The organism is uncultured Polaribacter sp. (assembly GCF_947500975.1).
Taxonomy (GTDB): Bacteria; Bacteroidota; Bacteroidia; order Flavobacteriales; family Flavobacteriaceae; genus Polaribacter.
The window spans coordinates 57,672-115,342 of record NZ_CANMUE010000003.1 but is presented as its reverse complement, the minus strand read 5'-3'; the positions used below and the strand labels follow the sequence as shown (position 1 = coordinate 115,342).

Genomic DNA, 57,671 nt, shown 5'->3' with positions numbered 1-57,671 from the left:
TGTACTTTAATAGAAGGTTTAGCATCAAGAAAAGAGTAAGCAGTTAATCCTGCTATTAAATTTCCTAAGAAGTTATCAAAAGAGCAATGTCTAGAATGTTCAATCTGACAGGTGTTTTTCAAAACATCATTTACAGATTCTTTATTCGCTCTTTTTCTTAGGTAAACTTTGTCCATAAAATCGAGTGCTTTCTTTTTCATGTTTTTTCTTAATTTGGTCACTAAATGGATTCCATCTACAAATAATTTATCGAATAAATCGTTGCCTAGATATCCTTTATCACCATATATTTTTCCGAATATTTTATCGTGAAAGTTTTCGTTTTTGAGTGGGTATCTATCATCTACATTAGCTTTAGTAATCAGAAAATCAATAATTTTGCCCCTTATCATTACAAATTAAATGCAATTTAAAACCATAGAACTAGCCTAGTGTTCCATAGCTTTTTTCTGCAATTCCTTTAAATACTTTATGTTGTTTTTCTCTTTTGTAATGACAAACTTTAACAGCTGTACAATCTATAAAAGAAATACCAGAACATTTACCTAATCCATGAAGTTTTAAGTAGACAGATAAAGGCTGGGTAATTTTCTTTTAGAGTTCAACAAACCGATTATAAGAAACAAGGTCTGGGAAGAAATCGTTGATATGTTTGCAAACATGATAAAGATAAAAGTGTTTTAAATTTCGATAGGATTTTAAATAAAAAATAACCATAATGGTCATTACTTCACTTTTACTCATTTTTGATTTTCTATTTCTTTTTTTAGGTTGAGAAGTGTCTGAAATATTATGGTTTTACTGATAAAATTAATTTTTAGAATTAAAAGAAGTTGCTGTTAAAACAGATGTATCTTTTTTAAATGCTGTTAATGTTCAAGAAAAAAAGCAAATTAAAGGTTTAGAGAATTTAGAAAAACGTTTGCTAAAGGCAGAAAAAAAGAGGCAAAAAGATGTAGTAAACAGAATCACTTTATTACAGAATGAAATTTTACCAAATAATTCTTTAGAAGAACGCCAGCGTAATTTTTCTGAATACTATTTAGAAAACGGGGCTTCTTTTATTATTAAATTAAAGTCTTCTTTAACACCTTTAGAACTTAAATTTTTAATTTTAGAGTTATAGAAAAAACTTTTTAATTGTATTTATTTTGTGTAATTTAGCTTTAACTTACTGTTATATAGATTAATATGAAGCTTTAATAATTTATTTTTAAACTTACTATATTTTACCATGTATAGTAAAGGTGAGTTGTAATTATATCTACAATATAATATCTCAACATGATTAAAAAAAAAATATGCTATATAGTGTTTGTTTTTGTATGTATTATATTAAATAATTGTACAAAACCTATTTCTAAAGAGGATTCTATTACCCATAATAATTTACCAGATAAAATACACCAAGCTATACTAGAGATTGAAACAGATGATAGTATAGAGCTTGCAATTGAAGTTCTTTTTTTTATTGATAATGAAAAAATTGTTTTTAAAGATTCATGTATATTAGGAGAAATAGCTTTTTTAAGAGCGGTTAAAATATACTATTTAAATGGTGAAGAAAGTTACTTAGATTATGCGTTAAATGGTCTTAAATTAAGTGAAGACTGTAATGATTTTAAATTGAAAGCGCAATTAAATAACCTTATTGGGATCTTTTATTATAAGAAAAGAGATTATATAACGGCAGAAAAATATTTAAAAAAATCTGTTTTTTTTGGAGAACAAACTCTTGATAAATCTTTTGTAATTGATACTTATTATACACTGTGTCATTTATATATTGCGATGCTTAAATGGGAAGAACTTAAAGGTGTTGCAAAAAAAGCTATAACCGATATAAATACCAGTGGAATGAAACCTAAAAGGTTGAAGTTCTTTTATATTTATTGGGCAAAAGCACAATATTTTACAGGGGAATATATCTCTGCACATAAAAATTTAAAAAGAGCTTTGGTTGAAACTAAGAAAATAGATACTCTAGAATACAGAAATATAGAGTCATATAAAGAAGAAGATTATAAAGTTTATAGAAATATTTATATAAATTATTCCCAATTATATAAAATAGAAAAGAAGTTTGAATTAGCTTTAAGATACAGAGAGAGAGCTGATTCTTTATTATTTTTTTTTAATAAATTAGATACAAGAAAAAAAATGACTTTTTTAGAAATAGAAAAGTCTTTAAAAGATGAAGTTATACTCATTAAAAACCAACAAATATTTAATCAAAAAATTATTGTTGTTGGTAGTATTTTATTTGTTTTGATGAGTGTGTGTTCAATTTATAGAATTTATACTTCATCAAAAAAACTAAAAATTGCGTTACATCAAAAAGAAGTTTTAAATGGTCAAGTAGAAAACAATTTAAATCAATTAAAAATTACACATAAAGAGCTGGGTGTCAAAAAAAATAAAATAGAGTATTTATTAAAACTAAATGAACAATCTATTTTTACAAAAACATTAAAAATATCTACTTATAAAGATGCTGTAAATAATGTAATGAGTATTATTTCTGAACTAATAGATACAAATGATAAGGTTGGTGTAAATAAATTAATGCCAATTAATATTGCTTTAAGAAATATTATTTCTGAAGAAGAAATTTGGGAAGATTTTAAAATAGATTTTGAAAAAAATAGACCAAATTTCTTTAAAAAGTTGTTAAATATACATCCTGCTTTATCTATAACAGAACAAAAACACTGTGCTTACATTGTAATAAATTTAAGAAGTAAAGAAGTAGCAACTATTCTAAATTTATCTCCTAGAAGTGTAGAAACAATAAGATATAGGATTAAGAAAAAACTAAAATTAAAAACAATAACCTTATTTGATTATCTTAATAAACTATAAGTCTGACTATCACTTAAAGAATTAAATAATAGTCAGATTTGTAGAAAGAATTTTGGGGAATTTGGGGCGTTTTAGATTATGTGTTATACAAATATATTATAATATCTATCAATTATTTTTACATGCAGTATAATTGTAGTATAAAAAATTAGAAGGTTTGTCACCAACAAAACAAGTAAAATTACATCGAATTTATTTACACCAAAAAACGCAAGGAAACTGAATTGGTAAAAAGATACTTGCTTGGTTAGAAAAAGAAGCTATAAAAAAAGGGTATGAAATTATTTGGTTAGATGCTATGGATGAGCAACCCCAAGCTTTTTTATTTTATAAAAAGCTAGGTTACAAATATCATTCTCATACTTTTTTACCGTATGATTTTTTGTTTAAAAACGTAAGAAAAATGAGTCAGGTTTATAAAATTCTTATTTAGAAAGCAATTTTATAAACCATAAAATAAAATAAGCACCAACACCTAATCCACCAAATAAAATCAAAAGCACAAATGTTATTCTAATATTTTTTGCAGAAAACTGCATTTTTGTACTTAACCAGTCACATACTCCTAAAATCATAATTTTTTATTTTTTAATAAGGTTTTTGCAATGTTTTTAATTGCTTTTTTTGCACCTTTTTCAGTGTATAAAAGCAACATTTCTTTATCAATATTTTTAGAATTTAAAACCATTCTTTGTAATATAATACTTTTTGATTCAATGATTTCAAGAGCTATATTTTTAGAATATCCTTTTTCTAAAAACTTTAATCTTAATGCCTCTAGTTTTTCATCAACAATTCCTCTACTTTTTAAAATTCTTTCATCTTTAAATTCTTCTAAAAAAAACATTAATTCTTCTAATTTAGCTACAATTTCTAATCTTTTTTTAGAAGTAAATATTAAATGTGGATTTGCCCAATCACCAGAAATATTAATACAATTATTAGTTTCGTCAAATTCTTCTATGGTATTAATTACTGTTAGTACATATTCTCCGTTAGGATCATCTTCAGGTTTCCATTCCAAATTAATAGAACGATTTCTACGTTCAGATTCCATCCAAAGTAATTCTTGTGGAAAATAATACATAGTGTCTTCATTCGGATCAATTTCAAAAAAACAATTTCTTGTAATTCTCCAATCTGCAGATACTCTTAAAGGTTGATATTCTTGATAAATCAACATGTTAATTATACCCCTGTACTACCAAAACCACCAGCACCACGTTCAGTTTCGTTTAAAACTTCAACTTCTTGCCAATTAACTCTTTCGTGTTTTGCAATAACTAATTGAGCAATTCTTTCTCCATCATTTACAACAAATTCTTCATTAGATAAATTAACTAAAATTACACCAATTTCTCCTCTATAATCTGCATCTACCGTTCCAGGACTATTTAAAACTGTAATTCCTTTTTTAGCAGCCAAACCACTTCTTGGTCTTACTTGTGCTTCAAAACCAACAGGTAAAGCTATAAATAAACCTGTTTTTACAATCGCTCTTTCTAAAGGCTTTAAAGTAATTGATTCTGCCAATTCTGCTCTTAAATCCATTCCTGCAGAACCCTCAGTTTCATAGGCGGGAATTTGATGTTTAGATTTATTAATGATTTGTACGTTCATTGCTTTTAATAAATATGATGATTGACAAATATAATAAATCAACCTAGTATTCATTATAAGTTAATAGTTTTCTTACTTTTGAATTTCAAAAATTATAAAACATGGATACACAACTAAAGATTGCAGTTTTAGGAGGAGGAAGTTGGGCAACAGCTATTGTAAAAATGTTGTCAGAAAATCTTAATACTATTGGTTGGTATATGAGAAATGAGCAAGCAATAGCTCATATTAAAAAAGATCATCACAACCCAAATTATCTTCAATCAGCAGAATTTAATCCATCACAATTAGATTTATTAAATGATATAAATGCAACTGTTGCTAAATATGATATTTTAATTTTTGCAGTTCCCTCTGCATTTTTAACATCAGAATTAGTAAAGTTAACAGTTTCTTTAAAGGATAAAATTATTTTTTCAGCCATAAAAGGAATTGTACCCGAAACAGGTTTGATTATTGGCGAACATTTCAATCAAAAATTTAATGTTCCTCTTGAAAATATTGGTGTAATTACAGGGCCTTGTCATGCAGAAGAAGTTGCTATGGAGCGTTTATCCTACTTAACAATTGCTTGTCAAGATGAAGAAAAAGCCAATTTTATGAGTAATGCTTTAAATAGTTGGTATATAAAAACCAAAATTTCTGATGATATAATTGGTACAGAATACGCAGCTATGTTAAAAAATATTTATGCTGTTGCTGCTGGTATCGCTCATGGTTTGGGTTATGGAGATAATTTTCAAGCAGTTTTAATAAGTAATGCAATTCGTGAAATGAAACGCTTCATTAAAAAAGTACATAAAATGAAACGTAACATTAATAACTCTGCTTATTTGGGCGATTTATTAGTAACAGGATATTCAACTTTTAGTAGAAATAGATTGTTTGGAAACATGATTGGTAAAGGTTACACAGTTAGATCTGCGCAAATGGAAATGAGAATGATTGCAGAAGGTTATTATGCTACTAAAAGCGCCTTTAAAATGAAGGAAGATAACAAAGCGAAAACACCCATAATTGATGCTGTTTTTAATGTTTTATACAATCATAAAGATCCTAAAAAAGAATTTAAAAAGTTGACCGATAAATTAGATTAATTGTTTAATTTTGAACATTATTATAATTTATTAAACAATTACAATGAAAACAATACAAGAAGTTGTAGAAAGTACCATTAGAAAAACACCGTTTATAGAAGAAGCTTTAAATGAAAAGTTGATTAATGTTTCATCTTTAGCAAGAATAATTTTACCAGATGTTTCTGCAGCTTTAAAAAAAGAAGTAAAAGTGGGGGCAGTTATGATGGCAATAAACAGGCTTTCTCCAGCAAGCGAATTACGTATCAGAAAAAACATAAAAAAGCTTGCTTTAGATTTAGGTGATGTAATTGTACGTTCTGACTTATGCGATTTTACCTTTAAAAACACACCTTCTTTATTAAGAGAAATTGCAAAAATTTTGACAAAGTCTTCAGAAAATTCTGATTACTTTTTAACAGTTTCTCAAGGTATTTTTGAAACTAATATTGTTACCAGTAAAAATTTACAACCTTTTGTAAAAGAAATTTTTGAGCAAGAAATATTAATTAATAGTGTATTAGATTTGGCTTCTATTACTATTAAGTTGCCAAAAGAAAATTTAGAACAATCGGGTATTTATTATTTTATTTTAAAGCAATTGGCTTGGGCAGATATTCCTTTACAAGAAATTATTTCTACTACAAACGAAATGACAATTGTTGTAAAAGAGGAAGATATAAATCAAACATTTTCTATTTTAATGGATATGAAATTAAACTAAAAAATGGCAAAACAAGATCCTTATGCAGCTTTAAGAATTAAGGAATTCAATATTTTTTTATTTGTTAGATTTCTATTAGTTTTTGGCTGGTCTATGCAATTTATTGTTATAGAATGGCAAGTTTATAGCATTACAAAAGACCCTTTATCTTTAGGTATAATTGGCTTAATGGAAATTATTCCTGCCTTTTCTATGGCGTTATTTGCTGGTCATATTGTAGATCAGAAAGAAAAAAGAAATTTATTAGCCCTTTGTACAGCAGCTTTTTCTTTAATAAGTTTAGGTTTATTTTTTTTAACTACAGATACTATTATTGCAAATTGGTCTACAAATTCAATATTATATTCAATTTATGGATTGGTGTTTTTTGGAGGGTTTTTACGTTCATTTTTTGGACCAACAATTTTTTCTTTAGTGGCTTTATTGGTTCCTAAAAATATATATCATAATGCTGCAACTTGGAGTACAAGTACTTGGAAAACTGCATCCGTTACTGGAGCGCTTTGTGGAGGTTTTTTTATTAGTTGGATACATGTTGACAATACATTATTACTTGTTTTTATTTTAGTATTATTATCTTTTATTACCCTTTTTCAAATAAAAAAGAAACCAATTTTAAATAAAAAAATAGGTGAACCTATTAAAGAAAGTTTAAAAGTTGGTGTAAAATTTGTGTTTCAAAATAAAGCAATTTTAGGAGCTCTGTCTTTAGACATGATTGCGGTTTTATTTGGAGGAACTGTAGCTATTTTATCCGTTTTTGCACAAGATATTTTAAAAGTGGGGCCAGAAGGTTTTGGGCTTTTAAATGCATCAATTTCTATGGGAAGTATTGTAACTATGTTGTTAACAACCTACATTCCTATCAATAAAAATACTGGTAAAAAAATGTTGATTTCAGTTTTTATTTTTGGATTAAGTATGATTGCTTTTGGATTATCTTCAATTTTTTGGGTAAGTGTTTTAGCTTTGTTTATAAGTGGTGCTGCAGATGGAATTTCTATGGTTATTCGTCAAACCATTTTACAATTAAAAACACCTGATGAAATGAGAGGTAGAGTTTCTTCTGTAAATTCTATGTTTGTGGGTTCTTCAAACGAATTAGGTGCTTTTGAGAGTGGTTTAGCAGCCAAATTAATTGGACCAGTTGCTGCTGTGGTTTTTGGCGGAACGATGACTTTAATTACTGCCGTTACTACTGGGATTGTAAGCCCAACAATTAGAAATTTAGATCTTACAGATGATATAGAAAAAAATGAAAAGTAAGGTTAGTTTATTTTAAAATATCTGTTGGTAAACCATCAATACTGGTTTGATTTTTATCTTCCCAATATTGTTCAATCTTTTCTTTTCCTTGAGAAATTGCCCAATCATTTAATTGATTTCTCTCGCCTTTATATTCATAAAAAGGAATAGACATTCCACAAGAATCTTGAGCACTTTCAACTGTAATATCAAAAATTTGTCTTGCTCCAGGAATTTCTGGAAATAATTTAATAGCATCATTCCAAGCCTCATCTTTTGGATGAATTGCTTTTCCTTTACCGTAAATTCTAAGAATATTAGGATTGCCATCAAAAGCACAAAACATTAAAGTAATTTTATTGTTTTCTAAAATATGAGCAGCAGTTTCGTTTCCACTTCCAGTTAAATTTAACCAAAGAATTCTATTTTGATCTACTACCCTAATAGAATCCATTCCTTTAGGGGATAAATTAATTCTACCTTCAATTGGCGCAGTTGCTACAAAAAACATTTTTTGAGCTTCCATAAATTTTTGAACTCGAGAAGTAATTTTGGTGTAAAATTTAGACATGTTAATTTTCTAGTTAAGTTATGCAATTTACAAATTATGACTTAATAAATTTACTACCTTTAACAAAACAAAAACTATTTTTTATGGAATATGGATTTCTATCAATAATTCCACCAATTGTGGCAATTATTTTAGCATTAAAAACCAAGCAAGTTTATATAGCATTATTATTTGGTATTTGGTTTTCTTGGATAATTATCAAAGGCTGGAATCCTTTAGATGGAACTTTAGCGATGATAGAAGCAATGGTAAATGTTTTTCAGTCAAAAGGAAATACAAGAACCATTATGTTTAGTGCTTTGGTTGGTGCTTTGTTAATTTTTATTCAATATTCTAGAGGTGTTGAAGGTTTTATAAATATCATTAATAAAAGGTTAGAAAAACTTGAAACTAAAAAAACGGGCTATAGCAGAGTAATGGTACAAATTTTAGCCACTTTAACAGGCTTATTATTGTTTGTAGAAACAAGTATTAGTTCTTTAACCGTAGGCACTTTATATCGCCCAATTTTTGATAAATTAGGCATTCCAAGAGAAAAATTAGCTTACATAGCAGATTCAAGTTCTGCACCTTCATCCATTTTAATTCCGTTTAATGCTTGGGGTGCTTTTATTATGGGATTATTATTGACACAAGGTATTGACAAGCCATTTCCTGTAATGATGTCATCCATCAAATATAATTTTTATCCACTTTTAGCCATCGGAATCTTATTTTTTATCATCTTATCAAAAAAGGATTTTGGAGCTATGAAAAAAGCCGAAAAAAGAACGAAAGAAACAGGTTTATTAATGAATAAAGGTTCAAAACCAATGGTTTCTGATGAGGTTACTTCTTTTCCACCAAAAGAAGGGATAGAAGCAAAAGCATACAACATGATTGTACCACTTTTGGTAATGGTTTGTATGATGCCAATAAACTTAATTTACACTGGTTGGAGTGCTGTAAAAACATCAACATCTACCTTAGACCATATTCAACAAGCAATTGGTGAAGGATCTGGTTCTTCTTCTGTTTTGTATGCAGTAATAACTGCTATTTTAGTGGCAATGATTATGTATTTTATACAAGGAATTATGAAGCCTAAAGAAGCTGTAAATTTAACCTTAAAAGGAATTAGCGAGTTAATGCCTTTAGCTTTATTAATGTTATTAGCGTTTGCAATTGGTGATGCTTGTAAAGAATTAGAAACAGGTGTTTATGTTGCCAATGTTACAAAAGATTGGTTATCGCCAGAGTTATTACCAGCTGTTGTTTTTATAATTAGTTCTTTTATTGCGTTTTCTACAGGAACTTCTTGGGGAACTTTTGCAATTATGTTGGCTATTTCTGTACCAATGGCTAATATCCATGGAGCAGATATTACAATAGTTGTTGCTGCAACTTTAGGTGGAGGAATTTTTGGAGATCACTGTTCACCAATTTCGGATACTTCAATTATATCATCAATGGCTTCTGCTAGCGATCATATAGATCATGTAAAAACACAATTACCTTATGCTTTATTTGGTGGTGTAATTACAGTAATTATGTATTTAATTATTGGGTTTTTGGGGTAAGGTCATTACGAAGGAGGAACGACTGAAGTAATCTGTTAAAATTGTATTTCTAATTATAAAATTGCTTCACTATCTTGGGAATGATAAATTGAATGATTCAATACATTTTCGATAATACTAAAATTGAAATAACCAACCTTCACTTAAATCATTCCAATCAGAGTTTTCTAGGTTTATTAAATCTTCTTTTCTTTTTCTATTTCCAGCTTTTAGTTGTTTTTCTCTAGCTATTGCATCGTTTATATTATCAAACTCTTCAAAATAAACTAATTTATCACAATTGTATTTTGAAGTAAACCCTTTAAATACTTTTGTTTTATGCTGATAAATTCGTTTTATAAGATTACTTGTAACACCAATATATATAACTGTATTATTTTTATTAGTTAAAAAATAAATGTGTGCCTTTTTCATAACTAAATATAATAAATTATCGTCATTACGAAGGAGGAACGACTGAAGTAATCTGTTTATTTTTAGTTCAATTTATGAGATTTCTTTAATTACCATTCGTAATGACAAAGAGATTGCTTCGTACCTCGCAATGACAAACTGTGTGTCATTACGAAGGAAGAATGACTGAAGTAATCTGTTAAAATTGTAATTCTGTTTGTAAGATTGCTATAATTACCATTCGCAATGTCTAACTAGCCAAAACACCACGTTTTTTCAATTCAGGAATTGTACGCAAAGCACCTTCTTTAACAGTGTTTTCTTTGAATAAAAATGTTTTTTCAAATAAGGTGTTTCCTTCAAAAAAAGTAACTTGAAAACGATTATTTAATTTGAATAATTCTGGTTGCATAAACTCTATTTTAGCAAATGAATTAGCAGGTAATTTTTCTACTTTTTTACGTAATAAAGAGGTTGTTTTTGTATCAGAAAAACCTTGAGAAACAATAACAACCATCTCTAAATCAACGTTTTTATTGTTGATAAGATATACGTTCCAATCATCAGTTTTATAAATATCATTGTATTCATAAACCACAGCCATTTCTAGATTGGTAACTTCAGGTATTTGAATGTCTTTTTTCATTGCTTAAAATTCACCAAATTTTGTAAAAATCTTCTTTTGAGATAAGATCTCCATCACAATCATTAATAGTTAGTGTTTGATCACATAATCCACCAAATTCATCTTCAAGATTTTCTAAACTATATTTTACAATCTTTCCGTTTTTATAAACAGTAATTTGTTTTAATACTTCATCAGCATCATTAGTTTCAAAATACCAAGTTGAGGTTCCCCAATCTGCATATTCATCATCTCTATTTTCGTCCCAAAACTGTGAAAAATAGTTCATTATATAACAGATTTAAATTGCTCTAAGAAACGTTTATCATTTTCATAAAACATTCTAATATCTGGTATTTGGTATAATAACATTGCAATACGTTCTATTCCCATTCCAAATGCATAACCTGAGTATTTAGTTGGGTCTATGTTTGCATTTTTTAAAACATTAGGGTCAACCATTCCGCAACCCATAATTTCTAACCAGCCTGTACCTTTTGTAATTCTGTAATCAGTTTCAGTTTCTAAACCCCAATAAATATCTACTTCTGCACTTGGTTCTGTAAAAGGGAAATAAGAAGGACGTAAACGGATTTTAGATTTTCCAAACATTTCTTTTGTAAAGTATAAAAGAGTTTGTTTTAAATCAGCAAAAGAAACATCGGTATCAATATATAAACCTTCTACTTGATGAAAAATACAATGTGCTCTAGCAGAAATATCTTCATTTCTAAAAACTCTTCCTGGAGAAATTGTTCTTATTGGTGGTTTATTTTCTTCCATATAACGTACTTGCACAGAAGAAGTATGCGTACGTAATAAAATATCTGGATTTTGTTCAATAAAAAAAGTGTCTTGCATGTCTCTGGCAGGATGGTATTCTGGCAGGTTTAATGCTGTAAAATTATGCCAATCATCTTCAATTTCTGGCCCTTCAGAAACGGTAAAACCAATTCTATTAAAAACATCAATAATTTGATTTTTAACTAGAGATATAGGATGACGCGAACCTAACTCAATTGGTTCTGAAGGACGTGTTAAATCGCCATAAACGCCTTTTTCTTCAATATTATTTTCTAAAGACTCATTTAGTTCTACAACTTTTCCTTCAGCAGATTTCTTTAAATTATTTAAAGCTTGTCCAAAATCTTTACGCAATTCAGCATCTACATTTTTAAACTCTGCAAACAAATCTTTTAACAAACCTTTGCTTCCTAGATATTTAATTCTAAAAGCTTCTACTTCTTCTTTTGTATTTGCTTTAAAAGCTTCTACATCACCAATAAGTTCTTTAACCTTATCTAACATTTTCTACTAAATTAGAAGGCAAATTTAGTGTTTTTTAAAGAGTTTTAAGGTTGATTTTTAAACAAAACAGTAAGTGCTTTCGAAATCGATTGAAATAAGGGTTTTTGGTAAAAAAATAAAAAACAATTTTTATTTTGTGAATTCAGAAATTAACTATATTTGTAGCATTAAAATTTTATATAATTCGTAAAAAATCATACCGAAAATTATGGAGTTAAAAATTAAAGAGTTTATGGAAATGGTTAAAAGTAGAAATAACCACGAGCCAGAATTTTTACAAGCTGTACAAGAAGTTGCAGAAACTGTAATACCATATATTGTAAATCATGATATTTATCATGGTAAAAATATTTTGTTAAGAATGGTTGAGCCAGAAAGATTAATTTCTTTTCGTGTTTCTTGGGTAGATGATAGTGGAGAGATTCAAGTAAACAGAGGTTATAGAATTCAAATGAATTCTGCAATTGGCCCATATAAGGGTGGTTTGCGTTTTCATCCAACCGTAAATGCAAGTATTTTAAAGTTTTTAGCTTTTGAACAAGTGTTTAAAAATTCTTTAACAACTTTACCAATGGGTGGAGGAAAAGGAGGTTCTGATTTTGATCCAAAAGGAAAATCTGATAACGAAATTATGCGTTTCTGTCATGCTTTTATGAGTGAATTATTTAGACATATTGGTCCAAATACAGATGTACCAGCAGGAGATATTGGAGTGGGTGGACGTGAAATAGGTTTTATGTTTGGTATGTATAAAAAACTAAAAAATGAGTTTACAGGTGTACTTACAGGAAAGGGTGCTTCTTGGGGTGGTTCTTTAATTAGACCAGAAGCAACAGGTTATGGTAATGTATATTTTGCTCAAAATATGTTATTAAGAAATAATAATTCTTTTGAAGGAAAAAGAGTTGTAATTTCTGGATCTGGAAATGTAGCACAGTATGCGGCAGAAAAAGCTATTGAGTTAGGTGCTAAGGTTTTAACCTTGTCTGATTCTGGAGGATATATTGTTGATGAAGAGGGTATTGATACAGAAAAGTTGAAGCATGCTATGTACATCAAAAATGAAAAAAGAGGTAGAATTAGTGAATATGTAGAGAAATATCCAAATGCAAAATTTGTTGCAGGAGCAAGACCTTGGTCTGTAAAATGTGATATTGCATTACCTTGTGCAACTCAAAATGAGTTGAATGGAGATGAAGCAAAAGAGCTTGTAAAAAATGGATGTATGTGTGTTTCTGAAGGAGCAAACATGCCATCTACCCCAGAAGCAATTCACGAGTTTACAAAAGCAAAAATATTATTTGCGCCAGGAAAAGCATCAAATGCAGGTGGTGTTGCTACTTCTGGTTTAGAAATGAGTCAAAATTCTTTAAGAATTTCTTGGTCTAGAAAAGAAGTAGATTCTAGATTAAAAGATATTATGGAAGATATTCATGATTCTTGTGTACAATATGGAGAAAATGAAGATGGTTCTATAGATTATATTAAAGGTGCAAATATTGCAGGTTTTGTAAAAGTAGCAGACGCTATGTTAGCACAAGGAGTTATATAAATTTTAGTAGTAAATTCAAATTTGAAAAGCGCATCAATTTAATTGATGCGTTTTTTGTTTTCATAAATTATTACTGTAATTTTAAAAAAAATATACGACCTTTTATTTTTTTAATGAATGATTTTAATTTCACACTTTTTTTTCGGGTTTGTTTTTGCTTTTGTGGGTTCAATAACACCGAGTATGTTAAATATGACTGCTTTAAAAATTAGTTTAGAAAAAAACAAAAAAGAAGCAAATATTTATGCATTAGGTGTAGCAATTATTGTTTTTATTCAAGCTTATTTAGCAATTTTATTAACTAAATATATTACAGAGAATCCTGATTTTTTAAAGATTTTAGAAAAAACAGGAATTGTAATTTTTATATCTCTATCTTATTATTTTTATAAGCAATATAAAAGTGATAAAGCAATAACTGAAAGCCAAAAAGTAAGTAGCAATAAATCTTTTTTAAAGGGGATAACTCTATCCTCATTAAATATGTTTGCTATTCCTTTTTTCTTTGCAATAACAACTACATTAGAAATGTTTAATCTTTTTAGCTTTAAAAAATTACCAGTTTTTTTATTTGTGATAGGATCATTAATTGGTACTTACTGCATTCTTTTTTTATATGTAAAAAATGCTCAGAAAATTAAACAAAAAATAGGAAAATTAACAAAAGATATTGATTTGGTTTTAAGTATTATAACAGGAGTAATGGCTTGTTTTAGTCTTATAAAAATAGTTTTTTTTAAATAAAAATAGATGCAAATTATAAAGAATAAAATTGTTAATGGAAAACATGAAAAACCAATTGTTACAGATGTTTTTTTTGAAGAAACAAAACTACCAAAACCAGTTGTAATTTTTTGTCACGGTTATAAAGGGTTTAAAGATTGGGGTGCTTGGAATTTAATGGCAAAATCATTTGCTAAAGCAGGTTTTTTCTTCATTAAATTTAATTTTTCCCATAATGGAGGTACGGCAGAAAACCCAATCGATTTTCCAGATTTAGAAGCTTTTGGGAATAATAATTACACCAAAGAATTAGATGATTTAGAATCAATAATTGATTGGATTTCTAATAATTCTGATTTTAAAAATGAAGCTAAAATTAATAATATCTCTTTGCTTGGACATAGCAGGGCAGGAGGGATTGTACTTTTAAAATCGAATGAAGATAACAGAATTAAAAAAGTAATTACGTTAGCTGGAGTTTGCGATTTTGGTAAAAGAACAGCCACAATTGGTAACTTAGAAAATTGGAAAAAAACAGGTGTAAAATATGTTGTAAATGGAAGAACCAAACAACAAATGCCTCATTTTTATCAGTTTTATGAAGATTTTATAAATAACCAAAAACGATTAAATATTAAATCTGCTGTAGAAAATTTAGAAATTCCGCATTTAATAATTCATGGAGATAATGATACTTCTGTATTTATTGATGAAGCAAAAAATCTTCATCAATGGAACCCTAAAAGTGAGCTTCAAATTATAGAAAAAGCAAATCATGTTTTTAATGTTTCTCATCCTTGGAAAGAGGATATTTTATCTAAAGAATTAAAAGAAACGGTAGATGTTTGTGTTAATTTTTTAAAATAGAAGGTAATTACTACTGCAAGTAATTTTGTAAATTAGAAAAATGGAATTAGAACCTCCTTTTAGAAAAATTATTCATGTAGATATGGATGCATTTTATGCATCTGTAGCAGAATTAGATAATCCTGAATTAAGAGGAAAAGCAATAGCTGTGGGCGGAAATGAAATTAGAGGAGTAATTTCTGCAGCAAGTTATGAAGCACGTAAATTTGGAGTAAAATCGGCTATGAGTGGCGTTTTAGCAAAACAAAAATGTCCGCATTTAATTTTTGTGAAAAGCAACTTTGTACGTTACAAAGAAATATCAACAAAAGTTAGAGAAATCTTTTATGATTATACAGATCTAGTAGAACCTCTTTCTTTGGATGAAGCGTATTTAGACGTTACTAATAACAAAAAAGGAAATCCGTCTGCAAATGATATCGCTAGAGAAATTAGGCAGCGTATTTTTGAAGAAACAGGTTTAAGAGCTTCCGCAGGAATTTCTATTAATAAATTTATAGCAAAAGTAGCTTCAGATATTAATAAACCTAACGGACAAAAAACAGTTCATCCAGATGAAGTTATTCAGTTTTTAGAAGAACTGCCAGTCAATAAATTTTACGGAGTTGGTAAAGTTACTACTGCCAAAATGTATAATTTAGGCATTTTTGTAGGTAATGATTTAAAGAAAAAAACCTTAGAAGAATTAACAAATTTTTTTGGTAAATCTGGAACCCATTATTACAATATTGTTCGCGGAATTCATAATAGCAAGGTAAAACCGAATAGAATTAGAAAATCAATTGCCGCTGAACGTACCTTTTTCGAAAACATTTCTTCAGAAATTTTTATGTTAGAAAAGCTAGAAAAAATTGCAGATGAACTAGAAAAAAGGATGAAAAAAACCGATACAAAAGGAAAAACCATCACTTTAAAAATTAAATATTCCGATTTCACCCAGCAAACAAGAAGTAAAACCAACCCAAACTTTATGCAACAAAAAAGTGAATTTTTTCCTGTTGTAAAAGAGTTGTTATATCAAGATAAATTAAAAAATTCTGTACGATTATTAGGTCTTTCTTTTGGTAATTTAAACACCGAAAAGAAAGAACCAGTTTTTGTACAGTTAAAATTTGATTTTTAACAAAACATGATAGATTACGTTAATAAAAGGAGTAATTTAAAATAATAATTAAATGATTAAAATCATAAGAACAAATTCAGAAAATATAGATTTTATAAATCTTGTAAAGAAGTTAGATGCCTATTTAAAAATTACTGATGGAGATGAACATGATTTTTACAATCAGTTTAATAATATTGATGTTATAAAAAATGTTGTTGTAATTTATGTTGATGATATTGCTGTGGGTTGTGGTGCCATAAAAAAGTTTGATAAAAATGGGGTAGAGGTAAAAAGAATGTTTGTTATTGAAGAGAGTAGAGGTTTAGGAATTGCGCAAAAAATTCTTTCAGAATTAGAAGTTTGGGCAAAAGAATTAGGCTATAAAAAATGCGTTTTAGAAACAGGTAAAAGACAAGTTGAAGCTGTAAAGTTTTATTATAAATGTGGGTATAAAGTAATTGCAAATTACGGACAATATACAAATATGGAAAACAGTATTTGTTTTGAAAAATTGGTGTAAATGAACTATAGTTATTGGGAGTTAAAAGAATGGTTTACCAATATTGATTTTACAATTGTTGGTAGCGGAATTGTAGGTTTAAATTGTGCTTTAGAACTCAAAAAAAAATATCCAAAAGCAAAAATAGTAATCCTAGATAAAGGAATATTGCCTCAAGGTGCAAGTACTAAAAACGCAGGTTTTGCTTGTTTTGGAAGTTTGTCGGAAATTATAGACGATTTAAATTCACACTCAGAAGAAGAGGTTTTTAATTTGGTTGATAAACGTTGGAAAGGTTTACAATTATTAAGAAAAAATTTAGGTGATAATAAAATCGATTTTCAGCAAAATAAAGGTTTTGAATTGTTTGATAACAAAACTTTTTTTGAAAAATATATTTTTAAAAAATATGCAATTAATCAACTTTTAAAACCAATTTTTAAAGAAGATGTATTTACAATTTCTGATAATGCTTTTAGGTTTCAAAAAACACATCAACAATATATTGTAAATAATTTTGAAGGGCAACTTGATACTGGAAAAATGATGTCAGAATTACTTCAAAAAGCACAAGAATTAGGTGTTAAAATTCTAAATAATATTACTGTTGAAAGCTTTGTAGAAAAAGAATCTAAAATCAATATAAAAACAAACAAATTAGATTTTTATACAAATAAATTATTAATTGCTACTAATGGGTTTTCAAATAAATTATTTGATGAAAATGTAAAACCTGCAAGAGCACAAGTTTTAATTACAAAGCCAATTAAAAATTTACATATAAAAGGGACTTTTCATTTAGACAAAGGGTATTATTATTTTAGAAATATTGATAATAGAATTTTATTTGGTGGTGGTAGAAATCTCGATTTTAAAACGGAAGAAACAACAGAATTTGGGCAAACAGAAATCATACAAAAATCTTTAGAAAAAATTTTAAAAGAAACTATTTTACCCAATATAAATTATGAAATTGAACAAAAATGGAGTGGAATTATGGGTGTTGGAAACCAGAAAAAAGCAATTGTAAAACAAATTTCTAATAATGTTTTTTGTGGAGTTCGTTTAGGAGGAATGGGTATTGCAATTGGCAGTTTGGTAGGTAAAGAATTGGCAGATTTAGTGTAGTATCAATATTTTTTTAAAGAAAAAAACCTTATAAAAATAAAATTCCGAAAACGATTTTATTCATTTTCGGAATTAATTTTATAAAATAATTTATTAAAATCCAGTTCCTGGAGCTTCAGGAGAACTAGCTTGCGCTTTTTGTGGATTTAATATCATATAAGTTCCAAGAGCTGTTAAAGCTGCATATTTACCATAATTTCCTATTTTTTTAATTGCATCTTTACGAGTAATTTCTTCAGATGTACCTTGAGTGTTTTCTATATTTTTTTTCATGATGTGTCTTTTTAAATTCTCGTTATTATTCTAAGATTATTTTTTTGTTCAACTTTCCATTATTAGTTTCTAACTGAACAATATATACTCCTGTTGCTACTTTTGGTAAAGGAATATCTTGTACTCCATTTGTATTAAAAGTAGTATTCATAACTTGTTTACCAAGCACATTAAATATCTTTAAGTTAGTATTGCCTTGTTGTAAACTAACAATTCTTAAAGTAGATGCATCTGACTTATAAATACTAATATTATCTAAAGCTACGTTATCATCAATACTTAAAGCAGCATTAGATGAAGTATGTAAATAGAAACGTCCTACACCATCAACGGCATCTGTTAAAGTAACTTTATAAGCAGCATTTGCTTCGTCTAAACGAGTATAAGTATTTTTTAACCTGTCTTCTAAATACACTTCAATTCCTTCTGGTAAGTTTAATACTTCTGCTGAAAAAGTAATTTCATTACCAGTTTCTGCTCTTACACCAATAGGAACAATCATGTTTTCATAATCATTATCTGGTAAAACTTGTTTTTCAAAAGCAATATTCTCATTATTTTCTAATAAGTTTGTATATATACTTAATGGAATATTTACACCATTAAATTTACCAATATCACTACCAATATCTAAACCTAAAGAAGCATCATTTTCATAACTAATTAATGTTTTTTGAGAAGCACTACCGTCAGAAATACTTAACTCAATAGATTTTTTATTTTCTTTATAAAAGGTAACACCTGTTTGATGAGAAAGCATTGCTGCAGTTGTTGACAATGTACCAGAGGTAACGTTAGAACTTACAAAAAATGCTTGAGCTGGGTGTATATAACCAGACGTTAAACCTGTATATCCACCACCCGATGAATAATACACATATAAGGCTTGAAAAGCGCCTCCTAAATTACCTGAATTTGCGGTAATAAAAGCGGCAACATCTATATATGCTGGTGCAGGATTACCCACTAAATTCCAATTATTAACGTCTTGAGAGATTGCTGGTTGGTTTGGAAATGTAGGGTATGTACCTGTAAAACCATAAGTTGTAGCTCCAGTAGCTATCATAGAATAACCCGTTCCTGAATCAAATGTAGCTGCAGTGGCTCCTCCTTGCATATATATCCAAGGACCAGTTGTGCCATCTGGAGTTCCATTTTGATACGTTGCAATACCTCTGTTACTTGAACTAACTGAGCCAGATGCAATTGAATTTGCAGTAACCCAAGCATCATCATAAGTTTCACCATTAACAGGAGAAGATACTAAATGCCAATTTGCATCTGGAATTGATAAATTATATGTAATATTACCAGTAACGCTAGAATTAGCAATAAAAGATGTCCCAGAAGCCATTGTTATACTATTGGTAGTAACAGCTCCAGTAGCAGTAGGATAATTTGTTAAACCTGATGGAATTATAACATCTGTTGTAGCAGTAGGTACAATAGTGCTCCAGTTGCCAACGGTGCTCCAATTATTGTCTGTGTTACCTGTCCAAGTACTATTTACACCTGTAACTATAATTTTTACTTCATCTGTATTATTTGTATAATCTACTGTATATATGATATCTGCATTTGAACTAGTCACTGAAGCAAAAGGACCTGATACTGTTCCTGATTCATCCATAATTTTAAATTCATCACCAACGTTAGGAACATAAGTTCCCCAATCTAAATGCGCAGTTGCACTTGTTATGGTAATTGTATTGGCATCATCCTTATTTTCTATTTGATCATATTCTGTACCTGCAGTTGTACCACCAATTTGAAATGTAATAGTAGCACTACCTAAATCAAAATCCTTTTTGATGTTGGTAACTCCGTAAGTACTTGCTGTTTTACTTCCTGGGCTAAAAGTTGCAGTTCCACTATTGGTAAAACTTCCTCCTGTAGTTAATTCAATATCATTATCAATTGAACCATACATATTAATATCGCCATCATTAGCAAAAACACCCGATGCTTGTATTCTCATTCCATCGCTTCCACAAGAAGTAACTGTTAACACACTACCAGATAAATTATTAAAAGTACCTAGTAACTCTATTCCATGATTACTAGAATTTGCATTATCTCCAGTAATATTAACAGTACCAGAATTATTGAAGACAGTATTAGCTTCTGCATCTATTTGTATTCCCTCATCTCCAGGGTTGGTAATATTCAATACTCCACCTGCGCTATTTGTCATTGTACCACCTTTTCGAATTCTTATAGCATCATTAGGTGTATTTTGAACTGTTAAAGTTCCAGAATTAGCTACAATTGGAGCAGGGGTTACATCATTTCCATCAACTTGTATCCCATAATCTGTTGTATTTGTTCCAGTAATAGTAATTGTACCTGCATTTGTTAATGTAGTAGCAGTGGTAGCAGAAGTACCTGTAGTTAAACCTACTACATGTAAAGGCATATCTCCACCTCCAGTTGAAATAATATCAATGGTACCTGTTGAGTGATTGGTAAGTGCAGAGCCATCTCTAACATAAATTCCATCATCAATCCCTGTCATTGTAATATCAACATCTCCATAATTGTGAAAAATAGCTGGTGTTCCTCCATTATCATCCATATAAAGATAATCAGCACTAGTATCTCCACCACCCACATTTGTTATCGTTATAGTTCCGGTTGCATTATTGGTAAAAGTACCTTGTTGTAAATAAATACCATGTTGTCCTGTTCCATCAATTGTAATAGCACCATTGTTGGTAAATGTACCTTTATTGTATAGTCCATCAGCATCCGTATTAGCAGTATCGATATTTGAAATTGCTATAGTTCCATTATTGATTACGGTTGCAGAATTTTGAATTTCTAAACCATCATCACCACCAGAAAAACCAGTAATTGTTAAAGTGACTCCTGAATTAATAGTTAGGTTTGAGCTTCCTCCAGCATAAACTCTTTGTACTGTTGTATTTCCTGTTAAAACAACAGTATTACCATCTAAATCAACATCATTACTTGCTCCAGGTACCACATCGCCGTCCCAATTTGCGGCATCAGACCAAGTAGTAGTAGCTGCACCTCCGTCCCAAGTAATTGTCTGGGCAATTAATTGAAAGCTTGAAGCCATAAATATAAATGTAAAAAAAAGTAATTTTGTTTTCATAATAAATTAAATTTATAAATTGTTATTTTTTGGAATAACCAAACTGGTAAACCAATTTGGTTTACCAAAGTAAAAATATTTTATTTATCTTGCAAAAGATTATATACAAAACTTTTAAATCATTAAAAAAAACTAGTATTTTTTAAATATTTCCTTAAAAAAACTAGTTAAAACATAAATAAATACAATGCGTAGTAGATTTCAAATAAACATTATTATTTTTTTAACTTTTTTTATTCAGTTAACTAAGGCTCAAGTTGTTTCTTCAGAAGCTGAATTAAACTCAGCAATTTCTTCAGCAACTGCGGGTTCAACTATTATATTAACTAATGGAGTTTGGAATAATTTAGAATTAAAAATTAATAAGAACGGTACAGAGTCTAATCCAATAATTATTAAAGCGCAATCACCTAATCAAGTTTTTATAGAAGGTAAATCTAATATAGAAATGGGAGGTAGCTATATTGTTTTGGAAGGTTTTGTATTTCAAAATGCATCAAACTTAGAAGTTTCTGATGATGTAATTGACCCAATAATTACCTTTAGAGAAAGTGGAGATAGTTGTAATAATTGTACAGTTACTAATATTAAAATAGATAGTTATAATGGTACAACGGCTCAAAATGAAGCTGTTTTTAAATGGATTCTTTTATATGGAAGTTATAATGAAGTGAGCCACAGTTCTTTTATTGGTAAAAATGGAGTGGGTAGTATTATAAATGATAATAGAAGCGATAATCTTGCTGATTATCACAAAATACATCATAATTATTTTGCATCAAGAGAAGCTGTTGGAGATGTAAACGATTTAAATGATCAAGATGCAATTAGAATTGGTACAAGCTCTACCTCTTTATCAGATTCTTTTACTGAAATATATAATAATTTCTTTCATGATTGGGAAGGAGAAATAGAAATCATATCAAATAAAAGTGGAAAAAATAAATATTATAATAATACTTTTAGAAATTACTCCGGAACTTTAACATTAAGACATGGAAATGGATGCGAAGTATATGATAATTTCTTTTTGGCTGAAAATAGAATCTTTTCTGGTGCAATAAGAATTATTGGAGAAGATCATAAAATTTATAATAATTACATTTCTGGTATTAGTGCTGTAAAAGAAAATGGTAGCAATACAAGTACCACTGGAGCGATTAATATTTCTAACGGAAGACCAAATACAGAGTTAAATGGTTATTACCAAGTAAAAAACACCACAATTGTAAATAATACTTTTGTTGATTGTGATTATGGTTTTAGAGTAGGTACAAGTGTTAAATCTGATTTAACATTAGCTCCAGAAAATCTGATTTTAGCTAATAATATTATGTTAAACACTTCAAAAAATGCTTTTGAATTACAAACAAATCCTATTGGAACTTCAATTAATGAAGGAAACATCAATCAAAATGGAAATTGGGATTTAACAAACGGAACCAACAATAACCAAACAGTTACAAGCGGTTTATTAGAAAGTGGAACAGATTTTTACAGACTTTCTTCAGCAAGTGCAGCAATTGATGCTGGTATTGGTTCGTATACTTTTTTAGATAATGATCTTCTTGGTGGTACAAGAGATGCTAATTTTGATGCTGGCGCAGAAGAATTTGGTGCAAATGGAACAAACTTGCCATACAAATCTGCTGATGTTGGAACAAAAGTTGGGTTTTTATCAGCACCTACAGACCATTTATCTACATCATTAGAAACAATTAATTTTAATATAGATGCAGGAGATTCTAATTTTGATGTTATTTCAAATGTAAGTTGGTCTATATCAGAAAATGTAGATTGGTTAACTCTAAATAAAACAACAGGAAGTAATAACGAAACTGTGCAAGTAAGTGTTTTAGAAAATAATTCTGGTGCAGAAAGAACAGCAACAATTACAGTTTCTGAGATTGATGGAGATTTATCAGATACAATTACGATAACACAATCTCAAGAAGAATTTAACTCAAATAACGCAGTTTCTATTACCGGAATTTCTGTAACTGGTGTTGGAACTCAAGATCCAAATATACCAGAAAACACAATTGATGATGATGAAACTACAAGATGGTCTGCAAATTCTAGTGATGGATCTGCATATTTAACATACGATTTAACATGTAAAAGAACAATTACAAGCGTAAAAATTTATTTTCATAAAGGAAGTACAAGAACATCTTCTTTTAAAATTGCAACCTCTATTGATGGAACAACATTTACAGATGTAACTGAAGTTTTAACCAGTAGTGGATCTACAACTGGTTTTGAAGAGTTTACATTATCTCCATTTCAAGAAGTTCAATATGTTAGAATTTTAGGATATGGAAATTCAGAAGGAAGTGGTTGGAATAGTTATGAAGAAGTGCAAATTTTTGGTGATGGAAACTGTGCATCTTTAAGTACAATTGATACTGATTTTATTTCTTCAGAAATTACAATTTATCCAAACCCTATAAAAGATAATTTACTTTTTATAAAATCTAAAACATCTGAAATTGGCTTAGTTCAGGTTTATAATATTCAAGGAAAATTATTAACAGAAAAGCAATTAAATAGCCTTGAAGGAACCATGTCTATAAATAACTATTCTTCAGGAATTTATTTTGTTAAAATAAAAAACACAGTAAAAAAAATAGTTATTAATTGATTATTAAGCATCAACTTTTTAAGCAATGCGAAGCTTTTGTAGATAAACGTTTACAAACAGTTGAAGAAGTTATATCTTCTAATCAAAAAGCTTTACAATCTGAAACTAAGAGCTCTGCTGGCGATAAACATGAAACAGGTAGAGCAATGTTGCAATTAGAAATGGAAAAAGCTGGTCAGCAATTATCAGGAATTTCTCAAATGAAACAAGTTTTAGCAAAAATTGATATTTCTAAAACTTCTAAAATTGCACATTTAGGCAGCGTAATTCAAACCAATTTTGCTAACTATTTTCTTTCTATTTCCGTTGGTAAGTTAAAAGTTTCTGATAATGATTATTTTGCAATTTCTGTTTCTTCTCCTATCGGAAAATTGTTACTAGGTAAGCATGAAAATGACGAAGTTTTGTTTAATGGAAAGACAATTAAAATTTTAAAAATTGATTAATTTTTAATCAAAAGAGAAAGAAATTTCATCTCCTTTTGTCAAATTTAAAGAATGACTTATGTAGAGTTTTTGTTCTTCAAAATTAACTTCAATTAACCAAAAAGAACCTTTAAAAAAAGAGTTTAAAACTGTTGCTTTATGATTTAAATTTTTCTCAATTTTAATTTGATGCGGATATAATAAAACTTTTTTATTGTTGATTGTAATTTCGTTTACATCATCAAACAAAGCAGCAATATATTTTTCTGAAGGGTTTTGATAAATTTCTAAAGGAGAGTTATCTGCAATTATCTTATTATTTTTAATCACAATTAATTTATCAGAAAAAGAAAGAGCATCATTTTTATCATGAGTAGCAATAATACAAGCTATGTTTTTTTCTTTTAAAAAAGCAAATAATTTTCTTCTTAGAGAGTTTTTTTTGAAATTATCAATCTGCCCAAAAGGTTCATCAAGTAATATTAATTCTGGTTCTTTTGCTAAAGCTCTAGCTATGGCAACTCTTTGTTTTTGTCCGCCACTTAAATTTTTCACTTTGGTGTTTTCAAAAGCTTTCATTTCAATAACTTCTAAAAGCTCCTGTGTTCGCTTTTCACTTTCTTCAGGATAAAAACGAGATAAGAATTTTTTAATATTTTCTGATACAGAAATATAAGGCATTAAATCAAAATCTTGAGCCACGTATTTAAAGAATTCCATACCAGGCACTAAATATTTATCTGGGCCTAAAATTTGATTTTCATCCCAAAAAATAGATCCTTTTTGTAAATCTATTAAACCATAAATGGCTTTTAAAAGAGTTGATTTTCCACAACCACTTTCGCCCATTACACATAAATGTTCGCCTCTTTCTAGGGTAAAATTAAAACTATTTAATACAGTTTTGTTTTTTGTGTAGCTAAAAGAAATGTTGTTTACTTTAAGCATAAAAATTTATAAATAACGATTATACCAACTATCTTCAATACTTACCTCCCAATAATGTTTAAATTCGTTTTTAGAAGTAATTAGATTATCAAAAACGATTGTTTTTGCCGTAATAGCTTTGTTTTTAAGTAGTTTTTTAAAGTCTTTTAGCTCTTTGTATTGCACAAACTCACCTTGTTTAAAACATACGTTCATTCTGTCTAAAAGTTCAACTTTGTAGGTTTCTTGAAGTTGTAAAATAAAAGCTACAGAAGCATCAATTTCAGTATTATTTAAAGTTGAATTTTCATCATCTGCTAATAAAACAATAAATCTATTGTGTAAAAATTGATAAGAAGCTTTAAAATTTTCATCTTCAGATTTCCAACCTTCAACAAACGTTTTAATTTTTTGCTCTATTTCTTCAATTTCTGTGGGATAAAATTTTCTACTTGATGGATAAACCCACACTTTTGCATCTTCAGAAATCTCTTTATAATCTATAAACATTTTATAACTTTAAGAATGCAAAGATACAGAAAGAAAAATCGCAAACTTGATGTCAAATTTGCGATTTTTATAAATATATTTTAATAAAGCTTATGCTTCTTTTAAAGTTGAAGCTTGTATAATTTTTACAAAATCATCTTGTGTGCTTTTTCCTTTGTCTTTATTATACCAAACTTGTAAACCTTGCTTAAATTGAGGGTCTAAAGCTCCATGTTCTGCTTTATAATCTGCAACCATTTTTGTTGCTACAGTTGGTCTTGGCCCCCAAGTATTTAAAACATTGTTGTTGTTATCTAAAGCAACTAATTTAGGAATTGATCTACCTCCATTTGTTAAAAATAAATCCATCAATTCTAAGTTTTCATCACGTAAAACTAGTTTTAAGTTGATGTTTTTATTCAGTTCTGCCATTTTATGAATTACTGGTAAATTTTGAGCAGCATCTCCACACCAACCTTCTGTAAGCACTAACCAAGTTTGTGGTTCATTTAATTTTTTAATTTCTTCTTCAGTCTGTTCAGAAATTTTTATGGTTTTATCTAAACGCTTCATTCTTCTATCATTTAACATACTATAGTTTGTTAATGCTTCAGATTGATTTGGTCCGGTAGATTTATTTTCTGCGAGTAAGTTTTTAACTAAATCTTTATATTCTTGATATGTAATTGTGTTTTTTAAACTTTTTTTTATAATTTCTTTCATCATTTTTAATCTATGTTCACAAAATTAGACGAAGTTTTTAAAAAAAGCTTACGAATTTAAATATTTTCCTTTTGTAAATTTTTAATGATGTTTTCAGTCATTAGTTTTAAATCAAATTGATGTTGCCAATTCCAGTCTTTTCTTGCTTCAGAATCATCAATAGATGAAGGCCAGCTATCGGCAATTTCTTGTCTAAAATCTGGTTTATAGGTTATTTTAAAATCCGGAATGTGTTTTTTAATTTCTTCAGCAATTTCTTTTGGTGTAAAATCTATAGCAGCTAAGTTATAACCTGTTCTAATTTTAACATCATTTACATCTGCTTCCATTAGCTGAATAGTTGCATCTACAGCATCGTTCATAAACATCATTGGTAAACGTGTATTTTCAGATAAAAAACATTCATATTTACTTTCTTCTATTGCTTTATAATAAATATCTACAGCATAATCTGTAGTTCCTCCTCCAGGTTTTGTTTTCCAAGAAATAATACCAGGATAACGTAAACTTCTTACATCTACATCATACTTTTGATGATAATAATTACACCAATACTCGCCAGCAACTTTACTAATTCCGTAAACTGTAGAAGGTTCCATAACTGTTTTTTGAGGTGTATTTTTTTGGGGAGTTGTAGGTCCAAAAACCGCAATTGAACTTGGCCAATATATTTTTTCTATATGCTTTTCTTTAGCTAAATCTAAAACAGCTAGTAAAGAATTCATGTTTAAATTCCATGCTTTTTGTGGCATTTTTTCTGCAGTTGCAGATAACATTGCAGCCAATAAATAAACTTGATTTATTTTGTATTTTTTAACAATTTTTAAAATGGTTTCTTTATCAGTTGCATCAATAATTTCAAAAGGGCCAGAAGACAGCATTTCGTTATTAGCTTTTCTAATATCAGAAGCAATTACATTTTTATCACCATGTAAAATGCGTAATTTTTGAGTAAGTTCTGTGCCAATTTGACCACTTGCTCCTAAAACTAAAATTATTGGTTTCATTAGTTATTATAATATTTAAAAACAAAGGTACTTATTTTTATTATTCGTAATTTAATTAGGTTAAATTAAATATTTGTTAAAATTTTAATTAAACGAAGAGGATTTTTTAAATATATTAAAGTTAAGTCTAAATTGCTTATTTTTGAAGTTCTAAAAAAAACGTATTGAAAAATATTTTTTACTTTTTGTGTTTTTTTACCTTTTTTTCATGTGTAAAAAAGGAAAAAAAAGTAATTCAAGAAAAAAAAAGTAAAACTCTTTTAAGTGTTGTAAAAGAGCATAATGATGTACTTAAAATAAAATCGAACTTTAGTAAAGAAATTGAAAACTGGAAAGAACTAAAAGCTTTAGATAATTTTATAGAAAGATTTAAAAAAGCATCTCCAAATGAAATTTTAAGTAATGCATTAGAACTAGAAAGTTTAGTTAAAAGTTTAATTGATAGTGTTAATCCGCCATTATTTAATTCACCTTCATTTAATACAAGAGTAAATATATTGTATAATGAATCTTTACGACTTTCAGATATGACTTTTATTTCTGTTATTAACGCAGAGGAAGTTCATCATCAAACTGATAATATAATTAATAGTTTTTCAGCAATAAACTCTAAAATAAACTCGTTATTAACTAAGAAACAATTTGAAGATGCAATTGAAGTTAATGTTGATTTTATTGGTTTAGATTCTACTAAAATTGATAGTGTTTCAAGAAAATCAATTAATAGTAAAAAAAATGACGAGCTACTTAATTTAAAAAAGAGGAAAATAAAGAAATTTATAAATTAGTCTCGTTATAAAACTATTTTTTTACTGATTATAATAGCATCATTAGTAACAAATGGCATAGACATCATTTCTTTAGATCTAGGTTTTAAATTAAAATTTGGGTTAGAAAGTAAATCAAAAGAAATTTCATTTAAAATAAATGCTATTTCTTCATTCTTATCAACAGAAAAAGAAAGTGTAATATCTTTATCTAAACTAGACATGTAATAAGTTAAAAAAGTGCCATTTTTTACTTGATATTTCTTTCCCTTACTAGCCAAAACTTCATTTACCTTAAATTGATGTAAATCTATTTTTTTGGTACTTAAAAACTCATACTTATTTATATTTCTATTTGGCTCAATAATGAGTTCTACAAACCTTTTATCACCAATAAGGGTATCCATTTCAATATTTATTTTTGATGAAACTAAACCTCTATTATTAGTTTTCTTATGATAATTGAAACGCGATTTGTATTTACTTTTGGTTTCGGCATTTGGTATTCCGCCTTTTACTGCATTTTCATCAAAAATTTGTTTTGTGTAATCATCTAAAACAGTATCGTAAGTTGCAAAATAAGCTGAATTATCAGAATTTTGAATATAAACAATACTATTTGGTTTTTTATTATCAACAGAAAAACCGCTATTAAATGTTGCTTTACCAAAACAAAATATTGTTAATATTGCGGTTAATTTAAGCATCCAAGTTGCTTTTTTATTATGAAAAGTAAGTACAAGTAATCCAAAAACTAAAGCTATAATAATTCCACTAATAAATAAGTTTTTAAGCCCTAAGCCAACAGGAAACATTTTTATCATAGGAGCAAAAATGTAAATGGTAGGAATCGATAAAATTGTAAATAAAATTCTTTTTGCACGCTTTTCTAAATTCATAAATATTGTAATTGCTAAAATTAATAAAGCAATTAAAACAGGGATGATAAAAAAACCAGATCCTTTTAAATAAATACTGATTAAAACATTAATTATTAACCAAATAAAAATAGGAGCTATTAATAAATCTGCCGGTTTAACTATTTTAGAAAAATAACTGTAAACTTTTAAAAGAATATATAAGTTTAAGAAAACAAAGGCCGTAATATAAGTGTAACCGTTATAAGTAAAACCATGTAAAATATCATTATAACTAGGATGGATAATCAATAATAATTTCCATAAACCAAAAGAAATTCCTCCACATAAAATAATTGAAAAAATAAATGGAATGAATCCTTTTAAAATACCTTTTACAGAAATTTTATTTAAAGAAATTCCAAAGAAAATTAAGATTAGAAATAGTATAAACGCAAAAATTACCATAGGTGTAATCCACGAAAAAGGATAAGTTAAAAGTTTTATAATTGGAAAATTTACATATACATAATCTTCATTTGAATCTAAATCATTTAAATCAGAATTTGCAAAATATTGAAGCGTAGTTGTTAAATAATCTGCTTGATGTAAAAGAGTTTCTTTGTCTAATCTTTCAAAAGAATCTTGTGCTGTATGGTAATCAAAATGATCTCCAATAAAAGCAAAATTGAACCCATTTATATTGGCATTTTCTCTAAAAACTGTTAAATCAGTATCATTTGGTAATTTTTTATAGATGCTATACATTAATGAATTTGCTGCAGGAAAATTGGGTTTAGCAGCCATAAATTCAGTTAATAATTTACTGTTTTTGCTATTAGTTTCCATCAACATGTATGATGGGCCACCACTTCCCCTTGCTTCAAAATTTAAAACTAAACCAACATCTTTTGCCCAAGAATGTTCGTTTACAAAAGCTTTTGCGCCCAATAAACCCAGTTCTTCAGCATCAGACATTAAAATTATGATATCATTTTTTGGTGTTTTATTTATTTCTAAAAAAGCTCTAATTCCTTCTAAAATTGTTACCACTCCAGATCCGGCATCACTTGCACCTAAAGAAGAATGTGGGCTAGAATCATAATGTGTTAATAACATTAAGGCTTTTCCGTTTTCAGCCCCTTTTAATTTTGCAATAATATTTTGTGTAGTAGTCGCTGCAACCCATTTTTCATTGATAGCAGTTTGGGTTTGAATTTCGGTTTCAAATCCCATTTTTTGTAATTCATCAACAATATAATTTTGTACTTTTTGGTGTTCATCAGAACCTACAAAATGAGTTTTTTTACTAATATTTTTTAAATGAAATAAAGCATTGTTTAGTGAGTAATTGCTTTTTTCTAATTTTTTTTCAAGAGATAAGGTGGGTTTTAAATCAGAAAAACTCCAATAAATTACACCTAAAATTATGAGTACTGAGAGTAAAGAAGAAATTCTTTTCATTTGATAAATAAGTTTTTATAAATGTATGAAATAAAAAAAACTTTTATTAAATGTTGAAACAGACATAAAATTCTGTAAATTTAGTTCAACTAAAAACTAACTAAATTATGGCAATCAAAAGTTTTCAAGGAAAAAGAGATGAATCTCAAGGAAAAGAAGAATCACAAATTTTAGTATCAGATTATATGACTACTAAATTAATTACTTTTAAAGAAGATGATTCTTTAGATCATGTAATTAATTTATTAATAAAGTATAAAATTTCTGGTGGTCCAGTAGTAAATGATAATAACGATTTAATTGGTATTATTTCAGAAACAGATTGTATTAAACATATTTCTGAAAGTAAATATTACAACATGCCCTCTGACACTAATAATACTGTTGGAAAATACATGGTTAAAGATGTAGATACTATTGATAAAAATATGAATATTTTTGATGCAGCCTTTAAGTTTATTAGCTCTCACAGAAGAAGGTTTCCTGTAATTGAAGATGGAAAATTAATTGGACAATTAAGTCAAAAAGATGTATTAAAGGCGGCAATAAAAGTAAAAGGAAATACTTGGAAATAGATTAATGTGTTACAAATTAATTTCTACTAATTAATAAGAATAATTCGTTTTCTAAAGCTAAATATCCTTCATTGTAGATGTAAAAATAAGTATTTCCTGTTTTTGTTTTATAGATTGATGTAAAAAACTGAAAGTCGAAACCTTTATCATATAATTTAGTTCTAGTAACTTTAGTTTTACCAGAGGTATTTAATTCAGTTAATATTTTATAATTTTTTCTAAGTCGATTATTAATATTTCTGATAAGGTTTTTACTGTCTTTATTTACTTTATTATTGTATGAATTTCTACAATAATCAGAACAGAATTTCTTATCAATTCTGCCCAGAACATCATTATTGCATTCTAAACATTTTTTCTTTTCCATAGCATTTTTTATACTTTTACCTCACCCCAGTTTTCTCCAGATTTTATTCTGTGTAACTGCATTGTAGATACACCAAATTGACTAGCAATAATTCTTAATCTGGTTCTTCTATTAGGATCTAGCAATTTTTTCTTAATCACTCGTACTTTTGCTTCAGTTAATTTTGCAGAGGTTTTTAGCCCTATTTTTTCCTTTCTTTTAGGGTTTTCCATCTGATGAGCAGTTAACTCTTTTTGATTTACCCATTTTAAATTTTGAAAATAATTATCTGATAAATCATGATTTAAATGAATTACAAATTTTTGATTTTCTTCTTTTTTTAAAAATAAATTTCCAACAGCCTTATGTAAGTAAAAATTACCTCTTCGTTTGCTGCCTATAATGGGGTAAGTAAAAGTTTTAAAGTTATTTATTGTTCCAATTGTTAGTAATTTAAAATCATTTTCATCGATTTCTTTTTTTACTCTTCCATAATTAGATACATAAATTTTTTCTTTATCAACATTGTAATTTTCTTTTTCAAATAGCAACCATTTTTCATTTCTAAATGGTTTCATTACTTCATGTTTTTATTTACTCAAAGATACGTAAAATTATCCGTTTACAAACATTTACAATCGAAAGTAATTGCTTTTTAACCGAATAAAACAGCAATGAGTTCGCAATTTTGCAGTGTTGAAATAAATCAACAAAAAAATATAAATAATTTAAAAAAACTTATCTTATGAGTACGTTAAGAAACAAAGTACAGTTAATTGGAAATTTAGGGAACGATCCAGAAATCATCACTTTAGAAAGTGGTAAAAAATTAGCAAAATTCTCAATAGCAACCAATGAAAGTTATAAAAATTCTCAAGGAGAAAAAGTAACAGATACGCAATGGCACAACGTTGTAGCGTGGAACAAAACGGCAGAAATTGTTGAAAAATATGTAACCAAAGGGAAAGAGGTTGCTATTGAAGGTAAATTAACCTCTCGTTCTTACGAAACCAAAGAAGGTGAAAAACGATATATAACTGAAGTTGTAGTTAATGAATTGTTGATGTTGGGAAATAAATAAATCCAATAACCTTGAATTACTAAACGTTAATTTTACGTTTAGTAATTTTATTAAATTGATAAAAGAAACGCTGAATTAAACGTAAATCTTCAGTAATTATATCAGCTGTTCCTCTCATTTCTTGTTTAAAGTTGATTTCTTTATTATATGAGACACTTTCCCAAAAATTAATAATCCTCAATACATTTTAGGAGGTAATAGTGACGATGACCGTCCAAAAACTAGACCTACAATAGATAATGAAGATGAAATTTAATTTTTTATTAATTAATGAACTATCTCGACCTAAGGTCACTAGTTATCAAAACTATCTTAATTACGAGGTGTGAATTTTTTATACTTATTCTGTATTACATTGATTTTTAAAATATTTGTTGATTAATTATTTACTTGCATAATGGCCAACTGTATTAATATAATAAATGGAAGTCCAAAATTTTTACAAAAAAACTTAACTTCTGGATGCAATCTAAATATTTCTCCTATATTTTATTGGATAAACCAAATGATATAATAACAAAATTTTATTATGACTCTTAAGAATGTGATAATTAATAAAACCAAAATATTAATCTATATGCTACACCCAAGGCAAGCGTCGGGAAATCTTTTCGATTAAATAAAAAGTGTTAGAGATTAATCTCTAATACTTTTTGTATTTTTATGATATGGCAAAAAAGACATTTATATTATTAACAATTATAGCAATGCTCCAGTGTAAAAAAAAGGAAGTTAATTGTATTCAAAATATACTTATTGAAAAACCCATTATTGATACATTATATGGAAAAATTATAGAAGACCCATATAGATATATGGAAGATACAGAGGATACTATTGTTATAGATTGGTATAAAAAACAAACTCTTTATGCTAAAAATAAAATATCAAAAATAAAAAACAGAAAAAAAATTATTGAGCTTCAAAACTCTCTTAATGAGAAGAATAAAGAAGATATTTCTCGTTTAAAGATAACAAATAACAACAAGTTATTTTATTTAAAGAGTAATAATCAAAACTTAGGGCAATTGTTTTTTCGTAATGACTTTAATGGAAAAGAACATTTTCTATTTAATCCAGACGATTTTAAAAAAGGATATGTTATAAATTATTTTGCTCCAAATTGGAATGGGTCAAAAATTGCTATAGCAATTACAAAAAATGATTTAGAAATTGGAGATATAATAGTTTTTGATGTTATAAATAATAAGTTAGACAGCAAAGAAATAAAAAATTGCTGGCCTTCTGCTTTAGGAGGTGTAAGGTGGCTTCCTAATAACTTAGGATTCACATATGAATACATTCCTTTTATTGATAAAAAAGAAAAGAACTATTTGTTAAATATTGAAACTCGATTACACATTCTAGATCAAGATGTTTCAAGTGATATAAATTTATTTTCTAAAAGTAATAATTCCGAAATAAATATTAAAGAAGAAGACTTTCCAGAAGTCTCTTTTAAAGATGAAAAAAGTAAATATATGTTTGGTAGCGTTTCTGGTGCTAGTTATTATGCAGACTATTATTACTCTCTTATTAAAAATATTGATAATAAAAAGATAAATTGGAAGCCTTTATTTAAAAAAGAAGATTTAATTAAACGGTTTTATATTGAAGATGATGATATAATTTATTTAACTGCGAAGGGGGCTAAAAATTTTAAGATATGTAAAACTTCTTTAATAAACCCTAATTTTGAAAATCCTGAAATTTTAGTTTTTGAAGATGAATCATCTGTTATAACAGACCTAACGCTTACAAATAGAGGTTTATTTTTTGTTAAGACAAAAAACGGAATTGAGGCAAAATTATATCAGTTAAATAATAAAAAAGAAATTACTAATATTAATCTCCCTAAAAAGGCAGGTAACATAAACGTCTCTTCTAAAGGAAGTATTTATTCTGATTTATGGATTGAAATTAAAGGTTGGATTTCTGAAAAAGAACGCTATGTTTATAATTTTGATCTAAAAAAATTCGTTGAACAACAAATTGTAATAAAAAATGGGTATAAAGAATTGTTGTCTGATGTTATTATTGAGGAGTTGAATATCACTTCACATGATGGAGTTAAAGTTCCGTTATCTATAATATATAAAAAAGGAGTAAAACTGAATGGAAATAATAGAGTTTTAATGCGAGGATATGGAGCTTTAGGTTTTTCATTAAAACCTGCTTTAAATAATTACTTATTACATTGGGTTAATGAGGGAGGAATTTATGTTGTTGCTCACGTAAGAGGAGGAGGAGAAAAAGGAAATTCGTGGCATAAAGATGGCTCTAAGTTAACTAAACCAAATTCGTGGAAAGACTTTATAGCATGTGCGGAATATTTAATTGATAAAAGCTATACATCACCAAAAAAAATAGCAATATCTTCTGCTAGTGCAGGAGGAATATTAATTGGTAGAGCAATAACTGAAAGACCTGATTTATTTTCAGCTGCTATTGTTAGAGTTGGTGTCTTTAATACTTTAAGGTCTGAATTTGCTCCAAATGGAAAAAATTTAGCTAAAGATTTTGGTTCAATACAAGATTCTTTAGGCTTCAAAGGACTTTTAGAAATGGATGCCTACTATCATGTCAAAAAAAAGGAAAATTATCCTGCTATTTATCTAACGGCAGGTATTAACGACTCTAGAGTTGTTATATGGCAACCTGGTAAATTTGCGGCTAAACTTCAAAAAGCTAATATATCTAAAAAGCCAATACTTTTCAATGTAGATTTTGAAGGTGGTCATGGATTTGACGCCACTAAAAATATAAAAAATGAAGAATTAGCCGATATTATGACTTTTGCTTTATGGCAGACTGGACATCCGGATTACCAATTGAAATAATTTTTAGATAAAATACAGCTTATTTAGATGATATACAGGTGTTTATTTACTTCTGAAAGTGCCTAATTAGAAAAAGCGTTTATGTTTAAATGCTTTTTTTATTTTTGTTACTATATCAAAATTAGTATAAATGATTAAAATTAAAAATAGTATTGTACTTTTAATGGTTTTTATAAGTTTTTTTTCTTGTAAAGAAGTTAAACATATGCCTATAAGATTAGATAACAAGCTTCTTTTAAAAAATAAAGAATTAGAGTCTTTAAAAGATTTTAAAAGTTGGTATTTAAAAGATATTGAAATAGATACAGTGCCAGGTGTTAGTCTACAGAGAGCTTATGATAGTTTATTGATTAATAAAAAAGGGAAAGAAGTTATTATAGCAGTTATTGATACTGAAGTAGATATTAATCATGAGGAATTAAAAAATAATATATGGATAAATAATGATGAAATTCCTAACAATCAAATAGACGATGATTACAATGGATATATTGATGACATAAACGGATGGAATTTTCTTGGAAATCTAAAAGGTCAAAACATTATATATTCAAGTACTGAATCGGTAAGAATAATTAGATTTTATAAAAATAAATTTAATAATAAGAAAAAAGAAGATGTTCCTGTTGATAAGCATGAAGAGTTTGATTTATTTATTAAAGCTAAAACTGAATACGATAAAAATATAAAAAGAGCAAAATCAGATTTAGAATATGGAGATTTTCTTTTTTATGGATACCCAAAAGCTAAGGAAGCTATGAAAAATTTATTTCTTAGAGAAGACTACACTCCGAAAGAGTTAGATAGTGTCTATAAAAAATATAAAAAAATCAATAACCCACTTGCAAAGCATGCTTATTTTATTTCTGATTTTATTAAATATAATTTAACCGAAGATTGGGTAAATAACTACAAGAAAAATGCTGAAAATAAAATAAATACAATATATAATTTAGAATATTATGACAGAAAAGATATAGATGAAAACCCTTCAGATATAACATTTAAAAATTATGGAAATCCGTTTATTAATAAAAATATAAATAAACTTTATCATGGAACATTAATTGCTGGACTAATTTCAGCTGATAGAGATAATCATAAAGGAATCAAAGGAATTTCTAATCTGTTAAAAATAATGCCTTTGGCTATTTCATCAAATGGGACCGAACATGATAAAGACGTAGCTTTAGCAATAAAATATGCTGTTGATAATGGAGCCAAAGTTATAAACATGAGTTTTGGTAAAGAGTTATCTCTACATAAGCAATGGGTTTTTGATGCAATACAATATGCAGAAGAAAAAAATGTTTTAATAATTTCATCGGCAGGAAATTTAGGTAAAAATTTAAATTCTAATGATTATTTTCCGAATGATAACATAAAAAATGGAGCTGAAATCACTGATAATTTTATGTTAATAGGTTCTTCTTCTTTTAATTTAAATATAAAATTATTATCATATTACTCCAATTATGGGGATAATGATGTTGATTTGTTTGCTCCTGGGCAAAAGATATACACAACACTTCCAAATAACAAATATAAATTTGAAAGCGGCACTTCATTAGCATCCGCAATAACTTCTGGTGTAGCTGGTCTTATTCGCTCTTATTACCCAAATTTAACAGCACCTCAAATAAAACATATTTTAATGGATTCTGGTTTAGAGTATACCCTAGAAGTGAGTACGCCAACTAAAGAGGAAAAAAATAAAACAACACCCTTTAATCAATTATCTAAATCGGGCAAAGTTTTAAATGCGTATAATGCATTAATTATGGCAGATAGTATTTCTAAGAATTAATTAAAACGATAATTTAATTTTGAAATATTTATTCATTTAGGCAGTATCCAAAAAGCTTTGTAAATATAAAAATAGAGTTTTTTAATTGCCCTTAAATAAAACTAGAGTTCTTGCTTCCTTAAAAAATACACCTTTAATTAATATTATTTAAAGGTGTTTTGGTTATTATTGTAGTAATGTTATTTAATTATGAAAAAAAATATTTTAATACTGGTTTTTATTTCTTTTATTTCTTGTGAAATTGATAATAATATAAGAAAACTAATAATAACTCCTTTAATAGATAGCTCTTTAACCATTAAATCTATTAAAAAAACCAAAAATTGGCATCTTAAGGATATTGAATTAGATACAATTCCGGGGATAAGTTTATTAAGAGCCTATGATAGTTTGCTGATATATAAAAAAAGTAAGGAAACCATTATAGCTATTATTGATAATGAAGTTGATATTAATCATTTAAATTTAAAAGAGACTATTTGGGTAAATAAAAATGAAATTGCAAACAACAATATTGATGATGATGAAAATGGCTATATTGATGATGTTAATGGGTGGAATTTTTTAGGAAATATTAATGGAGAGAACAATAAGTTTGTAAATTTTGAATACACCAGAATACTTAAAAAATTATCCCCTAAGTTTGAAAGCAAGAATATTGTTGATATTGAGCCCAAAGATTCTTTATCTTATCAACTATATATAAACGCTAAAGAAAAGTATGACAAAAGATTGAAATCTGATTTGTATGAAAAAAAATATCACACCAAATTATATGAATACTATTTCAAAGCAAAAAAAGAATTATCTAAATTTTTTAAAAATAAACCTTTTACTATAAAAGCGTTAGACAGTTTAAAAAACCTAAAATCTAACACAATCGATGATATTCATTTCTTAATATTAATAGATTGTTTAGATAAAGAAATTGATGACGAATATGTTATAAAAGAAAAATATCTTGCAGAGGAGAGATTAGATAAATTACTTGGACTTAATTACAATGATAGAGAAATTCAAGGAGACAATCCAGAAGATATTACTGATACTAAATATGGTAATAATATTTTAAATAATAATATTAAGCTTTTAAATCATGGTACAAAAATGGCAGGCATTATTAACAACATAGCTTTAAACAATGAAATAAAAATTATGCCTCTAGCTATTTCTGCTTATGGTGATGAACATGATAAAGATATTGCGTTAGCTATAAGGTATGCTGTCAATAATGGTGCTAAAGTAATTAATATGAGTTTTGGTAAAGAATTCTCGATACATAAAGAATGGGTTTTTGATGCAATACAATATGCAGAAAAAAATAATGTACTAATTATTTCTTCTGCTGGTAATTTTAGCTATAACTTAGATACTAATAATAATTACTTCCCAAATGACAATGTAAATAATCAAGTAGAGGTTTCAGATAATTTTATGCTTATTGGAGCAACGTCATATAAGCTGTCAAGTGAGTTTAAAACAGAAAACTCTAATTATGGTAAAATTGATGTAGATGTTTTTGCACCAGGATATGAAATTTATACTACTGCACCAAATAATGAATACACTAAATCTGGAGGTACATCTTCAGCTTCCGCTGTAACTTCTGGTGTAGCTGGTCTTATTCGCTCTTATTACCCAAATTTAACAGCACCTCAAGTAAAACATATTTTAATGGATTCTGGTTTAGAGTATACCCTAGAAGTGAGTACGCCAACCAAAGAGGATAAAAATAAAACAACTCCTTTTAATCAATTATCTAAATCGGGCAAAGTTCTAAATGCGTATAATGCATTAATTATGGCTGATAGTATTTCTAAGAATTAATTAAAACGATAATAATTTAATTTTGAAATATTTATTCATTTAGGCAGTATCCAAAAAAACTATGTAAATAGAAAAATAGAGTTCATTAATTGCTTTTAAATAAAATCATCGTTATATCTTTTAAAAAATCTGATGTATATTTAGATGATTTTAAAACATTTAATAATTTATAAATGCAATTCTTAACTTTTATTGGCTTTACAGCTTTAGTAGCAATTATCGCTTATTTAAAAACTAGAAAAACAGAAGAAGAATCTTCAGATGGATATTTTTTAGGAGGAAGAAGTTTAACTGCAGGTGTTATTGCGGGCTCACTTTTGCTAACAAATTTATCTACTGAACAAATTGTTGGTTTAAATGGAGCAGCATACCAAAGTGGTTTGTCAGTTATGGTTTGGGAAACTTTAGCAGCAATTGCAATGGTTGTAACAGCCATATTTTTATTACCGAGGTATTTAAAAGGAGGTTTAACAACTGTGCCAGGTTTTTTAGCAAAAAGGTTTGATGTAACAACAAAAACATTAACCTCAGGCTTATTTCTTACAGGTTATGTAGTGGTTTTGCTTCCGGTAATTTTATATTCAGGTTCTTTAGCAGTTAGCGGTATGTTTGATGTACCAGAATTATTAGGTGTTACTCATAAACAATCTATTTGGATTTGTGTTTGGGGAATTGGAATTATAGGTTCTATTTATGCCGTTTTTGGTGGATTAAAAGCAGTAGCAGTATCAGACTCTATAAATGCAATAGGTTTGTTAATTGGTGGTGTTTTAATTCCTGTTTTTGGATTATTAATGATTGGTGATGGAAGTGTATTAGATGGATTATCAATTTTAACATCAGAAAACCCTGATAAGTTTAAATCTATGGGAAGTAAAAGTGACCCTGTTCCATTTTACACCATTTTTACAGGTATGATGTTAGTTCAACTTTTTTATTGGGGAACAAATCAACAAATTATACAAAGAGCTTTAGGAGCCAAAGATTTAAAAGAAGGTCAAAAAGGATTATTATTAGCTTCATTTATAAAAATATTAGGGCCAATTATTGTGGTTTTACCAGGTTTAATAGCATTTCATTTATTTAAAGGAAATTTAGAATCTGCAGATAGTGCTTATCCTGAATTGGTAAGAAAAGTACTACCCAATGCTTGGGTTGGTTTTTTTGCAGCTGTTTTATTTGGGGCTATTTTAAGTTCTTTTAATAGTGTTTTAAATAGTTCTGTAACTTTATTTGGTATTGATATTTACAAACAACATATTAATAAAAATGCTGATGAAAAAACAGTTGTAAAATATGGAAAAACTTTTGGAGTAATTTTAGCAATTGCGGCTATGTTTGTAGCACCTTTAATTGCCGATGCAGGTAGTTTATTTGATTATTTACAAAAAGTAAATGGTATTTATAGTATTCCTATTTTAACCATTATAATTGTGGGTTATTTAACAAAATATGTACCCGCAATTGCTGCTAAAATAGGACTTGCATCTGGTTGTGCGTTATATATTGTTTATTTACTTATTGATATTTATTTTCCTGAAACATTTACTGAGTTACATTTTTTAGACATAATGGCTATTTTATTTATTATAAATGTTATTATAATGCTGGTAATTGGAAAACTAAATCCAAGAAAAGAACCATTTATTCAAGAATATACGCAGCAAGTAGATATTACTCCATGGAAATACACAAAACAAGCAGGTATTGCAGTTTGCTTAATTGTTGTTGGTGTATATGTTTATTTTGCTTAATTATTATTTTCTGATGATTTTTTTGTCAGTTGTTTTTACAACTATTAAAAATTGCAGTTTTTAACGCTAATTGTGATAAGTTTTCTAGCTAACTTCTTGTCCGTTTTTAACTTTCTTTTCAGGCTCTACAAAAGCTAATTTTCCATCAGGAGTATCCGTCATTAAAATCATTCCTTGGCTTTCTACGCCTCTAATTTTTCTTGGAGCTAAATTTACCAAAACAGAAACTTGTTGACCAATAATGTCTTCCGGAGAAAAACTTTCTGCAATACCAGAAACAATGGTTCTAACATCAATACCAACATCAACCTTTAGTTTTAGAAGTTTTTTAGTTTTAGCCACTTTTTCAGCTTCTAAAATAGTACCAATTCTGATGTCTAGTTTTGTAAAATCTTCAAAATCGATAGTATCTTTTTGAGGTTCAACAACTTTATTTTCTTGTTCGTTTGCAATTTTTGTAGCTTCTAATTTTGCAATTTGTGCTTCTATAGTTTTGTCTTCAATTTTAGAAAATAGTAATTCTGCTTTATTAATTTGATGTTTTTCAGAAACCAAAACATCTTTTTCAGAAATAGCTTCCCAAGATAAATTTTTATCAATATTTAAAATTCCTTTTAGTTTTTTTGAAGTAAAAGGTAAAAAAGGTTCAGATAAAATGGCTAAAGCTGAAGAAATTTGCAAAGCAACAAACATAATTGTTTTTACACGTTCTTCATCAACTTTAATTACTTTCCATGGTTCTTCATCAGCCAAATACTTGTTTCCAAGTCTTGCTAAATTCATTAATTCTTGGCTAGCCTCTCTAAATCGGTATCTTTCTATTGATTTTGCAATAATGTTAGGAAATTCTTTTACAGCAGCTAAAACATCTTCATCAACTTCTGTAAAATTATTTGGAGTAGGAATAATGCCAGTGTAATATTTATTGGTTAAAACCACAACTCTATTGATAAAATTACCAAAAATTGCCACCAATTCACTATTATTTTTTGTTTGAAAATCTTTCCAAGTAAAATCGTTGTCTTTGGTTTCTGGCGCGTTTGCTGTTAAAGTATAACGTAAAACATCTTGTTGATTTGGAAATTCTTCTAAATATTCATGCAACCAAACAGCCCAGTTTTTAGAGGTAGATAATTTGTTTCCTTCTAAATTTAAAAATTCATTTGCAGGCACATTTTCTGGTAAAATATAATCACCATGAGCTTTTAACATGCTTGGAAAAATAATACAGTGAAAAACAATATTGTCTTTTCCAATAAAATGAACCAATTTAGTATCGTCTTTTTTCCAATAATCTTCCCAGTTTTTTCCTTCTCTTTCAGCCCATTCTTTGGTTGATGAAATATATCCAATTGGCGCATCAAACCAAACATATAAAACTTTTCCTTCTGCACCTTCAACAGGTACTGGAATTCCCCAATCTAAATCTCTGGTTACTGCTCTTGGTCTTAAACCATCTTCTACCCAACTTTTAACTTGCCCGTAAACATTTGGTTTCCAGTCTTTTTTATGCCCTTCTAAAACCCATTCACGTAAAAAAGCTTCATGTTTATCTAAAGGTAAAAACCAGTGTTTTGTTTCTTTTACTGTTGGTATATTTCCTGTAATTGCAGATTTTGGATTGATTAAATCTGTTGCATTATGAGAAGTTCCGCAGTTTTCACATTGATCTCCATAACTTTCTTCAAAATTACATTTTGGACAGGTACCAACCACAAATCTGTCTGCTAAAAACTGATTGGCTTCAGCATCGTATAATTGCGCAGAAACTTCTTCAATAAATCCACCATCATTATACATTTTTGTAAAAAATTCTGAAGCAGTTTCATGATGAATTTTAGATGAAGTACGTGAGTAATTATCAAAAGAAATTCCGAAATCGGCAAAAGATTGTTTTATAATTCCATGATATTTATCGATAATATCTTGTGGAGAAACACCTTCTTTTTTTGCTCTCATTGGTATTGCAACACCATGTTCATCCGAACCACAAATGTAAGCCACATCTTTACCAGTTAAACGTAAATAACGCGCGTAAATATCTGCGGGAACGTAAACACCTGCTAAATGCCCAATATGAATTGGACCATTTGTGTAAGGTAAAGCTGCTGTAACTGTATATCTTTTTGGAGTATTCATCGAATTTTCCTTGATTTTATTTGTGGACTGATTTTTGAAATGCAAAAGTACAAAAAACCGAGTTTTAAAATCGATTGAAAATAGATACATTTACTTATCTTAGATTTTTAAATTGTTTGAACTTAAAAAAAAGACCTATTTTGAAAAAACAAACTGTATTTATTTTACTTTTTTTGATGACCTTTTCATCAATAATTGCACAAGAAAAAACGAAAGAATTAATAACACCACCTTATTTACAAAAAGGAGATACCATTGTAATTTTAGCACCTGCAGGAATTTTAAAACCTGGCAGAAAAGCAGTTGTGTTACAAGCCAAAAAATTAGCAGAAAGTTGGGGTTTAAAAGCTGTTTTAGGTAAAAATATATTTAAAAACGGAAAGCATTTTGCTGGTTCTGATGAAGAACGTTGTCAAGATTTTCAAGACGCTTTAGACAATCCAAATATAAAAGCAATTTGGTCTGCAAGAGGAGGTTATGGTTCTGTAAGAATTTTAGATTTATTAGATTTTACGAAGTTTAAACAAAGCCCTAAATGGATTATTGGTTATTCTGATATTACTGCCTTTCACAACCACATACATAATTTAGGTGTAGAAATTATTCATGGAATGATGGCAACAAGTTTAGAAGAAAAGCCAGAAGATATTATTGAAACAATTTCATCATTTAAAAATGCTCTTTTTGGTAAGCAATTGAGTTATACAATTCCTTCATCATCATACAATAGAAAAGGAAATGTTGATGGGCAAATTATAGGAGGTAATTTAGCAATTTTAACATCGATGTTAGGCTCTGAAAGCCAGTTAAATACTGATCATAAAATTTTATTTATAGAAGAAATTGGCGAATATAAATATTCAATTGATAGAATGTTACAGAGTTTAAAAAGAGCAAAATATTTTACAAAAGTAAAAGCGGTAATTATTGGAGATATGTCATTAATCAAAAAGAATTCTACAAAATGGGGGAGTTCTATTGAGCAATTAATTTTAGATGTTGTTCCTTCAAATATTCCTGTTTTGTTTAATTTTCCTGCAGGCCATGAAGCAGATAATAGGGCAATGATTTTTGGTAGAAATATTAAGTTAACAGTTGGTAAAGAAAAATCTTCAGTTGTTTTTAAATAATGGCAGAACATAATGAACTTGGTAAAAAAGGAGAACAATTAGCCATCGATTTTTTAATTAAAAACGATTATAAAATCTTAGAGAAAAACTATAGATATTTAAAAGCTGAGGTTGATATTATTGCTCAAAAAGAAAATATTTTAGCCGTTGTAGAAGTAAAAACAAGAAGCACCAATTATTTTGGAAATCCAGAAGAGTTTGTAAATCCGAAGAAAATTAAATTATTACTTTCTGCTATTGATTATTATGTTGTAGAACGAGATTTAGACGTAGAAGTCCGTTTTGATATTATTGCCATTATCCATCAAAAAAACACCACAAAAATTGAGCATTTAAAAGATGCTTTTTTACATTTTTAATTTCTTGAACATCGTATAAAAAAAATAGTAGAGTAAACTTATTTAAAAGTAAGTTTTACTTTGTTTGTATGGTTGCAAAAAAATTTTGGTATGGTGTTTTTTTAGGAATTTTAGGTATTGTACTTTTCTCTTCTAAAGCAGTAATGGTTAAACTAGCATATAATTATAAAGTTGATGCCATAACCATGTTATTGCTAAGAATGTTGTTTTCTTTTCCTTTTTATGTAGTTATCGCATATATGTACAGAAATGAAAATAAAGGAGTAAAAATTTATAAAAAAGATTATGCTTGGCTTCTTTTTTTTGGTTTGATAGGTTATTATTTAGCAAGTTTTTTCGATTTTGTAGGCTTAACATATATAAAAGCAAGTATAGAACGCATTATTTTATTTGTATATCCAACAATAGTAATTTTATTAAATAGAATTTTTTTAAAAAAATCAATTACTAAAGTTCAAATATTGGCAATATTTTTATCGTATTTAGGTATTGTAATTGCTTTTTCTGATGAAGTTGATACGTTGGGTAATAATGTTTATTTAGGTGGATTATTTATACTCTTAAGCGCCATAACTTATGCTTCTTATTTGGTAGGTAGTGGTTGGTTAATTCCAAAATTTGGAGTAATAAAATTTACAGCGTATGCAATGTTAGTTTCATGTTTTAGTGTATTTGTACACTTTAGTATTATTAGTGAAACAAATTTATTTGTTTTGCCTTGGCAAGTTTATGGATTAGGGTTTTTAATAGCTGTTTTTGCAACTGTAATTCCGTCATTTTTGGTAAGTGCGTCTATAAAAATAATTAGTTCTTCTAACTTTGCTATTGTTGCAGGTGTTGGACCAATCTCAACAATACTATTAGCATCCTTTTTTCTAAATGAAAAACTAACCTTATTTCAATTTTTTGGAGCAATTTTGGTAATTATCGGAATTGTAATAATGTCGATAAAAAAAACTAATCAAAAGTAAATTGTATTATTTTTTATAGCTATTTGTTCTCTAAAAACTCTTTAACGTCTTTAATTTCATGAGGTTTAGCAATAATTTTTTTATTTTTATCTAAGATAAAATAACTTGGTGTAGAAAATACCTGATAAGTTCTTGCCGTTTTATTTTTCCACTTGTTTAATCCTAAAACATTATGCCAACCAGATAAATTTGTTTTTATATAAGACTCCCAAGCAAAAGCATCTTTTTCTAAAGCAAAACCAATTACTTTTATGTCTTTTTTATCTTTCATATAGGTATGCAATTTCGGAATTTCTCTTAAACAATGAGGACAACTAGTACTCCAAAAAACCATTACATAAGTTTCTGCATCATTTAAGGTAGAAAGTTTTAAAGTTTTTCCGTTTTCTTTCCAAGAAAAATCTGGCGCAATCCTACCAACTTCTGCAGCTAAAAGACTTAGTTTTTCTTCTTTAAAATTAGCATCTTGTACTGTTATAGGTAGTTTATTATAATAGTTTTCAAATAGATAATCTATAATTTCTAAATTTTTTGATGCTTCAAATTGTAAAATTAAAAACTCTATAATATCTTTTTTATAGTTAATATCCTTAATATTAGAAAGTACCTTTTCTATAGATTCTTTATATAAGTTTTGCTGTGTATTTTTATCATCAGAATAATTAATATAAAAGATAAATTCTAATGTTTTATTAATTAAAAATGACGAATTAACTAATGCTTTATCTGAAAAATCTATATTGTCAAAAAACATGTTTTTCATGTTAGACATATATTGTTTTGCTGATGTTAAAAGCTCAGGATTATTTTTTCGTGCAGAAGCATTTATAAAAGAATTGATGTATTTATCTTTTGTAATTTGTTGATAATGTTGTTGAACAGAATTAACATTATCTAATGCAGTTTTGTAATTTTCTTGTGAAAATAAAACTGGTTTTTGTAAAGTTTCAATTTGAATAGAATCTAGTTTTTGTTGCGCAACACTAATCTTTTCTAGATACTCTTTATATAAATTATTTTCTATAGATTCTGTAAAAATTACTGAATCTTCAGGATAATCAGGGTTAAAAACTAGTGAAACATTTTCTTTATTATAAATAAAATCTAAATTACCTTCACCTTCAATTCTGTAATTTATTCTATATGTTCCAGGTTTAGCGTACGATGGTAATTCAAATTCAAAATGGGCAACACCTGTTTTTTCACCTTTAATTACTATAGAATCTATTTTTGTTTTTGTGTCTTTAATATACTGCTGTTTTGTACCTTCTATTTTGTACAAAATTACCCAATTACTATCTAATTTAGGATTTATAACACCCTTAATAGTATTTTGAGCACTAGCAATTGAAGAAATTAGGAGAATATAAGTAAAAATATTTTTCATCATTTTTTAAATTTTATTCTTGATGTATTAATTTCAAGAAGTATACCAAATGTACTATTTCTGTTTTAAAATAGGTATATTTAGCATTAAAAATCAAAAATATGAGTTTTTCTGATAAAACAATTTGGATTACTGGTGCTTCATCTGGAATTGGAAAAGCATTGGCCATTGAGTTATCCAATCAAAATGCAAAACTTATTTTATCTTCAAGAAATAAAGGAGAGTTAGAGTTGGTTAAAGCCCAATGTAAGAATATAAATCTTGTAAAAATTATTGTTTTAGATTTAGAAGATTACACAAATTTAGAGATAAAAGTTGATGAAGCATTAGCTGTTTTTGGTAATATCGATATTTTAGTAAACAATGGAGGAGTTAGTCAAAGATCATATGTAAATGACACACAAATTTCTGTTGATAAGCGAATTATGGATATTAATTATTTGGGTACGGTTGCGTTATCAAAAGCAATTTTGCCTCATTTTGTTAAAAATAAAATAGGTCATTTTGTTGTAACTACTAGTATTGTGGGTAAAATAGGAACACCTTTACGCTCCAGTTATGCAGCTAGCAAACATGCTTTGCATGGTTTTTTTGATAGTTTAAGAGCAGAACATTTTAAAGATAATATTGCAGTTACTTTAATTTGTCCAGGTTTTGTAAACACAAATGTATCTATGAATGCTCTAATTGGCGATGGTAAACAACAGCAAAAAATGGACATTGCTACTCAAAATGGAATTCAGCCAGATCGTTTTGCTAAGTTGATGGCAAAAGCAATTAAAAACAAAAAAGAGGAAGTTTATATTGCTGGTGCTAAAGAAAAATTAGGTGTTTATATGAAGCGTTTTTTTCCTAAAATAGTTACTATCATGATTAGAAAATTGAGTGTAATTTAAGTTCATGTTTTTTCTCTTTAATAGAACTATAAAGAGTCTTTTTATTCTAAATATCCTATGGCATCAAAGTACGACACAATAGCGTCTTTCATTAAAACAGTTTGTTCACCTGCTTTTAGATTGGGTAATTCAGTAAGTATTTTATAATGCGGCCAGCCATCATTATCAAAAAAGTCAAACTCATAATAACCATAAGGTTCTAATAGTTTGCAAATTGCAATGTGCATTAAGTTTACTTTTTCATCTTTTTTAAACTCTCTATGACCTTGACCAAGCTCTTGAACTCCAACTAAATAAATTATTCCGTCTAAATTTAATTCTTCGCCGTCAGCAAATTGTTGAGTTAATTTTTCTACAAGAAAATTATATTTTTCTTTAAGGTTGTTAGATTTAATCATTTTAAAGTTTAAAAAAGGTAAAGATACAATGCGTATTTTTAAATTGTAAAAAAAAGATGTAGGTTTGAAGAAATTTTTTTCATGAATATTTTTGATATTGTTATTCTTGTATTGCTAATTCTTTCTTTTGTAAGAGGAATTATGAAAGGTCTTTTTGCTGAAGTTGCTTCATTAGTAGCCGTTATTATAGGTATTTATGCAGCAATTAATTACTCTTTTTATATAGAGAATTATTTAGTTGGTACTAGTTTTAATTGGTCTAGTCAAACTAATAAAATTGTTTCATTTGCTGTTACTTTTTTAGTTGTTGTTATTTTAATAATTATCATTGGAAAAATTTTAACCAAAATAGCAGATGTAGCTGCTTTAGGATTAATTAATAAATTTTTAGGAGGACTTTTTGGAGCGCTTAAAACTGCTTTAATTTTAAGTGTAGTTTTTATTTTCTTTGGTAGGATAAATAATACAATTCCTTTTATATCTCAAGAAACTTTAGATGAATCATTGTTTTATAAACCTATAAAACAAATTGCACCTACATTGTTTCCATCAATTATAAAAGAGGGTGAAGATGGTAAAACAACTATTGAATTACCCAATAAAAAAAGAGGCTTGTAATTTTCAAGCCTCTTTTTTTATATGAATTGTGTTTCTTTTTATAATAAATTTACTTTACCAGTTTGTAAAGAGTAAACACCACCTACAATTTCTATTTCACCATTAACTTCCATTTCTTGTAATATTTTACTTTTCTCACGAATTCTTTCAATAGTTAAACGCACATTCCACTCCACTGTTTTAGCTACAAATTCTTTATTAGAAGAATTTACATCATCTTCAAAGTCTAATGCAGATTCTTTTATTGCTGGTATAATATTATCTAACATAGCTGTTATATTACCTAATTCTACTCCATCACAAGCAGCTTTTACTGCACCACAACTTTCATGACCTAAAACAAATATTAACTTGCTACCAGCAACTGCACAAGAATATTCTAAGCTTCCTAAAATATCTGTATTTTCAAAATTTCCGGCAACTCTAGCCACAAAAATATCTCCAATTGTTTGATCAAAAACTTGCTCAACAGGCACTCTAGAGTCTATACAAGATAATACTACAGCTTTTGGATATTGACCAGCAACGGTATCATTTACTAAAGACTGATAATCTGCTTTTTGTAAGTTATTATTTATAAATCTTTGATTTCCTTCTAATAAATCATCTAAAACACTTTTTGGTGTTAAAGAATTTTGAACTTCTTTATTTATTGCAATACTTTTCATAATTATAATTTTTTAAATTTCGTCTTCTATATTTTGTTTTACCCAACTTACACATTCATCAAAAGATTTAAAAATATGTTCTTTTGGAATAAAATCTGGAATAATATCTATTCTTTCCATCATATATCTTGGTTGCTTTAAAAGATTTACAAACAACACATCTACGTTTTTGGTTTTTAAATCTTGTAACATATCTTCCATTGCATATAAACCAGATTGATCCATATACTGCATTCTACCTAAACGCATAATAACTGTTTTTGCAGAATCAGGAATTTGTTGAGAAAGCGCTTGAAAATCACTAGTAGAACCAAAAAACAATGGTCCTTTGATATGTTTGATAAAAACTTCTTCTATTAAATTCTTTGGAAAACCTGATTCATCTGCCCAAGCTTCTTCTTTTAAAGTTTTAACATCTGAACGTTCAGCAGTTAAATCTCCAATTTTTTTCATAAACATTAAAGAGGCAATTACCAAACCAATACCAACAGCATATACTAAGTTCCAAAAAGTTGATAGTAATAAAACGACCATCATTATTAATACTTCAGAGCTTAATTTTATAGGTCCTAATTTAATATCTTTTGGCAAAGTAGGTATGGCTTTTAATCCTTTATAGTCCATCACACCAATACCAACAGTAATTAAAATTCCAGCTAAAACTGCTGCAGGTATTTTAGAAGCTACTGGTCCTAGGCCTAACATAATTATCAACAACATTACACCAGCAATCATACCAGAAAGCTTTGTTTTTCCTCCTGCATTAATATTCACAACTGTTCTAATAGTTGCCCCAGCTCCAGGTATTCCACCAAATAAAGCAGCAATACTATTTCCTATTCCTTGCCCTACCAACTCTCTATTAGGTTTGTGTTTAGTTTTGGTCATATTATCTGCAACTACACTTGTTAAAAGTGAATCTATGGCTCCTAAAAGTGATAATGTTAAGGCGGTAAATATGTATGGAGTTATACTGTTTAAAGAAAAATCTGAGAAAATTGCCCATTTAATTTGTGGTATTCCACTAGGAATTTCTTGAATTGCTTTGTAGGGTAAATCAAAACCAAAAGCAATACCAGACATTACAACTAATGCTACAAGTGTGCTTGGAACTTTTGTGGTAATCCGTTTAAAACCATAAATTATTAATATGGTACCTAATGCCAGTAAAAGCTCTAACCAGTTGATTTTTTGTATGGCTCTAGGAAATGCTTTTAAGGCTCCTAAAGCACCAGAAGTTTCTTTTGCGGCTAATATTTGAGATTCTTTTAAAATATCCTTAGATGTTATTTTTTCAGCTCTAGAAATAGTTTCTTTAAAATTTTCTAATACTAAAATACCTTCTCCAGCTTCTTCTTTTAAGATGTTTTCTAAAATTACTTCTTCTGCTTGAGGTTTAAATTTTTGAACATACTCAACATCTTCTTTTGGATAATATCCTAAAGATGGTAAAACTTGAGTTAATAAAATAATAACTCCAATTGCAGTCATAAAACCAGAAACAACAGGATAAGGAATGTATCGAATGTATTTTCCTAAACCAATTAAACCTAACCCAATTTGAAAAAGACCTGCTAATAAAAATACAGTTAAAATAGCTGGCAAAGCTTTAGATACATCACCATCATTTGATGCAATAATACCTGCAATTACAACCATACTTACAGCTGTCATTGGAGCAGTTGGTCCAGAAATTTGGGTGTTTGTACCGCCAAAAAGTGCTGCAAAAAAACTAATGAATATAGCACCATATAAACCGGCACTTGGCCCTAAGCCAGAAGAAACCCCAAAAGCTAAAGCTAAAGGTAAAGCTACAATTCCTGCTGTAATACCTCCAAAAGCATCACCTTTAAAGTTTGAGAATAATTTTTTCATAACATAAAATATTAGTATAATACTATATTGAGCACAATTTAAGGTTTAAAATTGACAAAAAAAATCAATCCCTATAAAGAGATTGATTTTTAATATAGATTTGTTTTTAATATTTAAGACTAGTAAAATTTTACTGCTCCATCTTTAATATCATACATAGCTCCTACAATTTTAATTTCACCATTATCTTCCATTTCTTTTAAAACAGGGCTTTGAGCTCTAATATTTTCAATTGTTATGTGTACATTCTTTTCTGCTACTTCATTTACAAAATCGATGTTTCCAGAATTTCTTAAATTTTCATCTGCTGGTTCTTTAACAGCTGCAACTGCAGGTTTAATTTTACTAATTAATGCAGTTAAGTTTCCAAGTTTTGCATCATCACAAGCGCCTTTTACAGCACCACAAGCAGTGTGTCCTAAAACTACTACAACTTTGGTTCCTGCTAATTTACAGGCAAACTCCATACTTCCTAAAATATCTTCATTTACAAAATTTCCTGCAACTCTTGCGCTAAAAATGTCTCCAATTCCTTGGTCGAAAATAAGTTCAGATGATACTCTAGAATCTATACAACTTAATATTGTTGCAAATGGAAATTGACCTTTACTTGTGTCTTTAACTTGATTTAATAAATTTCTATTTACTTCTTTATTTGATACAAAACGACTGTTACCTTCTTTTAAAAGTGTTATAGCTTTTTCTGGAGAAATAGACGCTTGTGTTTCTTTAGTATGTGCTTTCATAATTTTTAGTTTGATAAAATTAATGAACAATTTACATTGTTTATAATATTTTGTGTTTTTGAATTCTGATTGTTTTTCTCTCTATCTACAAACAATAAATTTACATTGCTTTTTACAAGATATTTAGAAATTTTATTTAGAGTATTACCATCATTATCAAACACATATTCTATTGGTTTTTTTGGGTTTGATATTTTTGTTTCCTCTAAAGTTTCAGATTTATTAGTAACTTTAAAACAAGTCAATGGTTTGTTTGTATGGTTGATTAAATCTTCTTGTATTTTTTTTTGAGAATTTATTTCGTTTAAAAAACCTAATGATAGTTCTTTATTTGAATCTAGCCCATTTTTATCATCAGCAATCATTACAATTGCTTTGTGATTATTTAAAATATGTTGAGTAATATTATCACCTAAAAAATTAACTAGTTTTGGTTTTCTTTTGCCAAGAACTATTATGTCTGGATTGTTTTTTAAAATATAATTATCTATTTCACTTTTAATATTACCAAAAGAATATTTGTAATTTATAGTAATATTTGCTCCTTGTGAAATAGGCTTAATTAAGTTTTCTATTTCTTTACCCGTTTTATTATATTTTTCGTTAATAGTTCTTATTGCTGATAGTTGATTTTCTTTTTCAACAATTTCTGTAGGTTTTTTAACATAGAAAAAATCAACTTGTCCATCAATCATTTTTGCCAAACCAACACTATTTTTTAAAGTAGATTTTGCAGCTTTTGTTAAATCAGAAAGTACTAGTATTTTATACTTATTATTTTTCATTATTTTAAATTTAAGCTGTTTTTGGTCTAAGCTGAAAAAACTCAATATAACTAGGAGGGTTTTCAATAATTCCTCTTTCAGAAATTAGTTGAATATCTATGTTTCTTTCTTTTGCTTTAAATGCAAAATCTTCTAAAATTTCAATAATATCATTGTCTAAATACCTTGTTTTTCTAACATCTAACTCTAAATAGGTGTCTTTTGGTAAACTATCCAATTCTTTTAAAATAGCACCTTTGTTAAAGAAAGTAACTTCTTCTGCAAGCGTCATTTTTATTTTATGCTTACCATTACTTTTATCTTCGATGTGTAAAAAATGGGAATTTTGGAAACTCTTAATTAAGATTACAACAATTCCTACAGCTAATCCTAAGCCAATTCCCCATAATAAATCAATAAAAACAATTCCTAAAACGGTTACTGTAAATGGTAAAAATTGTTTCCAACCTTGCTTATACATTTGTAAAAACAATGCAGGTTTTGCTAATTTATAACCCACAATTAATAAAATTGCTGCTAATACAGAAAGAGGTATTTTATTTAATAAAGTTGGAATTAATATAACAGATATTAATAAGAAGAAACCATGAATAATGGCAGACATTTTAGTTCTTCCTCCAGATTGAATATTTGCTGAACTTCTAACAATTACTTGCGTAATAGGCAAACCACCAATTAAACCAGAAATTATATTTCCAGTACCTTGTGCTAATAATTCTCTGTTTGTTGGTGTAACATTTTTGTGAGGATCTAGTTTATCTGTAGCCTCAACACACAATAAAGTTTCTAAACTAGCCACTAAAGCTATTGTAAAAGCAACTACCCAAATTTCTGGATTTGTAATTGCACCAAAATTAGGAAAGCTAAATTGTCCTAGAAAAGAATCTAAATTATCTGGTACAGGAACACTTACCAAATGAGATGAACTAATACCATATTTTGAATTAGATTGTGTTATAAAAAAGTAAACAATACCCAAAACAACAGCAACTAATGGCCCTTGAATTAAGTTAAATATTTTTCCTTTTTTTGATAAAACATTGCTCCAAAGTAATAAGATTCCTAGCCCAATAAATCCAATAATTGTTGAACCTAAACTAATATTGTTTACCGTTTTAAGAATTTCAGAAAAAGTATTTTCTCCATCAATTTGAAAGAAAGCAAAATCTCCTCCTGAATTTGCATCATAACCAAAAAAGTGTGGTATTTGTTTTAGAATAATGATAATTCCAATACCTGTTAACATCCCTTTAATTACAGATGATGGAAAATAATAACCAATAATTCCTGCTTTTAAGAAACCAAAAATTAATTGTATAATTCCGCCTAAAACAACAGCAACTAAAAAGTTTTGATACCCCCCTAAAGTACCTATTGCAGTTAATACTATTGCTGCTAAACCCGCAGCTGGCCCACTAACACCTATTTTAGAGCCACTTAAGCCTCCTACTACAATACCACCAATAATACCGGCTATTAAGCCAGAAAAAAGAGGAGCACCACTTGCAAGAGCAATACCTAAACATAAAGGTAATGCAACAAAAAATACGACAATACTTGCAGGTAAATCGTTTTTAATATATTTAAACATATGTATATAATTTTGTTACCAAGCTTATTAAAACTTAGTATAATTTTGTTAAAAAATTTGTTTGATTTGTACTATAAAAACTACGAAAATTATGAGATAAATTCTGGAGGAGGTGTAAATATCTTTGGATATTTAGAAATGTAGTTTTTTGAAAGAAATCTAAGATTCTTATTTTTTTGAATCTCTCTTAATAAAAAAGAACAATTATGTTCTGTTTGTTGAATTTTTATCTCTAAATCTTTTGTAGATTCTTTTCCTTTTCCTTTTTCTTCTTCTTCATTCATATCAAGCAAAACTGAAATTTCATGATTGCAATCAACTAAACTAATAACTGTTGGAGCAACTATTAGATTAGAAAATATAATCATAAAAAAAAGTGTAATCTTAATTTTCAAAAGAGGTTATTTTTTATAAATAAGTGGTAAAAATAAGAAAGAAATCTGAAAGCATTGTTAACTATTTTTTAAAAGTCATTAAACAGTTTTAGTTCATTGCTTATGATCCAACCAATTTTTCCATCTGCAATTTTTATTTTTAACCAATTATCTACCGCATCTAAAACAATAACTTTTGTACCTTCATGCAAAGTAAATATTTCTTCTGCGTTAAAAGTTGGCGCATTTCTTACTTCTGTTTTTTCAACAAAAATAATAGCTTCTTTGTTGTTTTTATAAAAAGAATATTGATTGTAAGTAATAAAAAATGAAGCTATTAAAAAGATAAAACTTAAAATACTTGTTGCAAAATAGAAACGTTTTTTTGAAGGAGAATCTGCAAAATAAAATAATAAAAAAAGTAAACTTGCTAATGCAGATAAAACAACAACAACAATAGCCCATTGATTGTAAGAAAGCTTTTGTAGATAGTTTTGGTTAAATTTTTGAAAAACAGATTTTGGTAATTCTTCAATTTTATCAAGCGCTAAACGTTTAGCAAACACCAAATTGTTTTTTACATCTTCATTTAAAGGATCAAGTTTTAAAGCCTTTTCATAGTAATAAATAGATGGGCCAACTTTGTTAAGCTTGTAATAAGAGTTTCCTAAATTGTAAAATAATTCTAATGAAACTAAACCTTTAGACTCTATTTTTTTATAAAGTTCTACGGCTTCTTCAAACTTCTCTGTTTTGTATAAATTATTTGCACTAGAAAATATCTCATCTGTATTTTGAGCGCTTAAAGAGTTGGCAATTATCAGTAATAAAAATAGTATTTTTTTCATCTTACAACTGTTTATCTAATTGAACGATTACTTGTTTTGCTCTCTCAAATTCTTGTTTCATTTCTGTATCTGTTATTGGTGTATAACGCGCAAAATCTGAAGCTTTTAAAACATCTATAAATTGATGTATAGTAGTTTCATCAACACTTTTTTGTTGTAAAATTTGAGTAATTTTTTCTTTGCTAATATCAGCAATTTCAATACCTAATTTAGCTTTTAAATAATTATGTAAAGCACGTTCTAAAGCTTCATAAAAAGCTTCTTTTTTACCTAATTGTTTTTGTGCTTCTGATAAATATTTTTTGGCTAATTTTTCTGCTTTTCTTTGCTTTTTACCAACAACATCTCCATTTCGTGCTTCATTCTTCTTAGCAATAAAAATTCCAATAGGAATTGTTGCTAAAGGAAGTAAAAGCAACAAATAAAACAAGTAAGATTTGTAAAAATCAGAGTTTTCTTTAGTTTCAAAATTACTTTTGGTTTGAATATATCTAAAGTTTTTACCTGATGAAGTTACTGCCTGTTTCTCTAGATTATTGCTATTATTGGTTATTAATTCTTTGCCCTCAAGCACCTCTACAAATAAGTTATCAGTAGAAATTGTATGGTATTTTTCTTCAGAAGGATTAAAGTAAGAAAAAGAAGTACTTGGTATTTTATATTTGCCTTTATATTGTGGCACAACGGTGTATAAATCTGAAACAGAACCACTAATTCCATTACTAGCAACACGTACACTTTCCTTTCTTTCTGGTTGATAAATCTCTAACTCCGCAGGAGTTTCTACAGTTGGAAGTTCAAATAATTTTAAGTTACCTTTTCCAGAAACACTCAATTTAATTTGTGAGCTTTCATTGGCTTTTAAAGAGTTTTTACTTAATGAAACATCAAACTTAAATTTACCAACAGCACCTGTAAAGTTTTCTGGTTTGTTTTCTAAAGGAAGACTTTTAGGGCTAATTACTTTTTTAGCTGATGCAAATTCTCTTCTAATATTTTTTGTAATTACATTACCAAAAAAATCTGCCCTTCCTGTAGGCACACCAATAACAATATCCATTTTCATAGGATCAATTGTAAGTTTCCCTGTTTTTGTAGGAATCAATAATGCTTTTTGAAGTACAATATATCTGTATTTTTCACCATTGTATTTACCCATTTTTACAGGAAATCCGTTTATTTTAATTTCTTGATTCCAGAAACCATTATATTGTGGAGATTCTGTTACAGATGTATCGTAAACACTAATGTTCTCACTAACATACAATCTGTATTCTACATAAATTCCTTCACCAACATAAGGTCTAGATTTAGAAATTTCTGCAACTAAATGTATATTTTGATCGGCAATATAATTAGGGTCATTTGGGTTGTCTGGTACATCTACAGGGTCTAAAACAATAACTTTTAGAGTTTTAGATTTTAAAGTACCTCCGTTGTATTGTATGCTTGCTGGGTTAATAATTAACTCGCCCTTTTTTTTAGGTTGAAGAATATAACTGTAAGATTGAGAAAATTTTACCTTTCCATTAATCCAAGATTGACTTACAGCTTGGCTAGGTCCAGCTACAACTTTAAAGTTTGTGAATTTTGGTGGTTTAAAATTATCTGCACCTTGTTTGTTCACAGAAAACTCTATTTTTAAACGTTGGTTTAAGCCTAATTTATTTTTACTAATATTAACTTTTAATTCTGCCGATTGAGCAAAACTAGTTAACGTAAGTAAACTTATTATTATTGATATGTAAAATTTCAACTTCATATTAACCTCTCTAAATCTCACTAAAAGTTATTACCAATCTTTTTCTTGTTTTACTTTTTTGCCTTTTGCTTTTTTAGCATTCATCTTCTTTTGAGTCTTTTTCTCTTCGTTATTTAAGCTTTCTAACAACTGCTTAATTTGCTGAGGAGACATTTTTCCCTGTTGTGGTTTTGGCTTTTGTTCTTTATCTTTTTTATCATCCTTTTTAGGATCTTGATCTTTCTTTTTATCCTTATCTCCTTCACCATCTTTGTCTTTGTCGTCTTTTTTGTCTTTTTCTTTATCCTCGTCACCATCTTTCTTATCCTTATCTTTATTTTTGTCGTCTTTATCTTTTTTATCT

At 28.0% G+C, this 57,671-nt stretch carries 58 protein-coding genes and 1 pseudogene (2 of these 59 cut by a window edge); 27 read left to right on the top strand and 32 right to left on the bottom strand.

From position 1 onward, the window contains the following. Nucleotides 1-392, bottom strand: the 5' portion of a protein-coding gene (locus Q0733_RS04255; RefSeq protein WP_298779374.1) for a transposase. 31 nt of this gene lie to the left of the window's left edge; the window shows 392 of its 423 coding nt (coding positions 1-392); the start codon lies at nucleotides 390-392; its stop codon lies beyond the left edge, outside the window. Nucleotides 393-423: 31 nt separating this feature from the next. Next, nucleotides 424-522, bottom strand: coding sequence for a transposase (locus tag Q0733_RS13115; protein ID WP_367276292.1), 99 nt, complete (start codon nucleotides 520-522; stop codon nucleotides 424-426). A gap of 307 nt (nucleotides 523-829) precedes the next feature. Here Q0733_RS13115 and bshC point away from each other — a divergent pair. The 3 genes and pseudogenes from bshC to Q0733_RS13110 form a co-directional block, all read left to right on the top strand. Further along, nucleotides 830-1,126 (top strand): annotated as a pseudogene (bshC, locus tag Q0733_RS04250) (bacillithiol biosynthesis BshC); the annotation flags it as partial. Nucleotides 1,127-1,284: 158 nt separating this feature from the next. Continuing rightward, a complete protein-coding gene (locus Q0733_RS04245) occupies nucleotides 1,285-2,862 on the top strand; it encodes a LuxR C-terminal-related transcriptional regulator (protein ID WP_298779371.1) in 1,578 nt (525 codons plus the stop codon). Nucleotides 2,863-3,085: 223 nt separating this feature from the next. Continuing rightward, a complete protein-coding gene (locus tag Q0733_RS13110) occupies nucleotides 3,086-3,295 on the top strand; it encodes a GNAT family N-acetyltransferase (RefSeq protein WP_367276291.1) in 210 nt (69 codons plus the stop codon). Here Q0733_RS13110 and Q0733_RS04240 read toward each other — a convergent pair. The 3 genes from Q0733_RS04240 to dut are packed head-to-tail and all read right to left on the bottom strand — an operon-like array spanning nucleotide 3,288 to nucleotide 4,482. After that, nucleotides 3,288-3,437 carry a PspC domain-containing protein gene (locus Q0733_RS04240; protein WP_298779369.1) on the bottom strand — a complete coding sequence of 50 codons (150 nt, stop codon included), beginning with the start codon at nucleotides 3,435-3,437 and terminating at the stop codon, nucleotides 3,288-3,290. The genes Q0733_RS13110 and Q0733_RS04240 overlap by 8 nt on opposite strands. Further along, nucleotides 3,434-4,045: a hypothetical protein gene (locus Q0733_RS04235; RefSeq protein WP_298779367.1), complete on the bottom strand. Its 612-nt coding sequence runs from the start codon at nucleotides 4,043-4,045 to the stop codon at nucleotides 3,434-3,436. Before Q0733_RS04235 ends, Q0733_RS04240 begins: the two co-directional genes overlap by 4 nt. A gap of 5 nt (nucleotides 4,046-4,050) precedes the next feature. Then, nucleotides 4,051-4,482, bottom strand: coding sequence for a dUTP diphosphatase (gene dut, locus Q0733_RS04230; protein WP_298779360.1), 432 nt, complete (start codon nucleotides 4,480-4,482; stop codon nucleotides 4,051-4,053). A gap of 101 nt (nucleotides 4,483-4,583) precedes the next feature. On the opposite strand from dut, the gene Q0733_RS04225 reads away from it, so the two are divergent. Genes Q0733_RS04225 through Q0733_RS04215 form a run of 3 tightly spaced genes read left to right on the top strand, consistent with a single transcriptional unit; the run spans nucleotide 4,584 to nucleotide 7,548 of the window. After that, the gene (locus tag Q0733_RS04225; RefSeq protein WP_298779358.1) at nucleotides 4,584-5,579 is read left to right on the top strand and encodes an NAD(P)H-dependent glycerol-3-phosphate dehydrogenase; all 996 of its coding nucleotides are present in this window, start codon (nucleotides 4,584-4,586) and stop codon (nucleotides 5,577-5,579) included. Nucleotides 5,580-5,622: 43 nt separating this feature from the next. Continuing rightward, a complete protein-coding gene (locus Q0733_RS04220; protein WP_298779356.1) occupies nucleotides 5,623-6,282 on the top strand; it encodes a hypothetical protein in 660 nt (219 codons plus the stop codon). Nucleotides 6,283-6,285: 3 nt separating this feature from the next. Further along, nucleotides 6,286-7,548 carry an MFS transporter gene (locus Q0733_RS04215; RefSeq protein ID WP_298779354.1) on the top strand — a complete coding sequence of 421 codons (1,263 nt, stop codon included), beginning with the start codon at nucleotides 6,286-6,288 and terminating at the stop codon, nucleotides 7,546-7,548. Between the two features lie 7 nt (nucleotides 7,549-7,555). Here Q0733_RS04215 and Q0733_RS04210 read toward each other — a convergent pair whose 3' ends face one another. After that, nucleotides 7,556-8,098 carry a pyridoxamine 5'-phosphate oxidase family protein gene (locus Q0733_RS04210; protein ID WP_298779351.1) on the bottom strand — a complete coding sequence of 181 codons (543 nt, stop codon included), beginning with the start codon at nucleotides 8,096-8,098 and terminating at the stop codon, nucleotides 7,556-7,558. 83 nt (nucleotides 8,099-8,181) lie between these two features. Between Q0733_RS04210 and Q0733_RS04205 the strand changes: the two genes are divergently transcribed. Further along, nucleotides 8,182-9,657: a Na+/H+ antiporter NhaC family protein gene (locus Q0733_RS04205; RefSeq protein WP_298779350.1), complete on the top strand. Its 1,476-nt coding sequence runs from the start codon at nucleotides 8,182-8,184 to the stop codon at nucleotides 9,655-9,657. Nucleotides 9,658-9,774: 117 nt separating this feature from the next. Here the strand turns inward: Q0733_RS04205 and Q0733_RS04200 are convergent, their stop codons facing one another. From Q0733_RS04200 to pheS, 4 genes are all read right to left on the bottom strand, one after another. Next, nucleotides 9,775-10,071 carry a GIY-YIG nuclease family protein gene (locus Q0733_RS04200; protein WP_298779348.1) on the bottom strand — a complete coding sequence of 99 codons (297 nt, stop codon included), beginning with the start codon at nucleotides 10,069-10,071 and terminating at the stop codon, nucleotides 9,775-9,777. A gap of 229 nt (nucleotides 10,072-10,300) precedes the next feature. Next, a complete protein-coding gene (locus tag Q0733_RS04195) occupies nucleotides 10,301-10,696 on the bottom strand; it encodes a hypothetical protein (RefSeq protein WP_298779346.1) in 396 nt (131 codons plus the stop codon). 10 nt (nucleotides 10,697-10,706) lie between these two features. Continuing rightward, entirely contained in the window at nucleotides 10,707-10,964 is a 258-nt protein-coding gene (locus Q0733_RS04190; protein ID WP_298779345.1) for a hypothetical protein, read from the bottom strand. After that, nucleotides 10,964-11,983, bottom strand: a complete 1,020-nt coding sequence (gene pheS / locus Q0733_RS04185) for a phenylalanine--tRNA ligase subunit alpha (protein WP_298779344.1) — start codon at nucleotides 11,981-11,983, stop codon at nucleotides 10,964-10,966. Before pheS ends, Q0733_RS04190 begins: the two co-directional genes overlap by 1 nt. Before the next feature lie 208 nt (nucleotides 11,984-12,191). On the opposite strand from pheS, the gene gdhA reads away from it, so the two are divergent. The 6 genes from gdhA (at nucleotide 12,192) to Q0733_RS04155 (ending at nucleotide 17,857) form a co-directional block, all read left to right on the top strand. Then, nucleotides 12,192-13,535 carry an NADP-specific glutamate dehydrogenase gene (gene gdhA, locus Q0733_RS04180; protein WP_298779342.1) on the top strand — a complete coding sequence of 448 codons (1,344 nt, stop codon included), beginning with the start codon at nucleotides 12,192-12,194 and terminating at the stop codon, nucleotides 13,533-13,535. A 117-nt stretch (nucleotides 13,536-13,652) separates the two neighbouring features. Beyond that, on the top strand, nucleotides 13,653-14,279 hold the full coding sequence (locus Q0733_RS04175; protein WP_298779341.1) for a LysE family transporter: 627 nt from the start codon (nucleotides 13,653-13,655) through the stop codon (nucleotides 14,277-14,279). Nucleotides 14,280-14,285: 6 nt separating this feature from the next. Continuing rightward, the gene (locus Q0733_RS04170) at nucleotides 14,286-15,125 is read left to right on the top strand and encodes an alpha/beta hydrolase (protein ID WP_298779339.1); all 840 of its coding nucleotides are present in this window, start codon (nucleotides 14,286-14,288) and stop codon (nucleotides 15,123-15,125) included. 40 nt (nucleotides 15,126-15,165) lie between these two features. Next, nucleotides 15,166-16,248 carry a DNA polymerase IV gene (dinB, locus tag Q0733_RS04165; RefSeq protein ID WP_298779337.1) on the top strand — a complete coding sequence of 361 codons (1,083 nt, stop codon included), beginning with the start codon at nucleotides 15,166-15,168 and terminating at the stop codon, nucleotides 16,246-16,248. Nucleotides 16,249-16,300: 52 nt separating this feature from the next. After that, complete coding sequence (locus Q0733_RS04160) at nucleotides 16,301-16,750, top strand: GNAT family N-acetyltransferase (protein WP_298779335.1); 450 nt, start codon at nucleotides 16,301-16,303, stop codon at nucleotides 16,748-16,750. After that, nucleotides 16,751-17,857 carry an FAD-binding oxidoreductase gene (locus Q0733_RS04155; RefSeq protein ID WP_298779334.1) on the top strand — a complete coding sequence of 369 codons (1,107 nt, stop codon included), beginning with the start codon at nucleotides 16,751-16,753 and terminating at the stop codon, nucleotides 17,855-17,857. 93 nt (nucleotides 17,858-17,950) lie between these two features. Here the strand turns inward: Q0733_RS04155 and Q0733_RS04150 are convergent, their stop codons facing one another. Then, nucleotides 17,951-18,130 carry a hypothetical protein gene (locus tag Q0733_RS04150; RefSeq protein WP_298779333.1) on the bottom strand — a complete coding sequence of 60 codons (180 nt, stop codon included), beginning with the start codon at nucleotides 18,128-18,130 and terminating at the stop codon, nucleotides 17,951-17,953. Nucleotides 18,131-18,155: 25 nt separating this feature from the next. Next, on the bottom strand, nucleotides 18,156-21,248 hold the full coding sequence (locus Q0733_RS04145; protein ID WP_298779331.1) for a T9SS type A sorting domain-containing protein: 3,093 nt from the start codon (nucleotides 21,246-21,248) through the stop codon (nucleotides 18,156-18,158). Nucleotides 21,249-21,435: 187 nt separating this feature from the next. Between Q0733_RS04145 and Q0733_RS04140 the strand changes: the two genes are divergently transcribed. Next, on the top strand, nucleotides 21,436-23,892 hold the full coding sequence (locus Q0733_RS04140) for a chondroitinase-B domain-containing protein (RefSeq protein ID WP_298779329.1): 2,457 nt from the start codon (nucleotides 21,436-21,438) through the stop codon (nucleotides 23,890-23,892). Further along, complete coding sequence (locus Q0733_RS04135; protein WP_298779327.1) at nucleotides 23,889-24,338, top strand: 3-oxoacyl-ACP synthase; 450 nt, start codon at nucleotides 23,889-23,891, stop codon at nucleotides 24,336-24,338. The genes Q0733_RS04140 and Q0733_RS04135 overlap by 4 nt, the downstream gene beginning before the upstream one ends. Before the next feature lie 3 nt (nucleotides 24,339-24,341). Here Q0733_RS04135 and Q0733_RS04130 read toward each other — a convergent pair whose 3' ends face one another. The 4 genes from Q0733_RS04130 to Q0733_RS04115 form a co-directional block, all read right to left on the bottom strand. Then, a complete protein-coding gene (locus Q0733_RS04130; RefSeq protein WP_298779324.1) occupies nucleotides 24,342-25,265 on the bottom strand; it encodes an ABC transporter ATP-binding protein in 924 nt (307 codons plus the stop codon). Nucleotides 25,266-25,271: 6 nt separating this feature from the next. Beyond that, the gene (locus tag Q0733_RS04125; RefSeq protein ID WP_298779320.1) at nucleotides 25,272-25,754 is read right to left on the bottom strand and encodes an ABC transporter ATPase; all 483 of its coding nucleotides are present in this window, start codon (nucleotides 25,752-25,754) and stop codon (nucleotides 25,272-25,274) included. Nucleotides 25,755-25,844: 90 nt separating this feature from the next. Continuing rightward, nucleotides 25,845-26,456 carry a thioredoxin family protein gene (locus Q0733_RS04120; protein WP_298779905.1) on the bottom strand — a complete coding sequence of 204 codons (612 nt, stop codon included), beginning with the start codon at nucleotides 26,454-26,456 and terminating at the stop codon, nucleotides 25,845-25,847. 56 nt (nucleotides 26,457-26,512) lie between these two features. Next, nucleotides 26,513-27,463 carry an NAD-dependent epimerase/dehydratase family protein gene (locus Q0733_RS04115; RefSeq protein WP_298779317.1) on the bottom strand — a complete coding sequence of 317 codons (951 nt, stop codon included), beginning with the start codon at nucleotides 27,461-27,463 and terminating at the stop codon, nucleotides 26,513-26,515. 164 nt (nucleotides 27,464-27,627) lie between these two features. Between Q0733_RS04115 and Q0733_RS04110 the strand changes: the two genes are divergently transcribed. Next, nucleotides 27,628-28,251 carry a hypothetical protein gene (locus Q0733_RS04110; protein WP_298779315.1) on the top strand — a complete coding sequence of 208 codons (624 nt, stop codon included), beginning with the start codon at nucleotides 27,628-27,630 and terminating at the stop codon, nucleotides 28,249-28,251. A 5-nt stretch (nucleotides 28,252-28,256) separates the two neighbouring features. Here the strand turns inward: Q0733_RS04110 and Q0733_RS04105 are convergent, their stop codons facing one another. Continuing rightward, nucleotides 28,257-30,551: a M28 family peptidase gene (locus Q0733_RS04105; RefSeq protein WP_298779313.1), complete on the bottom strand. Its 2,295-nt coding sequence runs from the start codon at nucleotides 30,549-30,551 to the stop codon at nucleotides 28,257-28,259. A gap of 107 nt (nucleotides 30,552-30,658) precedes the next feature. Between Q0733_RS04105 and Q0733_RS04100 the strand changes: the two genes are divergently transcribed. Continuing rightward, entirely contained in the window at nucleotides 30,659-31,126 is a 468-nt protein-coding gene (locus Q0733_RS04100; protein WP_298779310.1) for a CBS domain-containing protein, read from the top strand. A gap of 16 nt (nucleotides 31,127-31,142) precedes the next feature. Here Q0733_RS04100 and Q0733_RS04095 read toward each other — a convergent pair whose 3' ends face one another. After that, nucleotides 31,143-31,493, bottom strand: a complete 351-nt coding sequence (locus Q0733_RS04095; RefSeq protein ID WP_298779306.1) for a hypothetical protein — start codon at nucleotides 31,491-31,493, stop codon at nucleotides 31,143-31,145. An 8-nt stretch (nucleotides 31,494-31,501) separates the two neighbouring features. Further along, a complete protein-coding gene (locus tag Q0733_RS04090) occupies nucleotides 31,502-32,050 on the bottom strand; it encodes an HNH endonuclease (RefSeq protein ID WP_298779304.1) in 549 nt (182 codons plus the stop codon). Between the two features lie 167 nt (nucleotides 32,051-32,217). Here Q0733_RS04090 and Q0733_RS04085 point away from each other — a divergent pair, with 167 nt between their 5' ends. Further along, nucleotides 32,218-32,553, top strand: a complete 336-nt coding sequence (locus Q0733_RS04085) for a single-stranded DNA-binding protein (protein WP_298779302.1) — start codon at nucleotides 32,218-32,220, stop codon at nucleotides 32,551-32,553. 19 nt (nucleotides 32,554-32,572) lie between these two features. Here Q0733_RS04085 and Q0733_RS04080 read toward each other — a convergent pair whose 3' ends face one another. Continuing rightward, entirely contained in the window at nucleotides 32,573-32,734 is a 162-nt protein-coding gene (locus Q0733_RS04080; protein ID WP_298779926.1) for a hypothetical protein, read from the bottom strand. A 487-nt stretch (nucleotides 32,735-33,221) separates the two neighbouring features. Between Q0733_RS04080 and Q0733_RS04075 the strand changes: the two genes are divergently transcribed. From Q0733_RS04075 to Q0733_RS04060, 4 genes are all read left to right on the top strand, one after another. Then, nucleotides 33,222-35,393 carry a prolyl oligopeptidase family serine peptidase gene (locus Q0733_RS04075; protein WP_298779300.1) on the top strand — a complete coding sequence of 724 codons (2,172 nt, stop codon included), beginning with the start codon at nucleotides 33,222-33,224 and terminating at the stop codon, nucleotides 35,391-35,393. A 130-nt stretch (nucleotides 35,394-35,523) separates the two neighbouring features. Then, nucleotides 35,524-37,200, top strand: a complete 1,677-nt coding sequence (locus Q0733_RS04070; protein ID WP_298779298.1) for a S8 family serine peptidase — start codon at nucleotides 35,524-35,526, stop codon at nucleotides 37,198-37,200. 189 nt (nucleotides 37,201-37,389) lie between these two features. After that, a complete protein-coding gene (locus Q0733_RS04065) occupies nucleotides 37,390-39,027 on the top strand; it encodes a S8 family serine peptidase (protein WP_298779296.1) in 1,638 nt (545 codons plus the stop codon). Nucleotides 39,028-39,200: 173 nt separating this feature from the next. After that, complete coding sequence (locus Q0733_RS04060; protein ID WP_298779294.1) at nucleotides 39,201-40,781, top strand: solute:sodium symporter family transporter; 1,581 nt, start codon at nucleotides 39,201-39,203, stop codon at nucleotides 40,779-40,781. A gap of 84 nt (nucleotides 40,782-40,865) precedes the next feature. Here the strand turns inward: Q0733_RS04060 and metG are convergent, their stop codons facing one another. Next, the gene (gene metG / locus Q0733_RS04055; RefSeq protein ID WP_298779291.1) at nucleotides 40,866-43,010 is read right to left on the bottom strand and encodes a methionine--tRNA ligase; all 2,145 of its coding nucleotides are present in this window, start codon (nucleotides 43,008-43,010) and stop codon (nucleotides 40,866-40,868) included. A 50-nt stretch (nucleotides 43,011-43,060) separates the two neighbouring features. Here metG and Q0733_RS04050 point away from each other — a divergent pair, with 50 nt between their 5' ends. The 3 genes from Q0733_RS04050 (at nucleotide 43,061) to Q0733_RS04040 (ending at nucleotide 45,380) form a co-directional block, all read left to right on the top strand. After that, nucleotides 43,061-44,050, top strand: coding sequence for an LD-carboxypeptidase (locus Q0733_RS04050; protein WP_298779289.1), 990 nt, complete (start codon nucleotides 43,061-43,063; stop codon nucleotides 44,048-44,050). Continuing rightward, complete coding sequence (locus Q0733_RS04045; RefSeq protein WP_298779287.1) at nucleotides 44,050-44,409, top strand: YraN family protein; 360 nt, start codon at nucleotides 44,050-44,052, stop codon at nucleotides 44,407-44,409. Before Q0733_RS04050 ends, Q0733_RS04045 begins: the two co-directional genes overlap by 1 nt. Before the next feature lie 68 nt (nucleotides 44,410-44,477). Continuing rightward, nucleotides 44,478-45,380 carry a DMT family transporter gene (locus tag Q0733_RS04040; protein ID WP_298779285.1) on the top strand — a complete coding sequence of 301 codons (903 nt, stop codon included), beginning with the start codon at nucleotides 44,478-44,480 and terminating at the stop codon, nucleotides 45,378-45,380. 19 nt (nucleotides 45,381-45,399) lie between these two features. On the opposite strand, the gene Q0733_RS04035 is transcribed toward Q0733_RS04040, so the two are convergent. Continuing rightward, on the bottom strand, nucleotides 45,400-46,770 hold the full coding sequence (locus Q0733_RS04035) for a thioredoxin-like domain-containing protein (RefSeq protein ID WP_298779282.1): 1,371 nt from the start codon (nucleotides 46,768-46,770) through the stop codon (nucleotides 45,400-45,402). Between the two features lie 98 nt (nucleotides 46,771-46,868). Here Q0733_RS04035 and Q0733_RS04030 point away from each other — a divergent pair, with 98 nt between their 5' ends. Continuing rightward, nucleotides 46,869-47,663, top strand: a complete 795-nt coding sequence (locus Q0733_RS04030) for an SDR family oxidoreductase (RefSeq protein ID WP_298779279.1) — start codon at nucleotides 46,869-46,871, stop codon at nucleotides 47,661-47,663. 41 nt (nucleotides 47,664-47,704) lie between these two features. On the opposite strand, the gene Q0733_RS04025 is transcribed toward Q0733_RS04030, so the two are convergent. Further along, a complete protein-coding gene (locus Q0733_RS04025; protein ID WP_298779277.1) occupies nucleotides 47,705-48,061 on the bottom strand; it encodes a hypothetical protein in 357 nt (118 codons plus the stop codon). An 81-nt stretch (nucleotides 48,062-48,142) separates the two neighbouring features. On the opposite strand from Q0733_RS04025, the gene Q0733_RS04020 reads away from it, so the two are divergent. Next, nucleotides 48,143-48,679, top strand: a complete 537-nt coding sequence (locus tag Q0733_RS04020; RefSeq protein ID WP_298779275.1) for a CvpA family protein — start codon at nucleotides 48,143-48,145, stop codon at nucleotides 48,677-48,679. Between the two features lie 38 nt (nucleotides 48,680-48,717). Here the strand turns inward: Q0733_RS04020 and Q0733_RS04015 are convergent, their stop codons facing one another. The 9 genes from Q0733_RS04015 to Q0733_RS03975 form a co-directional block, all read right to left on the bottom strand. After that, nucleotides 48,718-49,347, bottom strand: a complete 630-nt coding sequence (locus Q0733_RS04015; protein ID WP_298779273.1) for a carbonic anhydrase family protein — start codon at nucleotides 49,345-49,347, stop codon at nucleotides 48,718-48,720. 12 nt (nucleotides 49,348-49,359) lie between these two features. Then, on the bottom strand, nucleotides 49,360-51,222 hold the full coding sequence (locus tag Q0733_RS04010; RefSeq protein ID WP_298779270.1) for a SulP family inorganic anion transporter: 1,863 nt from the start codon (nucleotides 51,220-51,222) through the stop codon (nucleotides 49,360-49,362). A 119-nt stretch (nucleotides 51,223-51,341) separates the two neighbouring features. After that, a complete protein-coding gene (locus tag Q0733_RS04005; RefSeq protein ID WP_298779268.1) occupies nucleotides 51,342-51,968 on the bottom strand; it encodes a carbonic anhydrase family protein in 627 nt (208 codons plus the stop codon). A 5-nt stretch (nucleotides 51,969-51,973) separates the two neighbouring features. Next, nucleotides 51,974-52,753, bottom strand: coding sequence for a universal stress protein (locus Q0733_RS04000; RefSeq protein WP_298779266.1), 780 nt, complete (start codon nucleotides 52,751-52,753; stop codon nucleotides 51,974-51,976). Between the two features lie 10 nt (nucleotides 52,754-52,763). Then, complete coding sequence (locus tag Q0733_RS03995) at nucleotides 52,764-54,344, bottom strand: SulP family inorganic anion transporter (protein WP_298779264.1); 1,581 nt, start codon at nucleotides 54,342-54,344, stop codon at nucleotides 52,764-52,766. 89 nt (nucleotides 54,345-54,433) lie between these two features. Continuing rightward, nucleotides 54,434-54,712 carry a hypothetical protein gene (locus Q0733_RS03990; RefSeq protein ID WP_298779262.1) on the bottom strand — a complete coding sequence of 93 codons (279 nt, stop codon included), beginning with the start codon at nucleotides 54,710-54,712 and terminating at the stop codon, nucleotides 54,434-54,436. A 95-nt stretch (nucleotides 54,713-54,807) separates the two neighbouring features. Then, the gene (locus tag Q0733_RS03985) at nucleotides 54,808-55,566 is read right to left on the bottom strand and encodes an SH3 domain-containing protein (protein WP_298779260.1); all 759 of its coding nucleotides are present in this window, start codon (nucleotides 55,564-55,566) and stop codon (nucleotides 54,808-54,810) included. 1 nt (nucleotide 55,567) lies between these two features. Continuing rightward, entirely contained in the window at nucleotides 55,568-57,328 is a 1,761-nt protein-coding gene (locus Q0733_RS03980) for a BatD family protein (protein WP_298779258.1), read from the bottom strand. Nucleotides 57,329-57,358: 30 nt separating this feature from the next. After that, a protein-coding gene (locus Q0733_RS03975) for a tetratricopeptide repeat protein (RefSeq protein ID WP_298779255.1) crosses the window boundary here: on the bottom strand, nucleotides 57,359-57,671 show its end. Its footprint extends 515 nt past the window's final position; the window shows 313 of its 828 coding nt (coding positions 516-828); the start codon falls outside the window, past its right edge; it ends in the stop codon at nucleotides 57,359-57,361.

Coding starts and splice junctions, on each gene's coding strand:
- Q0733_RS04000 (WP_298779266.1), bottom strand. CDS start 52,753: ATGAAAAATAATAAGTATAAAATACTAGTACTTTCTGATTTAACAAAA.
- dut (WP_298779360.1), bottom strand. CDS start 4,482: ATGAACGTACAAATCATTAATAAATCTAAACATCAAATTCCCGCCTAT.
- Q0733_RS04190 (WP_298779345.1), bottom strand. CDS start 10,964: ATGAACTATTTTTCACAGTTTTGGGACGAAAATAGAGATGATGAATAT.
- Q0733_RS04160 (WP_298779335.1), top strand. CDS start 16,301: ATGATTAAAATCATAAGAACAAATTCAGAAAATATAGATTTTATAAAT.
- Q0733_RS04075 (WP_298779300.1), top strand. CDS start 33,222: ATGGCAAAAAAGACATTTATATTATTAACAATTATAGCAATGCTCCAG.
- Q0733_RS04035 (WP_298779282.1), bottom strand. CDS start 46,770: ATGATGAAAAATATTTTTACTTATATTCTCCTAATTTCTTCAATTGCT.
- Q0733_RS04235 (WP_298779367.1), bottom strand. CDS start 4,045: ATGTTGATTTATCAAGAATATCAACCTTTAAGAGTATCTGCAGATTGG.
- Q0733_RS04115 (WP_298779317.1), bottom strand. CDS start 27,463: ATGAAACCAATAATTTTAGTTTTAGGAGCAAGTGGTCAAATTGGCACA.
- Q0733_RS04045 (WP_298779287.1), top strand. CDS start 44,050: ATGGCAGAACATAATGAACTTGGTAAAAAAGGAGAACAATTAGCCATC.
- Q0733_RS03990 (WP_298779262.1), bottom strand. CDS start 54,712: ATGATTATATTTTCTAATCTAATAGTTGCTCCAACAGTTATTAGTTTA.
- Q0733_RS04010 (WP_298779270.1), bottom strand. CDS start 51,222: ATGAAAAAATTATTCTCAAACTTTAAAGGTGATGCTTTTGGAGGTATT.
- Q0733_RS04150 (WP_298779333.1), bottom strand. CDS start 18,130: ATGAAAAAAAATATAGAAAACACTCAAGGTACATCTGAAGAAATTACT.
- Q0733_RS04120 (WP_298779905.1), bottom strand. CDS start 26,456: ATGAAAGAAATTATAAAAAAAAGTTTAAAAAACACAATTACATATCAA.
- Q0733_RS04025 (WP_298779277.1), bottom strand. CDS start 48,061: ATGATTAAATCTAACAACCTTAAAGAAAAATATAATTTTCTTGTAGAA.
- Q0733_RS04125 (WP_298779320.1), bottom strand. CDS start 25,754: ATGTTTATAGATTATAAAGAGATTTCTGAAGATGCAAAAGTGTGGGTT.
- Q0733_RS04170 (WP_298779339.1), top strand. CDS start 14,286: ATGCAAATTATAAAGAATAAAATTGTTAATGGAAAACATGAAAAACCA.
- Q0733_RS04155 (WP_298779334.1), top strand. CDS start 16,751: ATGAACTATAGTTATTGGGAGTTAAAAGAATGGTTTACCAATATTGAT.
- Q0733_RS04090 (WP_298779304.1), bottom strand. CDS start 32,050: ATGAAACCATTTAGAAATGAAAAATGGTTGCTATTTGAAAAAGAAAAT.
- Q0733_RS04205 (WP_298779350.1), top strand. CDS start 8,182: ATGGAATATGGATTTCTATCAATAATTCCACCAATTGTGGCAATTATT.
- Q0733_RS04245 (WP_298779371.1), top strand. CDS start 1,285: ATGATTAAAAAAAAAATATGCTATATAGTGTTTGTTTTTGTATGTATT.
- Q0733_RS04195 (WP_298779346.1), bottom strand. CDS start 10,696: ATGAAAAAAGACATTCAAATACCTGAAGTTACCAATCTAGAAATGGCT.
- Q0733_RS04225 (WP_298779358.1), top strand. CDS start 4,584: ATGGATACACAACTAAAGATTGCAGTTTTAGGAGGAGGAAGTTGGGCA.
- Q0733_RS04175 (WP_298779341.1), top strand. CDS start 13,653: ATGATTTTAATTTCACACTTTTTTTTCGGGTTTGTTTTTGCTTTTGTG.
- Q0733_RS04220 (WP_298779356.1), top strand. CDS start 5,623: ATGAAAACAATACAAGAAGTTGTAGAAAGTACCATTAGAAAAACACCG.
- Q0733_RS04210 (WP_298779351.1), bottom strand. CDS start 8,098: ATGTCTAAATTTTACACCAAAATTACTTCTCGAGTTCAAAAATTTATG.
- gdhA (WP_298779342.1), top strand. CDS start 12,192: ATGGAGTTAAAAATTAAAGAGTTTATGGAAATGGTTAAAAGTAGAAAT.
- Q0733_RS04105 (WP_298779313.1), bottom strand. CDS start 30,551: ATGAAAAGAATTTCTTCTTTACTCTCAGTACTCATAATTTTAGGTGTA.
- Q0733_RS03995 (WP_298779264.1), bottom strand. CDS start 54,344: ATGTTTAAATATATTAAAAACGATTTACCTGCAAGTATTGTCGTATTT.
- Q0733_RS04085 (WP_298779302.1), top strand. CDS start 32,218: ATGAGTACGTTAAGAAACAAAGTACAGTTAATTGGAAATTTAGGGAAC.
- Q0733_RS03985 (WP_298779260.1), bottom strand. CDS start 55,566: ATGAAAAAAATACTATTTTTATTACTGATAATTGCCAACTCTTTAAGC.
- Q0733_RS04030 (WP_298779279.1), top strand. CDS start 46,869: ATGAGTTTTTCTGATAAAACAATTTGGATTACTGGTGCTTCATCTGGA.
- Q0733_RS04095 (WP_298779306.1), bottom strand. CDS start 31,493: ATGGAAAAGAAAAAATGTTTAGAATGCAATAATGATGTTCTGGGCAGA.
- Q0733_RS04145 (WP_298779331.1), bottom strand. CDS start 21,248: ATGAAAACAAAATTACTTTTTTTTACATTTATATTTATGGCTTCAAGC.
- Q0733_RS04060 (WP_298779294.1), top strand. CDS start 39,201: ATGCAATTCTTAACTTTTATTGGCTTTACAGCTTTAGTAGCAATTATC.
- Q0733_RS04070 (WP_298779298.1), top strand. CDS start 35,524: ATGATTAAAATTAAAAATAGTATTGTACTTTTAATGGTTTTTATAAGT.
- Q0733_RS04100 (WP_298779310.1), top strand. CDS start 30,659: ATGGCAATCAAAAGTTTTCAAGGAAAAAGAGATGAATCTCAAGGAAAA.
- Q0733_RS04020 (WP_298779275.1), top strand. CDS start 48,143: ATGAATATTTTTGATATTGTTATTCTTGTATTGCTAATTCTTTCTTTT.
- Q0733_RS04200 (WP_298779348.1), bottom strand. CDS start 10,071: ATGAAAAAGGCACACATTTATTTTTTAACTAATAAAAATAATACAGTT.
- pheS (WP_298779344.1), bottom strand. CDS start 11,983: ATGTTAGATAAGGTTAAAGAACTTATTGGTGATGTAGAAGCTTTTAAA.
- Q0733_RS04015 (WP_298779273.1), bottom strand. CDS start 49,347: ATGAAAAGTATTGCAATAAATAAAGAAGTTCAAAATTCTTTAACACCA.
- Q0733_RS04065 (WP_298779296.1), top strand. CDS start 37,390: ATGAAAAAAAATATTTTAATACTGGTTTTTATTTCTTTTATTTCTTGT.
- Q0733_RS04005 (WP_298779268.1), bottom strand. CDS start 51,968: ATGAAAGCACATACTAAAGAAACACAAGCGTCTATTTCTCCAGAAAAA.
- Q0733_RS04040 (WP_298779285.1), top strand. CDS start 44,478: ATGGTTGCAAAAAAATTTTGGTATGGTGTTTTTTTAGGAATTTTAGGT.
- Q0733_RS04140 (WP_298779329.1), top strand. CDS start 21,436: ATGCGTAGTAGATTTCAAATAAACATTATTATTTTTTTAACTTTTTTT.
- Q0733_RS03980 (WP_298779258.1), bottom strand. CDS start 57,328: ATGAAGTTGAAATTTTACATATCAATAATAATAAGTTTACTTACGTTA.
- Q0733_RS04215 (WP_298779354.1), top strand. CDS start 6,286: ATGGCAAAACAAGATCCTTATGCAGCTTTAAGAATTAAGGAATTCAAT.
- metG (WP_298779291.1), bottom strand. CDS start 43,010: ATGTATCTATTTTCAATCGATTTTAAAACTCGGTTTTTTGTACTTTTG.
- dinB (WP_298779337.1), top strand. CDS start 15,166: ATGGAATTAGAACCTCCTTTTAGAAAAATTATTCATGTAGATATGGAT.
- Q0733_RS04240 (WP_298779369.1), bottom strand. CDS start 3,437: ATGATTTTAGGAGTATGTGACTGGTTAAGTACAAAAATGCAGTTTTCT.
- Q0733_RS04130 (WP_298779324.1), bottom strand. CDS start 25,265: ATGCTTAAAGTAAACAACATTTCTTTTAGCTACACAAAAAACAAAACT.